Here is a 56,618-nt window from a genome sequence, read left to right as displayed (position 1 = left end):
TCGCGACGGCCGCGGCGCTTCGGCGCGTCGGTATCGATGTGATGGTCTACGAGCAGGCCTCCCAGTTCGCCCGCATCGGCGCCGGCATCCAGATCGGCTGCAACGCAATGAAGGTGCTGCGCGCGCTGGGGCTGGAGGCGCGGATGCGCGAGCACTCGTTCTATCCACGCTCCTGGAACAACCGCGACTGGAAGAGCGGCGACATCAAGTTCGACATGATCTTCGGCGAGAGCGCGGAAGAGAAGTTCGGCGCGCCCTATCTGCTCGCCCATCGCGGTGATCTCCACGCTGCGCTGGCGAGCGTGGTGCCGAACGAATTTGTGCGGCTCAGTCACAAGCTCGTCGGTCTCGACCAGACCGGCGGTGGTGTCTGGCTGACCTTTGCCGATGGTACGCGTGCCATCGCCGATGCCGTGGTCGGCGCGGACGGCGTCCATTCGACGGTCCGCGATCTCCTGTTCGACACCGCGCCGGCCAAATTCACCGGCCGCGTCGCCTATCGCACCACCTATCCCGCCGCGCTGCTCGGCGGCGCAGGGATCGACGACTGCACCAAATGGTGGGGCGAGGACCGCCACATCGTGATCTATTACGTCAAGCCTGATCGCAGCGAGGTCTATCTCGTCACCAGCCAGCCCGAGCCGGACTTTCGCATCGAGTCCTGGTCGGCGAGGGGCGACGTGCGCGACCTGCGCGCATCATTCGAAGGCTTTCATCCGCAGGTCACTCGGGTGCTCTCCGCCTGTCCCGACGTGCACAAATGGGCGATCATGGACCGTGACGCGCTGGAGCACTGGGCCGACGGCAAGGTGACGTTGCTCGGCGATGCCTGCCATCCGATGACGCCCTACATGGCGCAAGGTGCGGCGATGGCAATCGAGGACGCCGCCGTGCTGTCGCGCTGCCTCGACGGTGTCGGCCGCGACGGCGTCGCCAATGCGTTCCGCCGCTTCGAGGCTACCCGCAAGGTGCGCACGACGCGGGTGCAGGAGACCTCGCGCGCCAACATCTGGCTCAAGGAGAGGACCGATACGAGCTGGGTTTACGGCTACGACCCCTGGGAAGTGCCGCTGGCGGCTTGAACCGTCTGCTCGCGCTTGCGCCGACGCTTCTTGTCAGGAGGCCGCATCCAGCGCGGCCAGCCGCTCTGCTTCGGCGATGTCCTCGACCGTGTTGGCGTTGAAGAACGGATCGAGCGGCTCGGCCGGCCACGTTACCGTCGCCAGCGGATAGCGCGCGGTCCAGCGGTCGATCTTGCGGAGGTCTTCGACGACCAGCGCGTGACGCAGCTCGTCGCGCAAGGCGACGCGCCACAGACCTATCACCGGATGTGATTGATCGCCTGATGCGGCGACCGCGAGCTGGGCGTTCTCGCGCTCCCGCGCCTCGTGCAACTGCGCCACGAGATCGCGCGGCAGGAACGGGCAGTCGCCTGCGGCGCTCAGCACCCATTCGATGTCAGGCCGGTTCGCCGCCGTCCAGTCGAGCGCGGCAAGGATGCCGGCGAGGGGCCCGGGGAAGCCGGGTACGTCATCGGCGACAACGGGCAGACCGAACGCCGCGAAGCGTGCGGGATCGCCATTCGCGTTGAGGATCAATCCGCTGCATTGCGGCGTCAATCGCGCGATCACGCGCTCAAGGATGGTGCGGCCGCCGATGGTCCGCATCGGCTTGTCGCCGCCGCCCATGCGCCGTGCGAGGCCGCCTGCGAGCAGCACGCCCTGCGTTGCCGGAAAGTCAGTCGTCACCACCTTCACCCTTGCGTTTGTGCTTCGTCGATTCCTCCTCGACGTAAGCAAGGTTCTGGTCGTAGACGATCCGCTCTTCGCCCGCGAGCGCGATGAAGCGCTTACCGCGCGTGCGGCCGACCAGCGTCAGTCCGACCTGGCGGGCAAGATCGACGCCCCAGGCGGTGAAGCCGGAGCGCGACACCAGGATCGGAATGCCCATGCGCACGGTCTTGATGACCATTTCCGAGGTCAGCCGTCCCGTGGTGTAGAGGATCTTGTCGGAGGCATCGACGCCGTGGCGGTACATCCAGCCCGCGATCTTGTCGACCGCGTTGTGACGGCCGACGTCCTCGGTGTAGCAGAGCGGCTCGCCCTCCTTGCACAGCACGCAGCCATGGATCGCGCCGGCCTCCAGATAAAGCGAGGGCATGGTGTTGATGGTCTGCGTCATCTGGTAGAGCCAGGAGGTGCGCAGCTCGGCCTTCGGCAACGCGACGCTCTCGACCGCCTCTAACAGGTCGCCGAACGCGGTGCCCTGCGCGCAGCCCGAGGTCTGGGTGCGCTTCTTCAGCTTGGCTTCGAAATTGGTGTGATGCCCGGTGCGCACCACCACCACCTGGAGGTCGTCGTCGTATTCGACCTCAGTGACCTCGTCATTATATTTCAGCATGTTCTGGTTGAGCAGATAGCCCAGCGCCAGATATTCCGGGTAGTCGCCGATCGTCATCATGGTGACGATCTCCTGCGAATTCAGGTAGAGCGTCAGCGGCCGTTCCATCGGCACCTTGATCTCGACCTTGGCGCCGGTCTGGTCGGTGCCGGTCACGCGCTCCGTCAGGCGCGGGTCGTCAGGGTTCGGAACGATCAGGGGCACCGGGGCTTTGTCGATCTTCATCATGGCCGCGACGTTAGCATGACATTCGGGTCAAGCCGATATAAGCATGCCGTGGAGACAACGAAATGCCTCCGTTCGTCATTGCGAGCGAAGCGAAGCAATCCAGAACTATATCCGCGGTGGCAGTCTGGATTGCTTCGCTGCGCTCGCAATGACGGGGAGAGGCCAGGGGTTCCATCGGCTGACGAGCCGTTGGCGGAGATCGAACGGACATGAAAGTCATCGGCCTTGCGGGCTGGAGCGGTGCGGGCAAGACCACGCTGTTGACGCGGCTGATCCCGCATTTCAACGCGCAAGGCCTGCGCGTCTCCGTCATCAAGCATGCCCATCACCAGTTCGACGTCGACGTGCCCGGCAAGGATTCCTGGCGCCACCGCGAGGCCGGCGCGGCCGAGGTGCTGGTTGCGTCGTCGAACCGCTGGGCCCTGATGCATGAATTGCGCGGCGCCGAGGAACCGCGGCTGCCGGAGCTCCTGGGCAAGCTGTCGGCCGTCGATCTCGTCGTGGTCGAAGGCTTCAAGCGCGAGCCGCACCGCAAGATCGAGGTGCATCGCGCCGGCAACGGCAAGCCGCTGCTGTTTCCCGATGATCCCGGGATTGTCGGGATTGCGACCGACATTGCCATTGAAACCCGCCTGCCGACCGTCCATCTCGATGATATCGAGGCTGCCGCGGCGTTGCTGCTGCGTGCGGCGATGCCGGTCGAGGAAGCGGTGGCAAAAAGCGCCGCGATACGCTGACGAGGCACCATGGCGCAACTGTCGGACGATTGCTTTGCCTTCGGCGGACCGATGATGTCGGTCGACGAGGCCGTTGGTCTGATCACCACGCGCGTTAATGCGATCGCCGATATCGAGACCGTGGCACTCGTTGACGCCGATGGGCGCGTGCTCGCGCGCGATATCGCGGCGCCCCTGCCGCTGCCGCCCTTCACCAACTCCGCCGTCGACGGTTACGCCGTGCGCAACGCCGACCTTCCGGAAGGCGCGGAACGGGCATTCCCGCTCGACGGCCGCATCCAGGCCGGCGGTCTTGCGCAGGCGCCGATCAAGGCAGGCCACACTGCGCGCATCTTCACGGGCGCGCCGATGCCGCCTGACGCGGAGACCGTCTTCATGCAGGAAGACGTCCGCCTCGATGAGGCCGGCAGAATCGTGCTGCCGCCGGGGCTGAAGCCCGGCGCAAATGTCCGCCCGGCGGGCGAGGACATTCCGCAAGGGCACGTCGCGCTGCGGGTCGGCCAGCGGCTGCGGCCGCAGCATGTCGCGCTTGCTGCAGCATTCGGCCTGACCCAGCTCGACGTCGTCAGGCGCATCCGCGTCGCCGTGTTCTCGACCGGTGACGAGCTGGCTTCGCCCGGCGAGCCGCGCGCGGCCTCACAGCTGTTCGATTCCAACCGCTTCATGCTGATGGCGATGCTGCGCCGGCTCGGCTGCGAGGTCTCCGACCTCGGAATCTTGCGCGACGAACGCAGTGCGCTCGCGGATGGATTGAAGCAGGTTGCGGGCAGCCACGATCTGATCCTCACCACCGGCGGCGTCTCGACCGGCGAGGAGGACCACGTCAAGGCGGCGGTCGAGAGCATCGGCTCGCTGGTGCTGTGGCGGATGGCCATCAAGCCCGGCCGTCCCGTGGCGATGGGCATCATCGGCGGCACGCCGCTGATCGGCCTGCCCGGCAATCCCGTCGCCAGTTTCGTCACCTTCGTCCACGTGGTGCGGCCGACGGTGCTGGCGCTTGCGGGCAGTCTGCCGGAGCCGCTGTTGCCGATTCCGGTGCGCGCTGCGTTCACTTACAAGAAGAAGATCGGCCGCCGCGAATATGTTCGCAGCTCGTTGCGACGCGGAGAGGACGGTGCGTTGGAAGCGGTCAAGTTTCCGCGCGAAGGCGCAGGCCTGCTGTCGTCGCTGGTCGAGACCGATGGCCTCATCGAACTCGGCGACGATATCACGCGCGTCGAGCCGGGCCAGAGCGTGGGTTTCCTGCCCTATGCGGATTTGCTCTGAACCTCGCGTTGACGCCATCGCCTCACCCCGCCATGTTGCGCCCATGACCAGAACCACGCTCGATCTCACCGGGTTGAAATGCCCGCTACCTGCCCTGAAGACGCGCAAGGCGCTCAAACCGTTACAGCCGGGCGATCAGCTCGAGGTGCACTGCACCGACCCATTGTCGGTGATTGACATTCCGAACCTGATCCGCGAGACGGGCGACACGGTGGAGATCACCGAGCGCAACGAGGCGCGCATCGTGTTCTTGATAGAAAAGGTCAATGGATCGATAGAGAAAACCAATGGTGCGCTGCGTTCGTAGTGCACGGTCACTCTACTGATACCTACCTTTTGTCTATCGACATCAATCGTGGCTTCTGCCCCAATTGACAACCTCCGTGCAGGCGCGGAGGTTGAGTCTTGTCTGCGATACGCGGATGAACGGGCCAAGCTCACGAAGCCTGCACGGTGTATCGGCATAGAGCCCCGCTCGAGGGGTTAACGACTCGGATGCGCGTGACGATCCTGGCGCGCGTCAATGATTGTGCGGAGCAGCAGGGACCGTGGCTGCGCCGCAAGGGCTGAGGACCAGGATTGCAGCGGCAGGCTTGCTCAGAAGGGCAACTGCAGGGGAGGACTACATGGCAACAATCGAGAGCGCTGGAACACTTTCGGGTGCCGGCGCAGGTTTTCTGGATCGCGAGCGAACCATCGCGACCGCCGGCTTCAATCGCTGGCTGGTGCCGCCGGCTGCGCTGTGCATCCATCTCTGCATCGGCATGGCCTACGGCTTCTCGGTGTTCTGGCTGCCGCTGTCGCGCGCGATCGGGGTGACCGCGCCGAAGGCGTGCGCAGACATGTCGCTGTTTCAGGAGCTGTTCACGACCAGCTGCGACTGGAAGGTCGCCAGCATGGGCTGGATGTACACGCTCTTTTTTGTGCTGCTCGGTATCGCGGCCGCGGTCTGGGGCGGCTGGCTGGAGCGCGTCGGTCCGCGCAAGGCCGGCTTCGTCTCGGCGCTGTGCTGGTGCGGCGGCCTCTTCCTCGGTGCGATCGGGGTCTACACCCATCAGCTCTGGCTGTTGTGGCTGGGCTCGGGCGTGATCGGCGGTATCGGTCTCGGCCTTGGCTATATCTCGCCGGTGTCGACGCTGGTGAAGTGGTTTCCGGACCGCCGCGGCATGGCGACCGGCATGGCCATCATGGGCTTCGGCGGCGGCGCCATGATCGGCGCGCCACTGGCGAACCTGTTGATGAACTACTTCAAGACCCCGACTTCGGTCGGCGTCTGGGAGACCTTCGTCGCGATGGGCGTCATCTACTTCGTGTTCATGATGATCGGCGCGTTCCGCTATCGCTTGCCGCCGCCCGGCTGGCAGCCCGAGGGCTGGACCCCGCCGTCCAAGGCCAACGCGATGATCTCGAAGAGCAACGTCCATCTCAACGACGCGCACAAGACGCCGCAGTTCTGGCTGATCTGGTGGGTGCTGTGCCTGAACGTGTCGGCCGGCATCGGCGTGATCGGCATGGCCTCGCCGATGCTCCAGGAGATCTTCGCCGGCAAGCTGATCGGCCTGCCCGAAGTCGGCTTCAACGCGCTCGACGCCGGGCAGAAGGCGCAGATCGCCGCGATCGCCGCGGGCTTCGCCGGATTGCTGTCGCTGTTCAACATCGGCGGCCGCTTCTTCTGGGCATCGCTGTCGGACAAGATCGGGCGCAAGAACACCTATTACACGTTCTTCATCCTCGGCATCGTGCTCTACGCGCTGGCGCCGACGTTTGCGGCGATGGGCTCGAAGCTCCTGTTCGTGCTCGGCTTCGGCATCATCCTGTCGATGTATGGCGGCGGGTTCGCCACCGTGCCGGCCTACCTTGCCGACATGTTCGGGACCCAGTTCGTCGGCGCCATCCACGGCCGGCTGCTGACGGCGTGGTCCACCGCGGGCATCATCGGCCCCGTCGTGGTGAACTACATCCGCGAGTTCCAGCTCGCGGCGGGCGTGCCGCGCGATCAGCTCTACAACACGACCATGTACATCCTGTGCGCGATGCTGATCGCGGGCCTGATCTGCAACTACCTGATCAAGCCGGTCGATTCGAAGTGGCACATGAAGGACGCCGACGTCGCCAAGCTGCAAGCGGCGAGCGCCAGCGCCGCTGCCGCGGGGCCGCACGGCTCCTACGGCATCGGATTCGGCGGGCTTGACGTCAAGGCGGCGCTGTTCTGGGCCTTCGTCGGCGTGCCCCTGCTTTGGGGTGTCTGGAAGACGCTGGAGAGCGCGGTCAAGATCTTCTGATCGCCGTCGAGACTGCCGCGGGATGCTGATCATCGGCGTCCCGCGGCGTTCGCCTTTTAGACATCATCAAGAGTCGGACTTAATCAAGAGTGGGACTTAGGGGGATTGAAATGCTTCGCACCCGAATTTGCCTTGTGGCCGTGTTGCTTGTCGCTGGCCTTCATGCCGCATCCGCGCAGACGACGCCGCCGGCGGCGCCTGCCGCAACGACCGAAGCCAAGCCGGGCAAGATCAAGCTCACCATGCAGAAGCTGAAGGACATGAAGGCGAAGTGGGCGGCCAACAAGCCGAAGCTCAAAGCCTGCCGCGCCGACGTGAAGTCCAAGGGCCTCGCTGGCGACGACCGCTGGTTCTACATCGAAGAGTGCATGAGCAAGACGTGAGGCCGCGCCACAAATCGGGTCGATGAAGGGGCATGGAGCCGGGCGGCTGCATGCCCCTTAAATGCTTATCGGAACGCATGAATTCTCTTGGCATCTGGTATGCCACAGGCTAGAGTTGGACTCGTTCTAAAGAAGAGATACGAGACGCATCGATGAGTCACGACGTGCACGAGGTCCGCTCGTTCGAACACCCGGGCGAGGGACGGAAGCGAGCCAAGGCCACGCCCAAGGGGCGGCAGGTCGATCCCACCGCCGCGCACGAGATCGAGCAGCTGCTCGGCGACAGGCCGCGGCGGCGCGACCTCCTGATCGAATATCTGCACCTGATCCAGGACAAATATCACCAGATCTCGGCCGCTCATCTCGCCGCGCTTGCCGACGAGATGAAGCTCGCCTTCGCCGAGGTGTTCGAGACCGCGACCTTCTACGCGCATTTCGACGTGGTGAAGGAAGGCGAGCCCGATATCGCGCCGCTGACGATCCGCGTCTGCGATTCACTGACCTGCGCAATGCTCGGCGGCGACAAGCTGCTCGCCGACCTGCAGAGCACATCGGGTCCGGGCATCCGCGTCGTCCGCGCGCCCTGCGTCGGCCGCTGCGATACCGCGCCGGCGGCTGAAGTCGGTCACAACTTCGTCGATCACGCGACCGTGGCTAATGTGATGGCGGCCGCGAAGGCCGGCGATACCCACGCGCATCTGCCTGAATACGTTGACTACGACGCCTATGTCGCCGGCGGCGGCTACAAGCTGCTCAATCGCGTGCGCTCGGGCGAATTGCCGAAGGACGATCTGCTGAAGGCGCTCGACGACGCCTCGCTGCGCGGCCTCGGCGGCGCCGGCTTCCCCACGGGCCGGAAATGGCGCGCGGTGCTGGGCGAACCCGGCCCGCGGCTGATGGCGATCAATGGCGACGAGGGCGAACCTGGCACGTTCAAGGACCGCGTCTATCTCGAAAGCGATCCGCATCGCTTCATCGAAGGCATGCTGCTCGGCGCGCATGTCGTGCAGGCCTCCGACGTCTACATCTATCTGCGCGACGAATATCCGGCATCGCGCGAGATCCTCGAGCGCGAGATCGCAAAGCTTCCTCCGGGCGGTCCGACGCTGCACATGCGCCGCGGCGCCGGCGCCTATATCTGTGGCGAGGAATCCTCGCTGCTCGAAAGCATCGAGGGCAAGCGCGGGCTGCCCCGGCACAAGCCGCCTTATCCGTTTCAGGTCGGCCTGTTCGGCCTGCCGACGCTGATCAACAACATCGAGACGCTGTGGTGGGTGCGCGACATCGTCGAGAAGGGCGCGGATTGGTGGAAGGGCAACGGCCGCCATGAGCGTCACGGCCTGCGCAGCTTCTCGGTCTCGGGCCGCGTCAAGAACCCCGGCATGAAGCTGGCACCCGCCGGCATCACCGTGCGCGAATTGATCGACGAATATTGCGGCGGCATGGCCGACGGGCACCAGTTCTACGCGTACCTGCCGGGCGGCGCGTCGGGCGGCATCCTGCCGGCGTCCATGGACGACATCCCGCTCGATTTTGGCACGCTGGAGAAATACGGCTGCTTCATCGGCTCGGCCGCGATCGTGATCCTGTCGCAAAAGGACAGCGTGCGCGCGGCCGCGCTGAACCTGATGAAGTTCTTCGAGGACGAGAGCTGCGGCCAGTGCACGCCGTGCCGTGTCGGAACCCAGAAGGCGGCGCAGCTGATGCAGAAGCCCGTCTGGAACCGCGCACTTCTGGAAGAATTGAGCCAGGCGATGCGTGATGCCTCGATCTGCGGGCTCGGACAGGCGGCATCGAATCCGCTGTCTACCGTGATCAAATATTTCCCTGACGAGTTCAAGGAAGCGGCCGAATGACCAAAATTACGTTCGAGCTCGACGGCAAGCAGGTCGAGGCCAAACCCGGCGAGACGATCTGGCAAGTTGCAAAACGCCAGGGCCGCGAGATTCCGCATCTGTGCTATTCGCCGGCGCCCGACTACCGCCCCGACGGCAATTGCCGCGCTTGCATGGTCGAGATCGAGGGCGAGCGCGTGCTCGCCGCCTCCTGCAAGCGCACACCGTCGGTCGGCATGAAGGTGAAGACCGAATCCGCGCGTGCGGTGTCCGCGCAGAAGATGGTGATGGAGCTGCTCGTCGCCGACCAGCCGGCGCGCGAGACCTCGCACGATCCGGATTCGAAGTTCTGGCATTGGGCCGAGACCACAGGCGTCACCGAGAGCCGCTTCCCCGCCGCCGAGCGCTGGGCGACCGACGCCAGCCATCCGGCGATGCGTGTCAACCTCGATGCCTGCATCCAGTGCGGCCTCTGCGTGCGTGCCTGCCGCGAGGTCCAGGTCAACGACGTCATCGGTATGGCGTATCGCAGCCATGGCTCGAAGATCGTGTTCGACTTCGACGATCCCATGGGCGAGTCCACCTGCGTCGCCTGCGGCGAATGTGTGCAGGCCTGCCCGACCGGCGCGCTGATGCCGGCCGTCATGCTCGACGAGAAGCAGACCCGTGTCGTCTACGCCGACAAGAAGGTGGATTCGCTCTGCCCGTTCTGCGGCGTCGGCTGCCAGGTGACCTACGAGGTCAAGGACGAGAAGGTGATCTACGCGGAAGGCCGCGACGGGCCCGCCAATCACAATCGTCTCTGCGTCAAGGGCCGCTTCGGCTTCGACTATATCCACCATCCGCATCGTCTGACCAAGCCGCTGGTGCGGCTGCCGAATGCGAAGAAGGATTCCAACGACCAGGTCGACCCCGCTAATCCCTTCACGCATTTCCGCGAAGCGAGCTGGGAAGAAGCGCTCGACATCGCGGCCAAGGGCCTCGTCAGGATCCGCGATGAGAAGGGCGTGAAGGCGCTGGCCGGCTTCGGCTCGGCCAAGGGCTCGAATGAAGAGGCCTATCTGTTCCAGAAGCTGGTGCGCACCGGTTTTGGCTCGAACAATGTCGATCATTGCACGCGGCTCTGCCACGCCTCGTCGGTGGCGGCGCTGTTCGAAGGCCTGAGCTCGGGCGCGGTGTCGGCGCCGTTCTCGGCTGCGATGGATGCCGAAGTCATCATCGTGATCGGCGCCAATCCGACCGTGAACCATCCGGTCGCCGCGACCTTCATCAAGAACGCGGTCAAGCAGAATGGCGCCAAGCTGTTCGTGATGGATCCGCGCCGGCAGACGCTGTCGCGCCACGCGACCAAGCATCTGCAATTCAAGCCGGGCTCCGACGTCGCCATGCTGAATGCGATGATCAACACGATCATCACCGAGGGCCTGACCGACGACCAGTATATCGCCGGCTACACCGAAGGTTTTGAGGACCTCAAGGAGAAGATCAAGGAGTTCACGCCGGAGAAGATGGAGGCGATCTGCGGCATCCCGGCGCAAACGCTGCGTGAGGTTGCGCGCACCTATGCGCGGGCAAAGTCGTCGATCATCTTCTGGGGCATGGGCATCAGCCAGCATGTCCACGGCACCGACAATGCGCGCTGCCTGATCGCGCTGGCGCTGATCACCGGCCAGGTCGGCCGTCCCGGCACCGGCCTGCATCCGCTGCGCGGCCAGAACAACGTGCAGGGCGCCTCCGACGCCGGCCTGATCCCGATGTTCCTGCCGGATTATCAGCCGGTCAGCCGCGACGATCTGCGCGGCAATTTCGAAAAACTGTGGCAGCAGGATCTCGATCCCGTCCGCGGTTTGACCGTGGTCGAGATCATGAACGCGATCCATGCCGGCGAGATCACGGGCATGTATATCGAGGGCGAGAATCCCGCGATGTCCGATCCCGATCTCCAGCATGCGCGCCAGGCGCTGGCCATGCTCGATCATCTCGTCGTGCAGGATCTCTTCGTCACCGAGACCGCGTTCCATGCCGACGTCATCCTGCCGGCCTCGGCCTTTGCCGAAAAGGACGGCTCGTTCACCAACACCGATCGCCGCGTGCAGCTCGCGCGCCAGGTGATCAAGCCGCCGGGCGATGCGCGGCAGGATCTCTGGATCATCCAGGAGATCGGCAAGCGGATGGGCCTGCCCTGGAATTATTCCGGCCCCGGCGACGTCTACACCGAGATGGCGGAGTTGATGCCCTCGCTCAAGAACATCAGCTGGGAGCGGCTGGTGCGCGAAGGTGCCGTGACCTATCCGGCCGATGATCCGAACAAGCCCGGCAACGAGATTATCTTCACCACGGGCTTCCCGACCGCGAGCGGCCGCGGCAAGATCGTGCCGGCCAAGGTCATCCCGCCGGATGAGCTGCCCGACACCGAATATCCGATGGTGCTCTCGACCGGTCGCGTGCTCGAGCACTGGCACACAGGCTCGATGACCCGCCGCGCGCAGGTGCTCGACCAGATCGAGCCGGAGGCGGTCGCGTTCATGTCGCCGAAGGACATGCACCGGAAGAAGCTCGCGCCCGGCGATTTCATCCGGCTGGAGACCCGCCGCGGTGCGGTCGAGGTCAAGGTCCGCTCCGATCGCGACGTGCCGGAGAACATGGTGTTCATGCCGTTCTGCTACGCGGAGGCGGCGGCCAACCTGTTGACCAACCCGGCGCTTGATCCCTTCGGCAAGATCCCGGAGTTCAAGTTCTGCGCGGCCAGGGCCGAGCGCGCGGAGATGCGGGACGCGGCGGAGTAATTTCGCCAGGACGACGGCTGTGGCGGGCATCCGCGCCCACACCGTCATTGCGAGCGTAGCGAAGCAATCCAGACTACCTCCGCGGTAAGATTCTGGATTGCTTCGTCGCTTCGCGCCTCGCAATGACGGTGGTAAACGTGACCCATGTCCAAAGTCACCCCAGCCACGCGCGCGCTTGCAGCCGCCGACGTTGCCTTCACCGTGCACACCTACGACTACGATCCCGACGCCGAGAGCATCGGCCTGCAGGCCGCCGCTGCGCTTGGTGAGGACCCCGCGCGCGTGCTGAAGACGCTGATGGCGCTGGTGGACGGCAAGCCGATCTGCGTCGTCGTCCCGTCCGACCAGGAAGTCTCCATGAAAAAGCTCGCCGCTGCCGCGAGCGGCAAGTCGGCGCAGATGATGAAGCCGCCGGAGGCCGAGCGCGTCACCGGCTACAAGGTCGGTGGCATCAGCCCGTTCGGGCAGCGCAAGCCGGTGCGCACCGTGATCGAGCAGAGCGCGCTCGCACATGATCAGGTCTATCTCAACGGCGGCCAGCGCGGCTTGCAGGTTCGGCTGAAGCCGGGCGATGTGCGCGATGTCCTCAAAGCGGTCGTCGCGGATGTGCTCGCGTGAGCGCCGCGCGTTACTGCTTCTGCAGCAGTTTGAGCCGGCAGCGCAACGCCTCGCGGATATGCGCCCGCGCAAGCTGCTCGGCCTTGTCGCCGTCGCGTGCGGCGATGGCGTCGATGATGGCCTGGTGCTCGCCGTGGCTGGTCGAGGGACGGCCCGTCACCGTGAAGGTGGTCGGGCCCAGCAGCGCGATCCAGTCCTGCAATTCGCGCGAGGCGTTGTCGAGATAGCGGTTGCGCGCCGCGCGGCAGATGGCTTCGTGGAAGGCGCGGTTGAGCCGCGCCATCTCGGCAGCGTCTGACGCCGACGCCTCGACAAAGGCCTGCTCGATATCCCTGAGCGCGTGGACTTCGGGAGTGGAGGTGTGCTCGGCGGCCAGGCGCGCTGCAGCACCTTCCATGATCTCCCGCATGGCGTAGAGCTCGAGCACCTCGGAAATATCGAGGTCGCGCACGATCAGTCCGCGGCCGCCGGCGGGCTCGACGAAGCCGCGGGCCGCGAGACGGCCAAGCGCCTCACGGACCGGCGTGCGGCTGACCTTGAGCCGCTGCGCGACCTCTTCCTCGCGCAGCCGGTCTCCGGCACGGTAACTGCCGGCCTGGAGCGCCTCGCACAGCGAGCGGAACACGGCTTCGCCCAGTGCCACGCCGCCGCCGCGTGTGATCGATCCGCCTGACTTTGCCACGCGCCTGGCCATCTTCCCTCACGGCGCATCCTGCCCATGCAGAGATGGCACTTGCCGCGCCGATGTATATCTTTGTATACAAACGTACGCAATGGCTGCCGTGGGTCGATCGGGGTCCTCGGCGGCAGAATGTCTCTAACTTCGTCGCATCGGGCAGACGGGATGAGCAGCAAATACGACGTGCTGGTGATCGGCGGCGGCAATGCGGCACTGTGCGCGGCGATCTCGGCGCGCCGCGGCGGTGCCTCGGTGCTGGTGCTGGAGGGCGCGCCAAAATTCTATCGCGGCGGCAACACCCGCCACACCCGCAACATGCGCTGCGCCCATGATGCGGCGACTGAGATCCTGACCGGTCCCTACACCGAAGAGGAATTCTGGCAAGATCTGCTGCTGGTGACGGGCGGCCAGACCGACGAGGTGCTCGCCCGGCACATGATCCGGGAGTCCAAGGATATCCTGAACTGGATCGTGGAGCAGGGCGTGCGCTGGCAACCCTCGCTCGGCGGCACGCTGAGCCTCGGCCGTACCAACTCCTTCTTTCTCGGCGGCGGCCGCGCGATGCTGAACGCGCTCTATCTGACCGCCGAGCGGCTCGGCGTCGATGTCGAGTACGACGCCGAGGTCACCGATCTCGTGATCGAGGACGGCATGTTCCTCGCCGCGCGCCTCAAGCGGCCGATCAAGGGCGAGACCGAGATCCGCGCGACGTCGCTGGTCGCCGCTGCCGGCGGGTTCGAGGCCAACATCGAATGGCTGAAGCAATATTGGGGCGAAGCCGCGGACAATTTCCTGATCCGCGGCACGCCCTATAATCGCGGATCGATCCTGAAGATGCTGCTCGACAAGGGCGTGCAGGAGGTCGGCGATCCCACCCAGTGCCATGCGGTCGCAATCGACGCCCGTGCGCCGAAATTCGACGGCGGCATCATCACCCGCCACGACTCCGTCGTGTTCGGCATCGTCGTCAACAAGCATGCCCAGCGATTCTACGACGAGGGTGAGGACATCTGGCCGAAGCGCTATGCGATCTGGGGCCGGCTGGTCGCGGCGCAGCCCGACCAGATCGCCTACATCATCTTCGATTCCACCGTCGTCACCAGCTTCATGCCGACGCTGTTCCCGCCGATCGCCGGGCAGACCGTCGCCGTGCTGGCCGGCAAGCTCGAGCTCGATCCGGCTGCGCTGGAGAAGACCGTCACCGAGTTCAACGCGGCCGTGCGGCCCGGCACCTTCGATCACACCATTCTGGACGACTGCGTGACTGAAGGTATCACGCCGCCGAAGACGCATTGGGCACGCAAAATCGAGACCCCGCCTTATCTCGCCTATCCGGTGCGGCCCGGCATCACCTTCACCTATCTCGGCACGCGCGTGAACAAGGAGGCGCGGATGCTGATGGCTGACGGCAAGCCGTCCGCCAACATGTTCGCGGCCGGCGAGATCATGGCCGGCAACGTGCTCGGCAAGGGCTATGCGGCCGGCATGGGCATGACCATCGGCAGCGTGTTCGGGCGGATCGCGGGACGGGAAGCGGCGAAACATGCACGGAACTAGAATTCTGGACGAAGCCGACCGTCTGATGACGGTCTGTAATTCCTGCCGCTACTGCGAGGGTCTTTGCGCGGTATTTCCCGCCATGGAGATGCGGCGCGCCTTCTCCGACGGAGATCTCAACTATCTCGCAAACCTCTGCCATTCCTGCGGCGCCTGCTACGTCGACTGTCAGTTCTCGCCGCCGCACGAGTTCAACGTCAACGTTCCGAAGACGCTTGCGGTTGCGCGCGCCGAGTCCTATGCGGCCTATGCCTGGCCGCAGGCGCTGTCCGGTGCCTTCGCCCGCAACGGGCTCGTCATCAGCGTCATCGCCGCGCTCAGCATGGCCGCCTTTATCCTCGGCTTTGCGGCCCTCAACGGCCACAGCGTGTTGTTCGGTGTGCACACCGGCCCTGGTGCCTTCTACAAGCTGATGCCGCACAACGCGATGGCCGCATTGTTCAGCGCCGCCTTCCTCTACGCGATCCTCGCGCTGGTGATGAGCGTGCGTGCCTTCTGGCGCGACATCGGAGCTCCCATTGGCGGTCGCGCCGACGGCGGCTCGATCTTCCAGGCTGTCCGCGATGCCGGCGAGCTGCGCTATCTCCACGGTGGCGGCGTCGGCTGCTACAACGAGGACGACAAGCCGACCGACCGGCGCAAGCTTTTCCATCACCTGACGTTCTACGGTTTTCTGCTATGCTTCGCCGCGACGTCGGTGGCGACGCTCTATCACTACCTCTGGAGCCGCGAGGCGCCGTATCCGTGGTGGGATCTGCCCGTGGTGCTGGGGACACTCGGCGGCATCGGTCTCATCGTCGGTCCGATCGGCCTGTTCGTCGCGAAAACGCGGCGTGCACCGGAACTGCTCGACGAGCAGCGCTACGGCATGGACGTCGGCTTCATCGCCATGCTGTTTCTGACCGGCTTCACCGGCATGGCGCTGCTTGTCCTGCGCGAGACCGCTGCCATGGGACCGCTATTGGCCCTGCATCTCGGCGCGGTGTTCGCGCTGTTCATCACCATGCCCTATGGCAAGTTCGTGCACGGCATCTATCGCTTGGTGGCGCTGGTGCGTTATGCGCAGGAGCGGCGCAGCGAAGCCGGCTCTTGAGAGGCATGCGCGGCTGACGTATTTCTGGGCCGTTCGCGCACAGCGCGAATCGCTTAGGGAGCCCGCGCTCATGTACATGTTTCTGCCTTTCCTGCTGGCGCTCGCGGGCTGCGCGAGTGCCTGGCGTTCGCGCGCGGGACTAAGCTATGCGCTCTGGAGCGCAACAGTCGTGGTCACGGTCGCATGGTTCTTCCACCACGCGACCGATCCACTCAAATTCTCGTTCTGACGGTGTCGAGATGGGCACTGCAGAGATGAGCGAGCAACGGCCGGTCGGCGCGATCCTGAACATGCTTGGGCTGCTCGGGATCTCGTTGATCCTGACGGTGGCGTTCACCTATCAGCTTGCGCTCGGCGAGCTGCCCTGTCCGCTTTGCCTGTTGCAAAGGGCCGGGTTCATCGCGGTCGGCATGGGGTTCCTGTTCAACATGCGCCTCGGTGAACGCGGGTCTCACTACGCGATGATCCTCGTTTCCAGCCTCGTCACCGGCTTCATCTCGATGCGGCAGGTGTCACTGCATCTTGCGCCCGGCGATCCTGGATACGGCTCGGCACTGTTCGGGCTGCACTTCTATACCTGGGCGCTGATCGCGGCGATCGGGATCGTGTGTTATGTCGCGCTCGTCTTCATCCTGAAGGATGTGACCGGCAAGCGAGACGGGGACGCGCCTTTGAACGGTGCGGCATCGAACACGGTCTTCGCGATCTTTGCGTTGCTGGTCGCCGCCAATCTCTTGTCCACCGTGCTGGAGTGCGGCGCGGGGCAGTGCGACGACAACCCGGTTCGCTATCTCCTGCTCAAGTGATCGGATTGAAGCGGCCGTCGTGCAGGAACGCGATCGTCTGCTCGATCGCGACGGCATTTCGTGGAAGTCCGGTGTGCGATGCCTTGACGACGATGTGGTCGGCCATGTCGGCCAGCTTCGCGCTTGCGACTGAAACCCGTCCGTCATTGGGCCGCGGCAGGACAAAGGCCGAGGCGATCGGCGCGATGGTGCGGCATCCCGCGATGACGCCGATCGCATAATCGGGAGGCGGCAGGGCGGCGAGCACAGGGGGCTGGGCTGTCGAAAGCTGCGAGCCGGCTGGACCGAAAACAGCGCGGTAGAGCGAGAGGTCCTTCAGGAGATCGGCGACTTCGCTGCCGCCGTTGGGCGTGCCCAGCATCACGACGCGGCCGAGCCGCACCGGACGATATCTCGCGATGTAAACCCGGGCGAGCAGCCCGCCCATGGAATGGGCGACGAAGTGGATCGCGCCGTCGCATTGCTTTGCAAACGCGGCGACCGGCGCGTGGATGTCTTCCGCAAGCTCCTCGAGCGGCTTCTTGCGGCTGGGGTAGTCGAGATTGAGCGTGGCGAAGCCGTGACGCTGCAACGCCCGATCCAGCCTCTTCAGCGTCCAGGCACCGACGCCGATGCCGTGAAGCAGGACCACGCCGTCGCACCGGGCTTCCGCCGGAGCGACGGCCGTGGACTTGTCGTCTTTACGCAACCTCGCGCTCCGGCGAGGACGCCTGCTCACGGGCCATCGTCGTTGCCGTGACATAGTCGGTCTTGCCGGTGCCGAGCAACGGCACCTTGTCGACCACCATGATCGCCGCGGGCACGGTCAGCTCGGACGCGCCGATCGCCTTGGCCTGGCCCTGCATCGCACTGCGCTCGGCGGTCTTCTCCGTCGTCAGCAGCACGATGCGCTCGCCCTTGCGCTGGTCGGGGATCGACACGGCGACCGAGGCGGCTTGCGGCCACAGCGTCGTCGCGATGCTCTCGACCGCCGACAGCGAGACCATTTCGCCCGCGATCTTGGCGAAGCGCTTGGCGCGGCCCTTGATGGTGATGAAGCCGGCCGCGTCGATCGCCACGATGTCGCCGGTGTCGTGCCAGCCCTCGGCGAGCGGTTCGAGCACGCCGGGATTTTCGGCCCTGAGGTAACCGAGCATCACGTTCGGTCCGCGCACCGAGAGGCGTCCGCCTTCCTCGATGCCGGGGACCGGATCGAGGCGGCTTTCCATCAGCGGTGACAGGCGGCCGACGGTGCCGGGACGGTTGGCCATCGGCGTGTTCATCGCCAGCACCGGCGCGGTCTCGGTGACGCCGTAGCCTTCCAGGATGCGGATGCCGTAGCGTTCCATGAACACCTGACGTGTGCGATCCTTCACCGCCTCCGCGCCGGCGATCACCAGGCGCAGCGTGCGGAAGTCGTAGGCGTGCGCCGAACGGGCGTAGCCGGTGAGGAAGGTGTCGGTGCCGAACAGGATCGTGGCGCCGGTCTGGTAGATCAGCTCCGGCACGATGCGGTAGTGCAGCGGCGAGGGGTACATGTAGATCGGAATGCCGGCGAGCAGGGGCATCATCATTCCGCCGGTCAGCCCGAACGAGTGGAACACCGGCAGCACGTTGAACACCTTGTCATTGGCGTTGGCATCGACCCGGGCCAGCGCCTGCGCCGCATTCGCAAGGATGTTGCGATGGGACAGCACCACGCCCTTGGGCGTGCCTTCCGAGCCCGACGTGAACAGCACGACAGCCGAATCGTCGGCCTGGCGGGCGACGCGCGGCGCAGTGCCTGCGAGCAGGCCCTTGATCTTGTCGGCCGTACCGATCGAAGCGCGGACGTCCTCGAGATAGACGACGCGCGCCTCTGCGGAGACCGCGGCCATCAGCTTGTCGAGCTTGCCCTTCTCGATGAAGGCCTTTGACGTGAGCACGGTTTTGACCTGCGCGGCCTTCATGGCGGCGAGGACGTTGACCGGGCCGGCCGAGAAGTTGAGCATCGCCGGGACCCGGCCGATGTTTTGCAGCGCCATGAAGACGACGGCGACACCCGCGGAATTCGGCAGCAACACACCGACATTCTCGCCGGCCGTGGTGCCGGCCTCGAGCTTGCGGCTCAAGACCTGCGCGCCGAGGATCAGCTTGCGATAGGTCAGCTTGGTGCCGAGCGCGTCCTCGATGATCACCTTGCCGGTATCGCGGTCGCGATAGGCATGTCCGAGTGCTTCGAACAGGGTGTGGTCGAGCATGGCGTTCTTGACCATGGCGTCGATCATCACGTCCTGGAGCGCGGCGCCCGCGGCATTGCGGCGTGCCTTGCCCTTCAGCGCCGGATCGACCGGAAGCTTGACCGGCGGCAGGATCGTGACCGTCACCCGCGGAAACCAGGAGCGCTTGATCTGGCTGCCGTTGAGATAGCTGAGATGCGACCGCTGCGCGCCCTCGATGCGAATGGGCACGACCACCGCGTCGGCCTTGTCCGCGATCATCGCGGTGCCGTCATAGACCTTCATCAGCGAGCCGGAGACGGTGATGCGTCCCTCAGGGAAAATGACCACCGGCTCGCCGGCGGCGACGAGCTTGATCAGGTCGCGCGCGGCCAGCGGCTTGGTCGGGTCCATGGTGTAGTGCTTGACGACGCGCAGGAACGGCTTGGCCCACCAGGCCTTGGAGATGCCGGTATCGACCGCGAAGCTCGCATCGATCGGCAGCACGGCGTGCAGCAGCGGGCCGTCGATCAGGCTGACATGGTTGGGCGCGATCAGCATGCGCGTGCCCGGAGGCGGCAGGTTCTCGAGCCCGCGAACCTCGGTGCGGAACAGCGCGCGGAACAGCAGCCCGCCGAAATCGCGGACGCCTTCCTTGCCCCACTTGGTCAGCACGAACCACACTGCGCCGAAGCTGGCGACGCCGAGGCCGAAGAAGATCCAGCCGACATGCAATCCGCCCGCCTGCAACAGCGCGACGAACAGCGAGCCTGCTACCATGAAGGCGGCTTGCAGCACGTTGCCGGCGGCGATGATGCGGGCGCGCTCGGACGGTGCCGACCAGGCTTGCACGGCAGCGAAGGAGGGAACGACGAACAGGCCGCCGCCGAACGCGAAGGCGACGAAGTCGATCAGCATGCGCAGCCCGGCGAACGAGGTCGCGAAGTCGACCGCAGCGATGTCCTGGCCCCTGGTGGTCACGCCGATGGCCCAGGCGAGATCGAGACCGGCAAAGCCCATGATGATGGCGCCGATCGGCACCAGCGCGAGGTTCGGGCGGACATGGCTCAGGCTGGCGGCGAACAGCGAGCCGATGGCGATGCCGATCGCGAAGGTCGCGAGGCACAGCGTCACCACGCCTTCGGTGCCACCGACGACGTCCTTGACCAGCGCAGGCAGCAGCGACAGCACGATGGCGCCGACCAGCCAGAACCACGAGACGATCACGGTGCCGTCCCACAGCCGCTTGTCCGCGTAGAGCGTCTTCAACAGGCCGACCGTCGAGGTCCAGGGATTGGCGTTGACGGGCAGGTCGGGGGCGGATGGCGTCGTCTGCGGAATGCGGGAGGCGAAGGCCCAGGACAGCAGGGCCAGCACGACCACGGCCGATGCAACCCAGCCCATATGCGCGGAGCCGGCCACGAACTGGCCGCCGGCGACGGTGCCGAGCAGGATGGCCATGAAAGTCGCGCCTTCGACCAGCGCGTTGCCGGTTGCGAGCTCACCGAGCTCGAGCTGGTCCGGCAGCATGGCGTATTTCACGGGGCCGAACAGGGCGGCGATGGTGCCGAACAGCGCGAGCGCCGTGAACAGCAGCGGCACCGAGTGCAGGAAGAAGCCGGCGGCGGCAAAGGCCGCAGCAAAGATCTCCGCGAATTTGAGCCGCCGCGCGACGACGGATTTGACGTATTTGTCGGCGAGCTGGCCGCCGAGCCCCGACAGGATGAAATAGGGGAAGATGAAGACGGCGCCTGCGACCGTCACCAGCGCGTCGCCGTGACCGGTCGCGGCACTGTAAAGCAGGATGATGACGAGTGCGTTCTTGAGCACGTTGTCATTGAGCGCCGAGAAAAATTGCGCCCAGAACAGCGGCGCGAAGCGGCGTGACGACATCAATTCCCTGATCATGACAAGTCCTGTTTTGGGAAGGCAGCCTGAGATTGTTAGGTTGTCGGTGAGGCGTCACGACCGGAAGCTTACGGGACGAACGATGGCTGGATGACGACGGTCGCCGGCCTGCTCTGTCCCCTCGACCCTTCCGATCCTGTTGGTCTCCAAATGGTCTCGTTAGGTTCGCAAATATCTGGTCGCAGCCGTGGTTCGGACGGACCGGCCGCGCTGTCCCGGATACCGCGCCGGGCGATGAGGAAATGTTGAACCGCATCGCCAAAGGCCGCGACATCGGCTGCGAATGTCGGGACATGGTAAGTCCTTCCTTGCAACCGGGTCTTGCATTCGAGCCGACCGGAACGTCCCGGGTGCGCCCGCCTCACGTGAGATGAGCGAGGTGGCGAAAGGGCGAGAGGCGGCCGAGCAGGCTGAACCGGCGGCCCGCGTGACGGGCACGGGCGCGGCTCGCCCGCCACATCCGGAAGGTCGCGCGGCGCTCGGTGAGCACGCCGGCAATGTCGCAGGCATTTGCGATGCGATCGATCGGCGCCATCGCGAACCGCAGCAGGGTGCGGCCAAGGCCGGTCACGAGAGCCGCGGCGTCGTCGACGAAGGTGGAGGCGATATCAACAGCGAGGGTTTGCATTTTGCAGATCTCCGGGTTAATTTGAACAATGTTCACATGAGTAGCTTGAAAATGAACAATGTTCAAGAAGAATCGCCACGCGACCAGAAAAAAAATCGGCGGAGGCTCCAGATCCTGGAGATCGCCCGCGGCATCATTTCAGCTAAGGGACTGAGATCATTGAAAGTTCGTGACGTTGCGGAGGCCGCCGGTTGCTCGGTGGGCAGCGTCTATAACGAGTTCGGCGACTTCGACGGGGTGATCCTGACGGTGAACCGGGAGACCGTTCAGGCGCTGACGGTACGGCTCGCCGAGGTTCCGGCCGAGGACCCCGTTCGCCAGCTCTACGGGTTTGCCGAGACTTATCTCGAATTCTTCGCCGAGCACGCAAACCTGCTGCGCTCGCTGTTCGAGCATCGGATGGAGGACGATCGTCCTTATCCCGACGACATCCTTCAGATGGTGATGGACGCTTTCGCGCTGATGCATCCAGCCCTGGTGCGGCTGCTACCGGCTGCGGACGACGTGAGGATCGCGCTGCTGTCGCGCACGCTGTTTTCCGCCGTGCATGGAATCATCTCGCTCGGCCTGGAGGAGCGCATGGTGGCGGTGCCGCCCCAGATGCTGCGCCAGCAGGTCGAGCAATTCCTCGATACGCATCTTGCCGGCCTCGGGATCGTGCCGGTCGGCGCGCGGTCGTCTTGAGGAGACCAAGCGGCTACCACGCGTATCGCAGGCTCGCGGTGCCGGAATAAGTGGTGCTGCGCGCCGCGAACTCGCCGTCGAACTTCGCCGACAGGGCAACGCCGTTCGAAAACTTCAGCTCGGCACCGGCAGATGCGAGCGCGGTGTCCTTTGCCGGCGTTGCGCCGTTGACGATGAAGCTCGCGCCGGGCAGCGCCTGGAATGCGGCGACGAGCGTCGGGTCGCTCACCCAATCATGGGCCCAGGCCGCGCGGCCGCGCAACGTGAGGACCGAATTCGGCGTGACCAGCGTCGCGCGATCGAAGCGCGCGCCGAGCTCGCTCCGTGTGTCGGAGGCCGTGCGTCCCTGATAGGTCAGGCCAAAGCCGCTGCCGGCCAGATCGGCCTCGGTATAGGTCGGTGTGCGAAAAGCCTGCGCCTGCGCCGCCACATATGGCGTGAAGCCGCCAATCGGCGTGGCGAAGCGATAGCCGCCCTCGATGCGGCCTCCGACGGTTTGCGCGTCGAATTTGGCGGTGAGCTGGTTGCCGAACGGTGCGAGCCGATCTGTCGACATCCAATGATTGGCCACGGCGAGAGAGGCGGCAAAATAGGCTGGCCCTGTGCGCACGGCGGTGTAGACGCCGGCCTGGATTGCATCGCTCTTGCCCCCGCCGATCGCCTGCGCGAGATCCCATTTGGTGCCGCCGCCCGACAGCGCGAAACCGACAAGCGCATCGCGGCCGAAATGATAATCGGCGCCGGCCGCGACGCCGCCGGCGCGCGCGCCGAGGTCGTGACTGCCGATCACGACGGCGTCGCCGCCGGTGCGGTTGGTGCCGCCGAACGCCGTGCCCCAAGCCGTCCAACGCTCCGCAAAGGCCGGCGCTTTCATGGCCGGCGTCCCCAGCACCTTGTTGTAGGCGAGGGCGATATCGTCCGGCAGCGCGGCGCGTTCGGGGCTGAAGCCGAGCGCCGTGTCGCCGGTGCTCATGCCACTGCGTCCACCCACGAACGGATCAAGCATGAGGCCGAGGAATTGGCTCGTGAACTGGAAGGCGCCCTGCTGCGCGCCGGTGGCCGCTTCACCCGAAAGCTGGTCCAGACTGTAACGGAGCTGGGCGTCGCTCTCGCCTGCGAAGGAGGAGAGGAAAGGCAGGTTGGGACCGAACGCGCTCAAGGCGCCGGCCACGGCCTTCTGGTTTTGCGTTTGGGCGATGGAGAGGAATGCGGCGTTGTTGTAGTTGAGCGTCAGGAAGACGCTGAACCCGTCATAGCTGAGGGAGGAAGCGAAGAGCTGCGGATTGTATCCGCTGACAGTGACGCCCGAGAAGCTGCCGATGACGCCAGTCGTCGTGCTGAGGATCGTGTATTGCGTCGAGGGGTTATAGGCGCCGGCGATCGTGTTGACTGCGACGGTGCCGCCGTTCAACGTTGCGTTGACCGCGAGGATCTTCTCGGATTGTCCGGTAGCGGTGACGGAGATCGCGTAGGTCGAACCGGCGTTGAACGTGACGTTGCCATTGCTCGTCAGCGTACCGAGATTGCCGGGCAAGACCGTGCCGCCTGACAGCACGGTCATATTGCCGATGGCGCCGTTGCCGCTGAGAATGCCCCCGCTGACGGTCGTGGCGATGTTGGGCATCGAGCCGTTCACCTCGAGGGTGCCGGCCAGGATATTCATGCTCGCGATCTCGGTCGTCGAACCGTTCATCGTCCAGGTGGAGCTGCCGGTCTTTTCCAGCGCCTCGAATTCCCGGAACTGACCGGCCGCGCCGAATATGCTGAGATTGAACGCTGCGTTGGCAGTACCGCCCAGGCGCAGCGTGTCCGTTCCGTTGCCGCCGAGGACCCATCCCGTGATGCTCGATCCCGCTCGCAACTCGAAGACGTCGTTGCCTCCCTTCAGGTCGACAGCCGTGCTGACGCCACCGCTGATGATCGTGCCTGAGTTGATGATGGTGTCCTGATTGGCCGAGCCGATGATTGCCGTGCCCGAGGCACTTGATATCGTGCCGGCGTTGCTGACGACGTTGCCGTCGGCCGCGCCGCTCAGATCGACGGCCGCGACATTGATGGCATGGACAAAGCCGCTCGACAGGATGTTCGCCTGATTGTTCGCCGACCCGGCACCGATGCTGATGCTGATGGCTCCGGTCACGCCGTTTCCGACCGTACCTCCGATCACGATGATATTGTTGCTCGAATTGGCCAGTGCGAGCCCCGACGTGGCGAGGCTCGATGACCCAACCATGGCGCCGGCATCCACTGTGATCGTGTTGCCGCCACCGCCGATCACGTCAATGCCGTCGCTGTTGGCAGAGGTGACGGTTGCGTTGCCGAAGACCTTGACCGCACTATTGGATGCCGCCTCGAGGACAACGCTGGCAAAGGTCGGGTCGTTCACGGAGGTCGCGGTGCCGTCGCCAATGTTGACGGTGACACCGCTGACCACGGGCGCCGTCTTGACCTGGGTGTTGCCCGCTCCGGTGCAGGTGATCGAATCGCCTGACTGCAGCGCTGCCTGCGCGCCGCTTCCGGTCACCACACAGGCCGCCTCTGCCGGCGTCGCGAGCCACGGCAGCGCACTACCTGCGGCAACGGCGCCGATCGCGGTGCTCAAGAGAAACGCATGCCGCCGACACGTCTTCGCGCGACGGATCTGGGGCGGGGGCAACAAACCATTCCAGGGCACCTGCAAACTCCTCTTTCGGCACGGTCCGGGCGGAATTCGGACCGCAACGTTGGCTGGTGCCATGCTTAGCGGGGGAGGTTCCGGCCATCGTGGATCAGCGCGCAAGGCGGTGTGGCGGAAAGCGAAAGACGCAGTTTTTTCGGGAGCAATGTGGCCGCGGCGTCACACAGCTTCGCCGTCGCGACGCCGTTGGACGATGTCTGCAATCGGATGCCGGGGTTGAGAGGGCGCCGGCGCCTATCAGCCTCGCGCCGCGACGGCTTCGCGCGGACGGGTTGCAACGACGACGACGTCCGGTCTGCCGTTGTCGACCTGTACCCGGTTGCGCCCCTTTTCCTTGGCACGGTAGCAGGCGGCATCCGCGCGCCGCATGGCGTCCTCGAGCGTGGTGTTGCCGTCCGCGATACAGGCGACGCCGATGCTGGCGGTCACCGCAAAGCAACGATCATCCCAGGCGAAGGTGAACAGCTCGAGCGATCTGCGCAGGCGTTCGGCGATATCGACGGTGGTCGAGGGCGAGCATTGCGGCAGGATCAGGCCGAATTCGTCGCCGCCGAGCCGGGCCACCAGATCATGCGGCCCCCGGTCCTGTTGCAGCAGGCGCGAGACCTGGCAGAGCAGGCGGTCGCCGGCGAGGTGGCCGCAGGTGTCGTTGACGCTCTTGAACTGGTCGAGGTCGAGCAGGATCAGGCCCAGCGAGCCCGCCGCGGTGGTGTCCAGCACGCTTTGCAGGCGCGCCTCGAAGGCGCGGCGGTTGGACAGGCCGGTCAACCAGTCGTGCGATGCCTGCCATGCCAGGCGCTCCCTCTCGGCATGCAACGCATCCTCGAACGCCTGTCGTTGCAGCATCAAGCGCCGCGTGTGCCAGATCAGGAGCAGGATCAGTGTCGCGGCCGCCACGATGTTGATGCACGTCAGCGTTACCTTGATGGCGCGGGAGCCTTCGCCGAGGACGGTCGAGAACCGCTTTGCATGCACCGTGAACTGCGTGTTGAGTTCCGAGAGCCGCGACGACAGCAGCCGCAGGCGGTCGCGGTCCTCAATGGGTCCGTGCGCCAACTCGGACCGGATGACCTCGCCGAAGACGCTGAGCTCCAGCAACATGGGATCGGTGGCCGCCCACTCGTGGATCGCTTCCTGGAGGAAGCTGACGCGGCTGAAATAACGGAACAGCCAGATCAATCCCGGAACGTCATCGGGATGGTTGCCGCCTTGCAGAAACCCGACGCGGGCGGCCTCGACGTCGACCGGATCGCGCTCGAGTGCCCAGCGCGCGAACTCATCGCCGATGGGAACGGCAAGGGACGCCTGGTAGTGGGTGAACTGGCTCGCCTCGCCTGAATGCAGATAGAGATTGAGGAAATAGACGGCGTTCTTCTGTGACCGCGACCACATCGCTTCGCCCGCGACATAGGCGCGGACCGATGACATCACTTCGAGGCTGAATCCCGCGATCGTTGCCTGGAGCACGACGACCATCACGAATGGCGAGACAAGTTTGATGACGTGAAGGAAACTACGCCCCTTCGTCGACGTCGCTGTTCTGCGAAACACCCTGCATTCCCCAAATCGATCAACGACCCCACCGGAGCGTCGCGCCTGCAACGCCAAGTAGAGGGGAAAGTTGCTTAACTCGACCCCAAAGACGCAAGCGACTGCACTGCAGGGTGAAAGCGTCGTGAAGCGGATGCCCGCAGATCGTTGCAAATGCCGACGAACCGGAACCGATACGGTCGTAGCGAACCGATGCCTCGCATTCGTCCTGCGCGGTTTACCTGATCGAGAGAGTTTGGTCCGGCGCTAGACCAGCACCGGCTTGCGCACGCGGCCAGCGTCGCCGAACACGCGCAAATAGCGTTCGATCTCGGAGGGCATGCCGGTCGCCTTCTCCGGATTGTCCGAGAGTTTGACGGCCGGGTGGCCGTCAACCGACGACACCTTGCAGACCAGCGAGATGGGATCGAGATTGAACGAGCCGTCCGGCGGGCAGCCGACGAAATCATTGGTGAGGTTGGTGCCCCAGCCGAAAGAGAGCCGCGAGCGACCGGAGAAGTGGTGATAGGTCTCCTCGATCGAGCCGACATCCATCGCATCGGAGAAGACGAGCAGCTTGTCCTTGGGGTTGCGGCCCTTCTTTTCCCACCAGGCGATGATCTCCTCGCCGGCCTGGATCGGTGGCGCGCTGTCGGGGCGGAAGCCGGTCCAATCGGCGACCCATTCCGGCGCATCGCGCAGGAAGGATTTGGTGCCGAAGGCGTCGGGCAGCGCGATCAGGAGATTGCCGCCATAGGTCTGGCGCCATTGGTCGAGAATGCGATAGGGCGCCCAGCGCAACTCCTCGTCGTCCTTGGCAAGCGCAGCCGCGACCATCGGCAGCTCATGCGCATTGGTGCCGATGGCTTCGAGATCATTGTCCATCGCCAGCAGCACGTTGGAGGTGCCGATGAAGGACGGGCCCAGGCCTTCCTTCACCGCCTCGACGCACCAGCGCTGCCAAAGGAAGCCGTGGCGGCGGCGGGTGCCGAAGTCGGAGAGCCGCAAATTCTCGAGCTGGCGCAGCCGCTCGACCTTGGTCCACAGCTTGGCCTTGGCGCGGGCATAGAGCACGTCGAGCTCGAAGCGGCCGCGGCCCTTCATCGCGGCGCGCGACCGCAACTCGTTGAGGATGGCGAGCGCCGGAATTTCCCACATCGTGGTGTGGGTCCAGGGGCCGTGGAAATGCAGCTCGTACTGGCCCTCGACCTTGCGCAGCTCGTATTCGGGCAGCCGGAATTCGGCCAGCCAGCGGATGAAGTCCGCCGAGAACATGTGGGTCTTGCCGTAGAAGGTGTTACCGGCAAGCCAGATCAGCTCTTTCTTGGCGAAGCGGATGGTGCGGGCGTGGTCGAGCTGGGCGCGCAGCTCGCCCTCGTCGATGATCTCGGCCAGCCGCACATGGCGCGAGCGGTTGATGACCGAGAAGGTCACCTGCTGATTCGGATAGTCCTCCCGAATCATCTGCAACATCAATAGCTTGTAGAAGTCGGTATCCAGCAGGCTGCGGATGATGGGGTCCAGCCGCCAGCTATGATTGTAGGTCCGGCTCGCAATATCGGTCACTGTCATGGGACAATTCTAGCGTGGCGGCCCTCGCGCAACCAGTGGGTTTGGCGAAGGGCAGACTTCCCTGAAACCGTAACCGAGGCTCAGTCTCCGGCCGCCGTTGCCGCCACGGTTTCGAGCTGGCCGCGGATCCAGCGATGGGCCGGGTCTTTCTGATAGCGCTGATGCCAGACCATGAACATCGGCAGCTCGGCCAGCGTCTTTGTCCGCGACGCTAGCGGAATCGGTACATGCGCGAAACCGCGCATCACACCGGAGGCGAGCAGGCTCGGCATGCTCGCCAGCATCTGCGAGCCGCGCAGGAAGGGCGGCACGCCGGAAAAGCTCGGCACGGAGATGGCGATGTCACGCAGAAAGCCGTTCGCCGCCAGCCGGCGGTCGAAGTCGAGCCGCTCGTTGTCGGTATAGACCACCGTGATGTGGCGTGCCGCGAGATAGGCACTGCGGCCGGCCGGAGCTGTGCGCACCTTGGGATCGAAGTAGCAGACGTAGTGATCGCTGAGCAGCCGCTTCTGCACGATGTCCACGCCGGATGGCGGCAGCGGCGTGACCATGAGATCGCAGCGGTTTTCGCGCAGCATGGCGGGCGACGGCGACTGCGAGGGGATCACGCGCAGGTTCAGGCTCCTGACCTGTCCCGCGACATGGTCGAAAAACCGCGGCAACAGCAGATCGCGCTGGAAGTCGTTGGCGGCGATCGTCAGCGAAAGCTGCGCGCGCGCCGGCTCGAAGGTGACGCCGCCGGCAAAGCTGCGCATCTCGTCGATCAGCGCCCGCGCTTTCGCGGCCAAGGCCTGGGCATGGGCGGTGGCGACGATGCCGCGGCCGGATTTGGCAAACAGCGGATCGCCCGCGATCCGCCGCAACTTGTTCAGCCCGTGACTGACCGCCGATTGCGTCAGACCAAGCCGCGTCGCTGCCGCCGTGACCGAACCTTCCTCCAGCACGGCAAGGAACAGTTCGAGGGCGTGGCCGTCGAGCGCCAAATGATCGATTTCCTTCATGTAATTCATTATAATCGATCTATTTATCTTGAGAATAGATCGTCCCATGATCTCCCGATAAGCCGCGCCCCCGGACCCGGGCGCCACAGGGAGAGACAACGCCGATGAACGTCCAGGCGCCAGCCTTGCAGGATCCCCGCCTCAACCGACCCGAGCCGTTCACGCCGCGCGACGGCGGCTTCTTCCAGCGCGACCATTCGATCCATCCGCCGGCGCATGCGCCCGGCTACAAGTCCTCGGTGCTGCGCTCGCCGCGCCAGCCGCTGCTGTCGATCGAGAACTCGGTCTCGGAGATCACGGGTCCGGTGTTCGGCCACAACGATCTCGGCCCGCTCGACAACGATCTGATCCGCAACTACGCCAAGGACGGCGATCCCGTCGGCGAGCGCATCATCGTCCATGGCCGCGTGCTCGACGAGACCGGCCGCGGCGTGCCGAACACGCTGGTCGAGTTCTGGCAGGCCAATGCCGGTGGCCGCTACCGGCACAAGAAGGATACCTATCTCGCCCCGATCGATCCGAATTTCGGCGGCTGCGGCCGCGCGCTGAGCGACGACACCGGCTACTATTATTTCCGCACCGTGAAGCCGGGCCCCTATCCCTGGCGCAACTTCGTCAACAGCTGGCGTCCCGCCCACATCCACTTCTCGGTGTTCGGCTCGGGCTTTGCGCAGCGGCTGATCACCCAGATGTATTTCGAGGGCGATCCCCTGATCCCGGTCTGTCCGATCCTGACGACGATTCCGGACAAGGACGCGCTCGACCGCCTCGTGGCGCCGCTCGACCTCAACGCCTCGACGCCGTTCGACTCGCTCGCCTACCGCTTCGACATCGTGCTGCGCGGCCAGCGTTCCACCTATTTCGAAAATCGCACCGCGGGGAATTGAGCCAATGCCGCAGCCGCTCGACTATCTCAAGGAAACCGCCTCGCAGACCGCCGGGCCCTACGTCCATATCGGCCTGATCCCTGCCATGGCCGGCTTCGACATTTTTGAGAAGAACTTTTCTAACGTGCTGGTGACGCCGAACACGCCAGGCGAGCGCATCACGCTGGAGGGCAAGGTGTTCGACGGCAGCGGCACGCCGCTGCGCGATGTGCTGCTCGAAATCTGGCAGGCCAACGCAACCGGCCGCTATAACCATCCGGCCGATCGCCTGGCCGGCGCGGTGGACGAGGAGTTTCGCGGCTGGGGCCGCGCCGGCTCCGATTTCGACAGCGGCCTCGTCACTTTCGAGACCATCAAGCCGGGCGCGATCACGGACAAGGCAGGCCGCAAATGCGCGCCGTACGTCAATATCTGGATCGTCGCGCGCGGCATCAACATCGGTCTCAATACGCGACTCTATTTCTCCGACGAAGAAGCCGCGAATGCCGCCGACCCCGTGCTCAACCTGGTCGAGCCGCCGGTGCGGCGCGCGACGCTGATCGCCACGCGCGGTGAGCGCGCCGGCAAGGTCGTGTACTCCTTCACGATCAATCTGCAGGGGGCGGAGGAGACGGTGTTCTTCGACGTCTGACGATCCGCCGATCGCCCCGCAGGATCATTCCACCTGGTCGCCTCGATTGATCGATCCGCGCGTGGTGGCTTGCGGTGGTTGCTGGCGCATCTCGCGCGATCCCGGCCGCTCGGCCGGGGCGCGCCCCACTCTTGGCTTCAGCTCCGTCAAATCGATGAAGACGTCGGCCTGCCGGCGCAGTTCGTCGGCCACCATGGGAGGCTGGCTCGCAAGCGTGGAGACGACCGTCACGCGGACGCCCCGGCGTTGCACGGCTTCCACCAGTGAACGAAAATCCCCATCGCCCGAGAACAGCACGATCTGATTGACGTGCTCGGCGAGTTCCATGGCATTCACGGCGAGTTCCACATCCATGCTGCCCCTCATCTTGCGGCGGCCGGTCGTGGCGTCAACGAACTCCTTGGCGAGCTTGGTGACGACGGTGTACCCGTTATAGTCGAGCCAATCGATCAATGGGCGGATTGACGAGTATTCCTGATCCTCGCTCACGGTCGTGTAGTAGAAGGCTCGCAGCAACGTACCTCGGCCGTGAAATTCGCCGAGCAGGCGCCTGTAGTCGATATCGAAACCGAGCGCCTTGGTGGCGGCATAGAGATTGGGGCCATCGATGAAGACCGCAATCTTCTCAAGCGAAGACATTATGCACTAATCCCCAGTTCCGCATTGAAGCCGGCAGGTTCAGCCGCCAGGGCTGTGTGCCGGCCGGAAAACGCCGAAGTCGCCGATGGCCCGCGGAAAAAAGGCGGCGCAGACGGCCGGAGGGGGGGCCGTCCCGCGCCAGTTAAGGGAGGTTGCTGCTATCAGCGCCAGGATTCCGAATGTAGTCACGTTAAGGCGTGCACATGCCACGCTCAATTGTACGGAGGTAAACGGCGCGTATCCAAAGGGTTGGATGCTCTATACGAAGGTAAGTGGCGCGCTGGTTCGGATCTCGACAGCCCGGCGCGATCACGAATGGCCTCAAGCTTCGCCGCCATGGAGTTGGGCGCGAAAGGCGCGCGGCGACAGGCCCGTGGCCGCGGCATAGACGCGGCTGAAATAGGCGGGATCCTCGAAGCCGAGCGCGTAGGCGATCGTCGAGACCGGCAAATTGGTGTAGACGAGGTTGCGACGCGCCTCGCGGATCAGCCGGTTGAGGATCAGGTGCGAGGCGGTGTCGCCGGTCGCCGCCCGCGTCAGCCGGTTGAGATGGGTCGGCGTGATCGACAGCGCGCCTGCATAGTCCGCAACGCTCCAGCGTTCCAGATGATGCTGTTCCAGCAGCGCCTCGAAGCGGCGGAACAGCCCGCTTTCCGCCGTGCCGTTGCCGCCGCTCTCGCTGGTGAGCGCGCGGGCCACCAGCCCGATCATGGCCGCCGACAGTGCACGCAGCACGTGCGCGCGGCCGAAATCGCGTGCGGCGTGCTCGGCGAAGATCTGCTTCATGGTGGTGCGGATCTGCGGCGTGCCGCGCACCACGGCCGATCGGGACAGGGTGCCGCGCAGTCCTTCCGAGGCAAGCAGTGCCTCGTCCAGAATTTCCGCAGCGATGGTCAGCACCCAGCCTTGGGTATCGGGCTCGAAGCGGAAGCCGTGGACATGGCCGACCGGCACATTGACGACCTGCATCGGCCGGAGCGGCACCACGCGCCCGTCGAGCGTCGCCTCGCCACCGCCGCGCTCGATCAGCAGCACCTGGTGCAGCCGGGCATGGCGGTGCACGGCCAGCGTCCAGTCGTGCAGCACCGAGCGCGACGCGATCGTCTCGCAATGCACGACGTCGGGCAGATCGCCGGACTCGCCGAAGAGGTTGTAGACCCGGATTGCCGGGGCTGAGGCTGCGGTTCTCATGTTCGAATAGTACAAGACAAAGACGAAACCCTCCATCGGTTTGCGGCGCCCCATCTGCAAAAAACGCGGCGACGGGAGGACGTAAAAATGAAAGTTCAGGTCTGCATCATCGGCGGTGGGCCGTCCGGGCTGCTGTTGTCCCAGCTTCTGCACCTGAAGGGCATCGATACGGTCGTGCTGGAGAAATACAGCCGCGACCACGTGCTCGCCCGCATCCGTGCCGGCGTGCTCGAGCACGGCTTCGCCAGGTTGATGCGCGAGGCGCAGTGCGGCGAGCGGATGGACCGCGAGGGCGAGATCCACAACGGTTTCGAGATCGCGCATGACGGCGTGCTCTCCCATATCGACCTGCACAAGCATTCCGGCGGCAATTCGGTGCTGGTCTACGGCCAGACCGAGCTGACGCGCGACCTCTACGAGGCGCGCGATCGCCTCGACGGCAAGGTCGTGCACAACGCCGAGGACGTGACGCCGCACGATCTGACGTCGGACCGGCCCTACGTGACCTATCGATCAAACGACGAGATCGTCCGCATCGATTGCGATTACGTCGTTGGCGCCGACGGCTTTCACGGCGTCAGCCGCAGGTCCATCCCGAAGGACGTGCTGCGCGAATACGAGAAGGTCTATCCATTCGGCTGGCTCGGCGTGCTGTCGCGCACGAAACCGGTGTCGCCCGAGCTGATCTATGTGAAGCATGAACGCGGCTTTGCGCTCTGCTCGCTGCGCTCACAAGTGCTGAGCCGCTACTACGTCCAGGTGCCGTTGACCGACAAGGTGGAGGACTGGAGCGACGATGCATTCTGGACGGAGCTGAAGCGCCGTCTGCCGGACGAGGTCGCCGGCCGCCTGATTACCGGGCCCTCGATCGAGAAGAGCATCGCGCCCTTGCGCAGCTTCGTCGCCGAGCCGATGAGCTACGGCCGCCTGTTCCTCGCCGGCGATGCCGCCCACATCGTGCCGCCGACCGGCGCGCGCGGGCTCAACAGCGCGGCGTCCGACATCTACTATCTCTACCACGCCATGCTTGCGCATTATCAGCACGGCGACGATTCCGGCCTTGCGGGCTATTCCGCCAAGGCGCTTGCGCGGATATGGAAAGCGCAGCGTTTTTCGTGGTGGATGACGATGCTGCTGCATCGTTTTCCCGACCGTTCCGAATACGAGGACCGGCTTCAGCAGACGGAGCTCGAGTACCTGCTCTCGTCCGAGACGGCGCAGCGGCTGCTCGCGGAGAATTACGTGGGTCTGCCGTTTTAGCGACGGTTTGTGACCGCTCAGCTGACGTTGCCGCTCCAAAGGGGAGCTCTCCTCGCGGCACGAGGCGAGTTCGCCCGTCAGGCCGGTTCCCTTTCAATAAGTGGTGACGGACGCCGAAATGCTCTGTTGCCTTGTGCGATAGTTCCTACCTCCTCAACCGAACAGGAGGGCGCAGCGATGACGAATACAGCGCTTGTGGTCGGCGCCAGCGGTATTGTCGGCAGCAATCTCGCCCGCCATCTCAGCGATCGCGGCTGGCAGGTGCTTGGGCTCGCAAGGCGCCCGCCAAGCGGCCTCGATGGTGTTCGTCCCATCGCGGCCGATTTGCAGGATCCGGCCTCGCTTCGCGACATCCTGGCGAGCCTTCGTCCCACTCACGTGTTTCTCGCCACATGGCTACGTCAGCCGACCGAGGCGGAAAATATCCGCGTTAACGCTGCGATGGTGCGCAACGTGTTGGGAGCACTTTCCGGCGCAGATACGCTTTCTCATGTCGCGCTGGTCACCGGGCTAAAGCATTACCTGGGACCGTTCGAGTCCTACGGTAAAGGCAGGCTGCCCGCGACGCCATTCCGCGAGGAGCAACCGCGGCTCGATGTCGAGAACTTGTACTACGCTCAGGAGGACGAACTATTCGATGCGGCCAGGCGCGGTGGTTTCAGCTGGAGCATTCACCGCCCGCACACGATCATCGGCTATGCGATAGGCAACGCCATGAACATGGGAACGACGCTTGCCGTCTACGCGACGATCTGTCGAGAAACGGGGCGGCCATTTCTCTTTCCAGGCTCGGCGATGCAATGGACCGGCCTGACGGATATGACGGATGCCAGATTGCTGGCGCGGCACCTGGAATGGGCCGCGACGACGACGGTCGCGCGAGACCAGGCATTCAACGTCGTAAATGGCGATGTCTTCCGATGGAGCTGGATGTGGGCGCGACTGGCCGGCTGGTTCGGGTTGCAGCCTGCGCCCTTTCCAGAGGAAATTTCGCCGCTTGAGCGTCAGCTTGCCGATTCAGGTCGTATATGGGCTGATATCGCGCTCAAGTATGATCTCGTCGAAAGAGACCTCTCCGTCCTTTCGTCGGCATGGCACACCGATGCCGACTTGGGCCGACCTATCGAAGTCGTCACCGATATGAGCAAGAGCCGTAAGCTCGGTTTCCCTGAATATCAGGCGACGGACGACAGTTTTTTCGATCTCTTCAGCAGGTTGCGTGCCGCGAACGTCATTCCTTGAGCCTTCTGACGAAGAGTAAACAACCGCTACTTTCCTTCCAGCGTATTGACCGGCGTCCACTCTGGCGATGGTGGATTTGCGGCGAGGGCTTTTGCGCGCTTGGCGAACAGCGCCGACGCCGGGTCGATCTTCGCGACGCCGTCGAACGCCTCGGCCGCCTTCGAAAACTCCCTTGCCCGCCAGCACGCCAGCCCCTCCGCATACGCTGTGGCCACCTTCGTCTGCTCGGCGCCCTCCGCGCCCTTGTCCGCGAGCGGCTCGAACACCTGGATCGCCTCGCCGCGGCCGAGCACCCTGATCGCATCGAGCTCACGCCAGGCGAAAGTGTCGCCGGTCTGCGCCATCGTCGTTTCCGAGGCCATGATGGCGGTGCCGTAATATTTGTTGGCGCCCTCGAGGCGCGAGGCGACGTTCACGGTGTCGCTCATCACGGTGTAGTTGAAGCGGCGGCGCGAGCCGATGTTGCCGACCACGGCTTCGCCGCTGTTGAGCCCGATGCGGTGCGACAGGCCATGGCCTGCGAAGGCGGGATTGCTGACGTTCAATTCCGCGAGCTTCTCGTGGCACTTCAGCGCGGCGTGAACCGCGTTGCGCGCGTGCGCGGGATCGTCGGCCGGCGCGCCAAACATCGCGACGATGGAATCTCCGATATATTTGTCGACATAGCCGCCATGGCTCTCGATGATGTCGGTCATGGCCGAGAGATATTCGTTCATCAGCGTCACCAGTTCGCCCGGCGTCATCGTCTCGGCGATCGAGGAGAAGCCGCTGAGGTCGGAGAAGAACATGGTGACGTTGCGCATCTCGCCGCCGAGCGCCGGCATCTTGCCGGAGGCGACCATGGTGTTGATCACTTCGGGCGCCAGATAGAAGGCAAAGCTCTGGCGCAGGAAGCGCTCGTCGCGATCGGCGAGCACGAAGCGGTAGCCGATCATCATCGCGAGGGCGGCAAGACTTGCGAGCGCAGGCTCGGTCGGCGGCAGCGCCAGCGCGTGCACGAACGCGGCGACGGCGACGGCTGTGTAAGCGGCAGTGAGGCCGAGCCATGCGATCATCGCGCCGCCCGGTGCGAGCATGGAGGCCGCGCAGGCGATGATCGCCGCGAACACGATCGCAAGAACGGTCCGCATGGGAAAGCCGAGCTCGGTCACGGCGTCGCGCTCGATCAGGTTTCGCACGACGGTGGCGTGCACGAAGACGCCGGCGATATCGCTCCGGGCCTTCTGTGCGGTGCTTGCCGGGGCGGGCAGGGCACAGCGCGCGGCCGGCGCCCCGTCATATCCGCCCGCAAGGCGCATCGAGGTGAGCTTGCGGTCCTCGAAGTTCAGGGCGGTGCCGAGCAGCACGACCTTACCGTCGAAGGCGTGGCGGAAGAAATCGCGGTCGCCTTTTTCGACGCAGGCGCGCAGATCGGCGAAGGAATAGGTCGGAACGTCGCGGCCCATTCCGCGGAAGTTGAGCGTCAGCGTGTTCGGCACCGCGCTCGGGACCGAATAGCCGGATAGCTCGGTCGCACCGGACGGCGCAATCGCGGGCTTTCCGCCGAGCGCGCGCGCGGCGAGCTCGACTGCCATCGCGGGGGCCGGCTTGCCGTCGATGGAGAAGCTGAGTGGCATTCGCCGGATGACATCGTCCGCGTCGGTATGGACATTGAGCGCGCGGATGTTGGTGCGCACCGCCAATTGTTGCGCACGATACGGCCTCTCCGGATGGTCGTTGCTGAGGATCTCGCCGAGCACGAGCTTGTCGCCGTCGGAGAGTTGCCGCAACGCTATCAGGTAATCCCGGTCAAACCCTCTCATGCGCGCGCCGAGCGGCACCTCGCCGAAGGGGATTTCCGACTGCTCGATCGAGCTTGGAAAGATGACGTCGAAGCCGATCACCTTGGCGCCACCGTCGGTGATGCCGGTGAGCACACGGCCGATCTCGCGTGTCCAGGTCTGCGTCGGCGATCCCTTGAAGGGTGGGGTGTCGTAGGTCTCGCCGTCGATGGCCACGACGACGACCGGCGAATCGGCGGGATCGCGGCGATCGCCGACGAGCTTCCAGCGCAGCGCCGTGAGGATATCGAGCGAGAGACCTTGCAGCGTCTGAAGCGGCGGGGACGTGAAGACCGCGCCCGCAACCAGCGCAATCAGGATCGCCGCAACGATGTCCCGTCCCCCGATCCGTCGCATCGCCCCGTCGCAGACCGCCTATTCGAGCCGCAGCAGCCGGCCGACGATCGGCGTCGGCGATGACGTGGCGCTGGCATCGACCTGGAAAGCGTAGCGCTTGGCGCCGAGGATGGCGAGATAGCTGCCGCCCGGGGTCAGTGTCTTTCCGGCTTTGGCAAAGTCATAAAACTTGCCACCGACCATGATCTCGCTCTTGAGCGGCACGCTGATCGTGGGCTCCTTGCCGTCGGTGCGTTCGATCACCAGCGTGCTGCCGCTCTTGGCCTGTATCAGCGGGGCGACGCCATAGAGCGTCGGCAGCTTGGCCGGCGGCGCTCCCTTGGCGTCCGATCGCATGGTGCGGAAGGTCGTTGCGGCGCTCTGGTTGGCCTCGCGCTCGGACAGTTTTGCTGCATTGGTATCGCAGGGCACCTTCTCGCGCTTGACCTCGCCGAGTTGCACGGTGCTCTGCTCGGCGCCGACCAGGACGACGCCTTCGCTGATGATCTCGCGCTGGCAGGATTTGAGGTAGCTGAGCGTGATGCTGGCCTTGGGCCCGAGCTTGATGATCTTGCCGGGCGCCACATAGTCCATGAACGCGATGCCGTCGACCTTGCCCTGGACGTCCTCGACGATCGCGGCCGGGGTCTCCGCCAAAGCGGGGGCCGCAAGACAGAACGCGCCGACACCAGCGCCGATCAGGCTTCTCATGGGAGTTCTCATCCAATTCGACCGATATATCGCCGGTCCCCGTCTTGGTCCGATGCTTAGCAGCGGCGCGTCCAGACAAATGTGACCGGAATCACTCTTGGTTGTTGGTGCACTCTAGCAGGAACAGGTTCAAACCTGCGACCGGAGAAAAGCGAAGCCGCAGCAAGCTATTTGCCGGATGGATCATGTCAGGCGGCCGGGACGGGCTCAGGCAACCGGTCCTCGACCGCAGGGCTCTCTGCCGCACACTCTATAATAGGCGCGAGAGGGGCTTCGGTCTTCTGATACGGCGTCGCCTGCTGACCGGCGGCGATTTCCACGACCTCGTCCCAGCGCGACAGGAAGGCCTCGACGCAGGCCGGGTCGAACTGCCGGCCCTGGTTCTCGACCAGATAGTCGCGCGCCACGTCGAGCGGCATCGGCTCTTTATATGGCCGGCGCGTCGTCAGGGCGTCGAAGACGTCGGCGACCGCGACGACGCGCGCGGCGACCGGGATCTCGTCTGCCTGAAGGCCGTTCGGATAGCCCGCGCCGTCCCAACGCTCGTGATGGCCTGCGGCAATTTGCGCACCGAGCTGGATCAGCTCGCAGCTGGAGTCCGCCAGAATCTTTTCGCCGATCGTCGCATGGGTGCGGATCACCGCCATCTCTTCGTCGGTGAGCCTGCCGGGCTTGAGGAGGATATGGTCGGGGATGGCGACCTTGCCGACGTCGTGCAGGGGCGCGGCCAGATAGATGTCGCGGCAGAGCCGGGGCGGCAGGCCGAGCTGCTCGGCGATGATGCGGCTGTAGCGGGCGACCCGCAGCGTGTGCTCGCCGGTGTCGTTGTCGCGGTATTCGACCGCGAGCGCGAGCCGCAAGATGATCTCCTCCTCGCGCTCGCCGAGCTTCTGGGTCGCGGCCGCGACCGCGCTCGCGAGATCCGCGGCCCGGTCGTTCTGCTTGCGCACGGCTGCACCAAGGCGCACCAAATTGCGCAGGCGCACCGTCATCTCCACGCTCTGTGGCTGTTTCGGTAAGAAATCGGTTGCACCAGCCTGCAGCGCTTCCATCTTGACGTCATCGGTCTGTCGCGACGTGATCATCGCGATCGGGATGTCGGCGCAGCCGGGCAGGGTGCGGAAGGCGCGGATGAAGCTGATGCCGTCCATATGCGGCATCTCGTAGTCGACCAGCACGAGGTCGAAGACGCGCTCGCGCGCGCAAGCCAGCGCCTCGACGGGATCGAGGAAAGTCGTGGCCTCGACCAGGCCTTCGGCTTCGATATGACGTTTCAGGAAATTGAGGACAGAGCGGCTGTCATCAACGAGAAGCGCTTGGGTCAGCATCGGCGGCCGGTCTCGTTCGGATGCGAGGCGTGACCTCCACGAATAGTCTTTGCGATTTAACGCGGAGCAAACGCCCGGGCTGCGGCGAACTGACTCAAGACTGCGCACAGCGCATGCGAATTGAGCGAACCATGCACGCCTGCATGCATACGCGAAGTTCTTCGGTTTGTGACCCGTAGTTGTACGGTGATGCCTATTAGGGGTTTGCACACTCTCCCAAGCGAATAGTCGTCGCGCGAGATTCGCGTCATGCGTGCAGCGAATCCCGAGGAAATCTGGGGGACGAATGCCGTCTGACGTCACTGAGCCGAAGTGGTCCCTACGGCTGCCTGCAGATTGCAGCATCGCTGCGATCCGCAGTGTCTATGACCTGATCCGCGAAGCTTTCGGCCGGCAGGATCGGCTCGAGATCGATTGTTCGAGCGTCGACAAGGCCGACGTAACCTCGATCCAGCTTCTGCTGTCGACCGCCAAGACGGGCGAGGCCCAAGGCCGCCCGGTGGTGCTCACATCGTTCTCCCAGTCTCTGCGCAACACCCTTCGCCGCGCCGGCTTCGCCAGCGATGCGATGATCGATCAGCACTTCCCGCAAAAGAAAGATGGCACCTGATGGCCACGATTCTCACGGTCGACGATTCCCCCAGCATCCGTCAGATGATCAAGGTCGTGCTCGAGCCGGCCGGTCACAACGTGATCGAGGCCGGCGACGGCGCACAAGGGCTCGCCAAGGCGCAGGCCGGCAAGCTCGACCTCGTCATCACCGACCTCAATATGCCCGTCATGAACGGGCTGGAGCTGATCCGGGCGCTGCGCAAGCTGCCGAGCGCGGTCGGCATGCCCATCGTGTTTCTGACCACCGAATCCAACGACACGGTGAAGCAGGAAGCCAAGAGCGCCGGCGCCACCGGCTGGATTACCAAGCCGTTCAAGCCGGAGCAGCTGCTCGCCGTGGTCGGCAAGCTGGTGCGTGCATGAACGCGATGGACCCGACAGAGGTCTTTCGCCAGGAAGCCAGCGAACTGTTCGAGGTCCTGGAAGGGGCCCTGCTCGACCTCGGCCAGCGTCCCGACGACCGCGAGCTGGTCGATTCCGCCTTCCGCGCCCTGCATACGATCAAGGGCTCGGGCGCCATGTTCGGCTTCGACAAGGTCGCCTCCTTTACCCACGAATTCGAGACCGCGTTCGACCGCGTCCGCAAGGGCGAGATCAAGCCGACGCAGGAGCTGATCTCGGTCGCGCTTGCGGCCAAGGACTATATCCGCGCGCTGATCGAGGATCCGCAGTCGACCGACGACATCATCGGCGAGGCCATCCTCGACGACCTCAAGCGCTTCGTGTTTCCCGACCAGTCCGCCGCGCCCGTCGCCGAAATCGCCGAAGCGCCGCCGCTGGCCCCCGGTGAAAGCAAGCAGGCCGGCTGGCACCTGTATCTGGAATTTGAATCCCACATCCTGCGCAACGGCTCGAACCCGCTCGATCTGCTGGAAGACCTTTGCAAGCTCGGCCCGTGCTTCGTCGTGCCCGTGACCGACGGCATCCCGTTCCTCGACGAGATGGAGCCGGAAGACTGCTATCTGAAGTGGGACGTCAAGCTGCACGCCGCCTGCGACAAGGACGCGATCGACGACGTATTCATGTTCGTCCAGGACGAGATGAAGCTGACCCTCTCGCCGCTTGAGCAGGTCGAAGCCCCCGCGCCGCTGCCGCTGTTCCAGCTCCTCGACGAGGAGCCGGCTCCTGTGGCCGAGATGGCCGCGCCGGCGGTCGAGGCTGTTGTTGCGCCTGTCGCCGCGCAGCCCGTCGCAAAGGCGGAGCCGAAGCCGGAAGCCAAGCCTGAATCCAAGTCTGAACCGAAACCCGAGGCCAAGCGTGACGATCGCGGCATCGCCACCGTCCGCGTCCAGGCCGAGCGTCTCGACGAGTTGATGGACCGGGTCGGCGAACTCGTCATCGCCCAGGCGCGGCTGACGCAGCTCGCCTCGTCCGGTTCGGATCTCTCGATCAAGATGATCGCAGAGGAAATCGAGCGCCTCGCCTCCTCCCTGCGCGACACCACGATGGGCGCGCGCATGGTACCGATCGGCTCGCTGTTCGGTCGCTTCCGCCGCCTGGTGCACGATTTGTCGCGCGACCTGTCGAAGCCGGTCGAATTCGTCACCACGGGCGAGGATACCGAACTCGACAAGACCATGATCGAGTGCCTGGCCGATCCGCTGGTGCACCTAATCCGCAACGCCATAGACCATGGCATCGAAGACACCGCGACCCGCTCCGCCAACGGCAAGACGGAGCAGGGCCGGATCGAACTCGCCGCCGTTCATTCCGGTGCGCAGGTGCTCGTCACCGTGAAGGACAATGGCGGCGGCCTCAACACCGCGCGCATTCGCGCGAAAGCGGAAGAGCAGGGGCTGATCGCCTCCGGCGCCGTGCTGACCGATCACGAGATCCACCAGTTCCTGTTCCACCCGGGCTTCTCGACCGCGCAGACCATCTCGGCGCTGTCGGGCCGCGGCGTCGGCATGGACGTCGTCAAGCGCACCATCGAGAACATGCGCGGCACGATCGATCTGTCGACCCGGCCGGGCCAGGGCACCACGGTGACGCTGCGCCTGCCGCTGACGCTTGCGATCATCGAGGGTCTTTTGATCCGTGTCGGCGAGGGCCGCTACATCATTCCGTTGTCGGCCGTGGAGGAATGCATCGAGCTGACCGCCGAGGACGAGCGCTCCCGCGGCCGCAACTTCCTCAACGTGCGAGGCAATCTCGTGCCCTTCCTCAGGCTGCGCGAAATCATGACTGCGTCGGGTACGCCCGACCGGCACCAGAAGACGATCATCATCTCGACCGGTGAGACGCACGTCGGTCTTGTCGCGGACCAGATCATCGGCAACCACCAGACCGTGATCAAGTCGCTCTCCAAGCTGCACTCCGACGTCACGATCTTCTCCGGCGCGACGATTTTGGGTGACGGCACGGCGGCGCTGATCCTCGATGTCGCGCAGCTCGTCACGCTGGCGCAGTCGAAGGTCGAGAAACAGCATATCAGCGAGGCGGCCTGATGAACGATGGTTTGACGGGCGAGCATCACGCCGACGCGATGCAGGTCGTAATGATCGGCCTCGGCGAGGAGAAGTTCGCGCTCGACGCAGGCCTCGTGCGCGAGATCATCGATCCCGTGCCGGTGACCAAGGTGGCGGGCGCGCGGGCCTTCGTTCCGAGCGTCATCAACGTGCGCGGCAACGTCATTCCGCTTGCGGACCTGCGCATCCGCTTCGGCATGCCGCAGCTCGACAATTCGGCCGACACGCGCATCGTCGTCATCGAGCTCACGCTCGACGGCGAGCCGGTCCTGGTCGGCGTCACTGCCGACAAGGTCTACGAGGTCACCGAGATATCGCAGGCCGACGTGCAGCAGACGCCGCGCGTCGGCATGCACTGGAAGCCGGAATTCATCCGTTTCATCGCCAAGTGGCGAGAAGAGTTTGTCATCGTTCCCAACATGGAACGCATCCTGAATTGAAATGAGGTCTCGGGGCGAGACTGGGGTAGGGGCTGGAAATGAGATTCACGGTCAAGGCAAAGCTTGCCATCGCGTTCGGTGTGGTCCTGTTGCTGTCGATGGCGGCGGGCGGCCTCGCTTATGTGAAACTGAGCGAGATGATCGACACCGCCGACAGTCTGGTGTCGCGTGCCAACCGGATGGACCGTGCGGCGGAGATCGAGAAGGGTATCCTGCTTCAGGTTCGCGCCGAGAAGAACCTCATTCTCGCGCCTGAAGGCGAGGCGGATCGTTTTATCGCCGAAATCGCCAAGCAGCGCGAGACGCTCTCGAAGTTGAAGGAAGAGATCCAGGCCGCGGCTTCCCCCGAAGGCAAGAAACTCATGGAGAATTTCGGCGTCGCGTATGCGCGGATGAACGCCGTTCAGGACGACGCCCTCAAGACCGCCCGGACCGACAAGGCGAAAGCCGCCGAGCGCTCCATGACCGAGGTCCGCAAGGCGGTCGCCGAGGCCATGGAAGCCGCCAACGTCTACGTCACCAACGTCAAGAAGAACATGGCCGCTCAGGCGGCCCAGGCTCACGAGGACGGCAACCGGGCCCAGCTCCTACTGATCTCGGCCGTGCTGGCTTCGCTTGTCATCGGCCTGATCGCCGCGATCTGGATTTCCTTGAGCATCTCCCGCGGTCTCGGCCGCGCCGTCGGGCTCGCCGGCGCGGTTGCCGATGGCGATCTCAGCCAGTCGATCAAGGTCACAAGCAACGACGAGATCGGCGATCTCGTTACCTCGCTGAACTCCATGGTCGAGAAGCTCAAGCAGATCGTCGCCGAAGCACTCACCGCGGCGCAGAACGTCTCGGCCGGCAGCCAGGAGCTTTCGGCCAGTGCCGAGCAGCTGTCGCAGGGCGCGACCGAACAGGCCTCGTCGGCCGAGGAAGCCTCGTCCTCGATGGAGGAGATGGCCTCGAACGTAAAGCAGAATGCCGACAACGCCAACCAGACCGAGAAGATCGCCGCGCAGTCGGCCAAGGACGCGGAAGCCAGCGGCGTCGCCGTGGGGCGTGCCGTCAATGCGATGCAAACCATCGCCGAGAAGATCACGATCGTGCAGGAGATCGCGCGCCAGACCGACCTGCTTGCCCTCAACGCCGCGGTCGAGGCCGCGCGCGCCGGTGAGCATGGCAAGGGCTTTGCGGTGGTCGCGTCCGAAGTGCGCAAGCTCGCCGAACGCAGCCAGGCGGCAGCGGCGGACATCGGCACGCTGTCGACGGAAACCGTGAAGGTCGCGCGGGAAGCCGGCGACATGCTGTCCAAGCTCGTGCCCGACATCAAGAAGACCGCCGAGCTGGTCCAGGAGATCACGGCGGCCTGCCGCGAGCAGGACGTTGGCTCGGCCCAGATCAACCAGGCGATCCAGCAGCTCGACAAGGTCGGCCAGCAGAACGCCAGCGCCTCCGAGCAGGTGTCCTCTACCTCCGAGGAGCTCGCCTCGCAGGCCGAGCAGCTTCAGTCCACCATCTCGTTCTTCCGCATCGAGCATGCCGGCCGCGGCGAGGCTGCCGCGCCCGCGCCGATCGACCGCGCCGTCACCCAGCTCCGCGCCAAGGCCGCGCACATGGCGGCAGCGGACCGCGGCGTCAAGAAGCCCGCGCCCGCCCGCAAGCCGGCGCGCGCGATGAAGGTCGCCAATGGCGGCGGCTTCGCCTTCGACATGCATGACGGCGAAGACGACCGCGACGCCGAATTCCAGCGCTGACCGCAACTTGAAAACAATCTGACCCTGGACCGTACCATGGCCGCAACCTCGCAATATCTGACGCTCGGGCTCGCCGGCGAGACGTTCGGCATCAGCATCCGCAATGTCCGGGAAATTCTCGACATGCGGCCGATCTCACGGCTGCCGCATGCGCCGAATTTCCTGCTCGGCATGATCGACGTGCGCGGCAGCGGCTATCCCATCGTCGACCTCCGCACCAAGCTCGGCCTGCCGGCCGTGGAAGCGACTGAAGCGACCCGCATCATCATCCTCGACGTGCCGATGAAGGATCGCCTGGTCGGCGTCGGCTTTGTGGCCGATTGCGTGTTCGAGGTCACCGATATCGACGAGCAGGCGATCGAGCCCATCCCCGAGGTCGGCGGCAAATGGCAGTCCGACTATGCCGCCGGGATCGGCCGCAAGGGCGAGAAATTCGTCGTCATCTTCGATCTCGCCAAGCTGATGGCGAACGACGAGATCCCGGAAGGGCGCGATACCTCTCGCGCCGCCTGAATTTGCAAGCGTGAAGCGTGGTCAAGCGTAAGCACCCCAATTCGAACCAACGAGACTGACATGAGATTCACCGTCAAAGCCAAGCTTGCCAGCGCCTTCGGCGTCGTCATCCTGCTGTCCATGATCGCCGGTGCGGTCGGCTATATGAAGCTGGCGGACATGGTCAGCACCACCGAGCTTCTGGTCAGCCGTGCGGGCCGGATGGAAAAGGCCGCGGAGCTGAAGGAAGGCATCCTGTTCCTTGTGCGCGCGGAGAAGAACGCGATTCTCGCAGCGTCCGATGCAGAGCACGAGCAGTTCCAGGCCGACCTCATCAAGAACCGCGATGCGATCACCAAGTCGAAGGACGAGATCTACGCGGCTGCCAGCGAAAGCGGCAAGAAGCTGATGGAGGTCTTCAACGTCGCTTTCGCCAAGCTCAACGCCTATCAGGACGAGACGGTCCGGCTCGCGAAGACCGACAAGCCAAAGGCCCTGGACCGCTCCATGCATGATGGCCGCAAGGTCGTTGCGGACGCGATCGAAGCGGCCGATGTCTACATCAAGAATGTCAAGAAGAACATGGCTGAGCAGGCCGAGCAGTCAAAGCAGGACGGTGCGCGCGCCGAGATGCTGCTGATGAGCCTGGTCATTGCCTCGCTCCTGATCGCCGCGGTCGCGGCGACCTGGATTGCGCTGAACATCAGCCGTGCGCTGGCGCAGGCGGTGGGCCTCGCTGATGCGGTGGCGATCGGCGATCTCAGCCACAAGATCGAGTCCTCCAGCAATGACGAGATCGGAGATCTCATCAAGTCGCTGAACGCGATGACGGTCAACCTCAACGCGACGGCGGCGCTCGCCAACCAGATCGCGCAGGGCGATCTCATGGTCGAGGCCAAACCGCTGTCGGACAAGGATACGCTCGGCCTCGCGCTCGAGCGCATGGTGGAGAAGCTTCGCCAGATCGTGTCGGAAGCCCTGACCGCGGCGCAGAACGTCTCCGCCGGCAGCCAGGAGCTCTCGGCCAGTGCCGAGCAGCTCTCGCAGGGCGCGACCGAGCAGGCCTCGTCCGCCGAGGAAGCCTCCTCCTCGATGGAAGAGATGGCCTCGAACGTGAAGCAGAACGCCGACAACGCCAACCAGACCGAGAAGATCGCCGCGCAGTCCGCCAAGGATGCCGAGGCCAGCGGCGCCGCGGTCGGCCGCGCCGTCAACGCGATGCAGACCATCGCAGAGAAGATCACGATCGTGCAGGAGATCGCGCGCCAGACCGACCTGCTCGCGCTCAACGCCGCGGTCGAGGCCGCGCGCGCCGGCGAGCACGGCAAGGGCTTTGCCGTGGTTGCGTCCGAAGTGCGCAAGCTCGCCGAACGCAGCCAGGCGGCCGCCGCCGAGATCGGCACGCTCTCGACTGAAACCGTCAAGGTCGCGCAGGAAGCCGGCAATATGCTCTCCAAGCTCGTCCCTGATATCAAGAGGACGGCAGAGCTCGTCGAGGAAATCACCGCCGCCTGCCGCGAGCAGGACGTCGGCTCGGCCCAGATCAACCAGGCGATCCAGCAGCTCGACAAGGTCGGCCAGCAGAACGCCAGCGCGTCCGAACAGGTCTCCTCGACCTCGGAGGAGCTCGCCTCGCAGGCCGAGCAGCTTCAGTCGACGATCGCCTATTTCCGCATCGAGCAGGGACGCAGCCAGGCCGCTGCGCCGATCGACCGGGCGGTTACCCAGCTCCGCGCCAAGGCGGCGACAATGGCGGCCGTCGAGCGGCCGGCCAAGAAGCCGCAGGCGAGGCCGGCGCGCGCGGTGAAGGCGGCCGGTGGCGGCGGCTTCGCCTTCGACATGAACGACGGCGAGGACGATCGGGACGCCGATTTCCAGCGCTGAGAGCGGTCAAGAGGTCGGCCCATCCTTCACCGGTGGGCCGATCCGCCGTCAGTGATCGTGTAAACGCGTGGGATTCAAGATGGCCCGTTCGGCCCAATATTCAGTGCAGGCGGCCATCGCGGATCGGGGCATTCAGCCATGATGCCCGCCGTGCAGGATACGGTCGTCCATCTGTCCGACCGCCACTTCCGGACCATAGCCGAACTGATCGAGGGCCAGGTCGGCATCAAGCTGCCGCAGGGCAAGCGGCTGATGCTGGAGGGGCGGCTGCACAAGCGCGTGCGCGCGCTGAACTTCTCCGACCTCAACGAGTATGTCGACAACCTGTTCGAGGCCGATCATTTCGACACCGAGCTGACCCATCTCATCGATGTGGTGACGACCAACAAGACCGACTTCTTCCGGGAGCCCCAGCACTTCACCTTCATGAGGGACGTCGCGATCCCGGCCCTGCTCAAGTCGCACGGGCGGAAGAACGCGAACCTGAAGATCTGGAGCTCGGCGAGCTCCACCGGCATGGAAGCCTACACCACCGCCATGGTGCTGGACGACATGACGCGGAACGGCTCGCGGTTTCAGTACCGCATCCTCGGGACCGACATCTCGACCGCGGTGCTGCGACTTGCCAAGTCCGCGATCTACACCCGCGACGTGCTCGCCCCGGTGCCGGAGCCCTTCGTGAAGCGTTATTTCCTGTCGTCGCGGGACAAGTTGCGCGGCGAAGTGCGGGTGGTGCCGGAATTGCGGCGCATGACGCATTTCATGAGGATGAACCTCATGGATAAGTCCTACCCCGTCGACCGGGACGTCGACATCATCTTCTGCCGCAACGTCCTGATCTATTTCGAGCGCGAGACCCAGCGCAAGGTGATCGAGCAATTGTGCAGCCATTTGCGGCCCGGCGGCTATCTTCTGGTCGGTCATTCGGAATCGATGATTCACAGTGCAGTGCCGGGTCTGAAGCAAGTTCAGCCAACCATTTTCAAGGTCTAGCCGGAGCGCAACCAGAATGCCGAGGGAGAAAGTTCGCGTACTGATCGTGGACGATTCGGCGTCGGTGCGCCAAATCCTGCAAACGATCCTCAACGACGATCCTGACATCGAGGTGATGGGGGCGGCCTCCGATCCGTTCGCGGCGGCGCGCCGCCTCCAGAACGAAATCCCCGATGTCATGATCCTCGACCTGGAAATGCCGCGCATGGACGGCATGACCTTCCTGCGCAAGATCATGGCGCAGCGCCCGATCCCGGTGATCATCTGCTCCTCGCTCACCGAGGAAGGCTCCAACGTGATGTTCGAGGCGTTCGAGGCGGGCGCGGTCGACATCGTGCCGAAGCCGAAGATCGACACCCGGCAGGCGCTGCTCGAATGCTCGACGCGGCTGCGCGAGGCCGTGAAATCGGCAGCGCGCGCGCGGGTGCGTCCGCGGGCGGAGCGCCGTATGATCGAGAGGAAGCTGACCGCCGACGCCATCATCCCGCCGCCGGTGCAGGGCAAGGTCCGGCCGACGACTGAGCGCATCGTATGCATCGGCGCATCGACCGGCGGCACCGAAGCGCTCAACGACGTCCTCGAGATGCTGCCGCCGCACTGTCCTCCCATCGTCATCGTCCAGCACATGCCGGCAGGGTTCACCGCGGCCTTCGCCAGGCGTCTCGACAGCGTCTGCCAGGTCCGCGTCAAGGAAGCCGAGGACGGCGAGCCGGTGCTGCCGGGATGCGCCTATATCGCGCCGGGCGCCCGTCACATGCTGCTCCAGCGCATCGGCCTGCGTTACCAGATCGCGATCAAGGACGGCCCGCCGGTGTCGCGGCATCGCCCCTCGGTCGACGTGCTGTTTCGCTCCGCGGCCCAGCATGCCGGCGCCAATGCGCTCGGCGTGATCATGACGGGCATGGGCGACGACGGCGCGCGCGGCATGCTGGAGATGCGCAAGCTCGGCGCCTCGACCCGCGCGCAGGACGAGGAGAGCTGCGTGGTGTTCGGCATGCCCAAGGAAGCCATCGCGCATGGCGGTGTCGAGAAGGTCGTCTCGCTGCATCATATCCCGCGCGAGATCATGCTCTGGTATCAGGCCGGACACGTTGCGGTGGCAGGTTGATTGCGATGTCCGCCATTCCAGCCAACACGCTCACCGAGGCGATCGTCGCGATCGAGGATGTCTCGTCGCGGATCGAGGACGTCTTCGCGCGCGTCGGTCACGAGCTCGGTCGCGGCCACCTCATCTTCAAGGAACTGAACCAGGGCCTCGCGACGCTCTCGGAGGAACTCTCCGGCGCCGAGATCGAGGGCGCGGCCACCGCGCTACAGGAGATCGCCGCGCGGCTCAGCGAGCTGGCAGAGGCGCTGCCGTCCGAGAGCGCGCTGCTTGCGACCATCGGCACCAGCACGGCGGAGGCGTCCGCGCTGCTCAAGCCGCTGTTCAAGCATATCCAGATGATCACCATCATCGCGCGCAGCGCGCGGATCGAGGCGGCCTCGCTGGATGGCGATCGCGAGGGCTTTCTCGCCTTCACGCAGGAAGCCTACGATCTCGGCAAGGCGGTACAAGGTTCGATCGAGAGCTGCGCGCGGGACCAGCAGCGCCTGTCGGAGGCCGTTGCTACTGCCGCCGGTCGGCAGAAGGAGTTCGAGAGCCGTTATCGGAATCAATTGGTGTCGGAGAGCGCCGAGCTCGGCGCAGCCTATTCCGGATTGCGCGGCCAGCGCCGCGACAGCAGCCAGCTCGCCGACCTCGCGAGCACCAGCACCAGGAAGATCGCCGAGGCGGTTGGCGGCGCGATCATTTCCTTGCAGGCCGGCGACAGCACGCGCCAGCGCCTCGAACATGTCTGTCATGGCCTCGGCCAAGTGTCGGAAGCTGTGCCGGGCCTCGTTCCCGAACGGGGTGCGAGCGAGGACGGCGCGCGCGCGATCTGCCAGTTGCAGGCGGCCCTGCTCAGGGACGCCCAGCGCGAATTCGGCGGCGATATCGGCCAGATCGTTCGCGCGCTCACCGCCATCCTGCACGATGCGGGCAGTGTCGTCGGCCATGGCCGCACGCTGTTCGGCGGCGCGGATGGCGGCTCGTCATCGTTCCTGGCGCGCATCAAGCAGGCACTGGCACATGCCTCGACCCTGATCGCCACCTGCGAGAGCGCCGGCCGCTCGGTCGACGAGGCGCTCGCCATCGTCGAGGACACGCTGGCAAAGTTTCGCCAGGCGATCGCCGGGCTCGCCGAGGCCACCGTCGACATCACCCTGATCGGAATGAATGCCGGCCTCAAGGCAAGCCATCTGGGCAGCCGCGGCAGCGCTTTCGTCGTGATCGCCAACGAGCTCAAGGCGACCGCCGACCAGGTCTCTGTGGGCGCGGGGCGCTTGCGGCCCGTGCTCGACGGCATCGAGCGCTCTGCGAACGAGCTGAAGGAGCTCCGCGTCCGGGGCGATCCCACGCAGCTCGCCAAGTTCGAGCCGCAGATCCTCCAGGCGCTGCGCGAGGTCGAGGTCGGCAACGAACGGCTCGGCAAGCTGATGAGCCGGCTCGTCGATGAAGGCGCGGAATTCGAGGGCCTGATGAATTCGGCGCAAGGTCTGATGAGCTCGCTAGGCGAGAGCTCCGCAGCCTTGCCTGCGGTTGCTGCGCGGCTCGAGACCGCGAGCGCCGGCGCGCGGCGGCCGCAGCCGGAGGCGCAGGATCAGGCGATGCTCGATGATCTCTTCGCGCGCTACACGATGGAGCGCGAGCGGGACGTTCACCGGGAATTCCTGCAAACGCTTGGCCTTGCGTCGATCGCCGCCACGCGCCGCGTCGAAGCGGTCGAGACCGCGGATGACGGCATAGAGTTGTTCTGACGTTCGCCGCCGGCGTCGCGCGTCGGCGGCAATTCGACGGATTGGGTTTTCCGAGCATTAACCTTGCCCGAAGGGCTGGCCGTTAGGTCATTGTCGCGCCCCAGAGTTGGTCGCAAATACAGGGCGATCTTCACCTCGGAAAATTCCCCATGCTGAGAGACGGTAAATACGCTGCCTGGTTCAGGACCCCACGAGGTCAGGGCACCGGCATCGTGGATCTGGCCGAGGGCCGGATCTCGGGCCGCGACAGCTTCTTTACTTATGGTGGTTCCTACCGGGTCGATGAGCAGCACTTCTCGGCCGTCCTGACCGTGAACCGGCATGCTGACGGCCCGCTGAGCGTGTTTGGGCCCGATGAGGTCGAGGTCAAACTCTCGGGTGTGTGCAACGGCCTGGTGGCGAGCTGTTCGGGAACGGCCAAGGAAGCACCCGACGTGAAGTTCGAGGCGACGCTGATCTACAGCCAGGAAGATGCGCCGGCAACCGACGCCAAATGCGCGGTCGTGAAGCTCAACGCCGACAAGCTGCCCAAGGGCCTCGACAACCGTTCCCGGCCGCGTCATCCGTTCACGCCGCCCAAGGCGCCTGTGTCGTAGGGTGCGGGCTTTTAGCTTTGCATTGACGCTGTTGTCGCGAAATCACGGCGCGACTGGACTGCGGCAACACTAGTTTTAGAGGTGAAATCTAGGTTGGGGCCCATAACAAAAGGCGGACAGGGACATGCCTCAGATCTGGATGACATATGACGAACTCGCGACCCTCAGCGGCTGCAGCGCTGCCGAGGCCAGGATGCAGGCGCTGCATCTTTCGCTCGATCGCCGCAAGAGCCGCGACGGGAACACCCGCGTGAAGCTGAACCTCGCCTTGATGGCCCGGTTCTTCGAGACCGTTCGCGAAGCCGAATTCGACCTCGATGACGCGATCAGGGCGCTGCGCGATGCCCATCGGCAGATGTCCGGGGTTCTTTCGACCAGTCAGCCGAGCTTGCGGCGCGGAGTGGCGTAAGTTCTCGCGGCGCCGGTGGCCGCCTCAGGACGGCGGCCTCGGCAGGAATGCCAGGATGGTCTGGGCCAGAAGGACGCCGACGGTGCCGCCGGCGGCCTTTTGCAGTACATCGATGAATCGTGGATCACGATCCGGCGTCACGGCCTGCAAGACCTCTAACCCGACTGCGACGGCGACCACGAACGCGCAAGCCAGCTTGACGCGCCCCGGTAGCAGGAAGGACAGCAGGAAGCCCAACAGGCCGTAGGCGCTGAAGCGCTCAATCACGACGACCCAGTAGGCCTCCGCGTGGCCCATGAGTGCCGGCCGGCCCGCGAGCTTGGCCAGCGTCGCATAGACGATGAGCACGAGACAGATAACCGCGGCTGCGATGAGATGGTTGCGGCGCATTGCGCCAACATAGCCGGTCGACCGGCTGGCCGCTTTCGAAAGCCAAGAACATCGTTAAGGTTCACAAACCCTCGAGGGCATGAACCAAGGTTCACGGGCGAGCCGCGGAGCTGTGGCTACGGCCCAATCCGCATGCATTCACTTGACGTCAAACGTGGCGGTGCAGTCGCGATCTCACGCGGACGGCGCTGAGTTGGCGAGGGCAGGCATTCATCTGCCAGTTCTTCCGCCTGGTGACCCAAAGCCGGACTGCCAAGAACAGGATGTTGATGCCGAACCAGATCGACATCACGATAAGGAAAGAGCTTGCCATGACGGCTCCGCCTCCAGCTTTCTTTCGAAAGCAATGCGGAGCGCCGCCGAGAGTTCCGCCGTCAGGGGAACGGGCAGGCGATCGCACCTGCCCAAATTCTCGTCATCGACAAACCTGGCCTCCGGTCAAGCACAAAGCAACGCGCCTGACCGCATGACCAAGCCGTTCGCAGGGACCGACGTTCAGCGCCGATTGTAGGACCAGCCCTTGTCGACATTGGTCGGGTAGTGGGCTGCGAAGTACGGATTCTTGAGGCAGTTGCGCGCAGGATCGAAAATCCAGTCGGCGCATTCCCGGTAATTCAGGAATCGGCAATCGAAACCGAAGGCGCACCACGGCGCGCCGTTTGGAAATCCGAACCCCACGGGGACTTGCGCCGACGCTACTGAGGGCAAAGCCAGGAGCAGAGCTACGGCGAGCGCGCGGGACAACATGGTGCATTCCTCCAACAATCTATCAAACTGAGACCGAAGCCGGTCCGGCGACCGTTTTGCGCCGAAAAGGGACGATGTTCAATCTTCATCGTTGGATAGTCTAACATCCGGGTGCGGAGAGATCGAGAGTGCTGAAGCGATCGGCCCATGTCGACTGGCGGCTGCCATTCATCGATCGATGAGGCGGACACACCCGTCCATGACGTGTCGCGCGCGGCCGACGCTAGCCCTTCTTGGCGCCCTTGGATTTGAGCGACAGGCCGAGGCGCAAGGCCATACGCTTGATCGCATCGGGCGAGCGCCCGAGAAGTTTTGCTGCCTCTTCCAGCGAAGTCGAAGACTTGGCCAATTCCATCAGCCGGCGGTCTTCCTTGAACGACCAGGGCCTGCGCGCCATAACCGAAATCATCCTCTCGTCGAGACAAAGACAAAGCCGCCAAGCGGACCCACGTTCGCTCGACGGCTTTGCTTGGGTGGGGCCGGGCCTGGGGGAGCCCGGTGAGAAGATGGATATGCGATCCACTAAGGTTCGCAACAAACAACGCGGATTAAGCTAACTGCTCAACCTTACCGCGATGAAATCGGCGCGTTGCGCTCCGTATAACCACGGAGTTTCGCTAACCAAGATCGATCTGCACGCTGTGATGGTGGGGATCGAGGATGTTCTGCCACCACGTCCGGTTGTCGCAGAACCGGCGCACGGTCTTCGCAAGTCCGCACTCGAAATCCTCGCGGGGGGCGCCTGCCGATATCCGAGACCCGACTTCGCGTCTCGACGCTGCGGCAAGACTCAGCAGCTCCGCCAATCCGCGCGGACTGTTCTGATCAGCATGGAAGAAGTGCCGATCCCCGAGCCGTCGCCGAGCAGCCGTCGAAACAGCGACTGGTCCTGCCGCGTGGTGGTGGTGAGGATTCTCCTGACGTCGGCGAACGTCAGGATGGATCGCAGGCACGGGATCATCGGCTTGCCGAAGACAGGCAGGAGCTGCTCGGACGCCATGCTGGCGATGGAGGCGAGCAGGGAACTTGTTCCCTGCGCGCTCAATGTCCTCCAAGCTCAGGCGGCAATCTCCCCTTGATAATGGATGGCACGGCGTTGCGGCGTCAGCACTTGTGCGCGATTAGGAATTAGATGCTTCGGGATCACGACATTGTTTGCTTCGAAATCACGACGTCGATTCGAGCGATCAACTTGAATTGAATCGGCGCCGGTTGGTCGCAACGGCTTCGAACGAGAAAAAATCCAATCGCGATGCATGCGGCAGCGGTTTGACGAGCAGTATTATGCTTCTCTCGGTTGAGTCGTCACGAGATCGTCGAATTCGTTCGGCTATGGTGCGCGCGCACGAACAAATCAAAATCAACAAAATCAAGAAGACCGAGATGCTTCAAAAGGCGCGAGCGGCACTTCCTCTCACCAAGCTCAGAGAGCGGGCGTTTGAAGGCGCGTTCTTCAGCGTTGCGCTGATCGCGATGGCGGGCTGGGTGTATTTCATCACGCTGTTGCTGGTGCGATTGTTCCTCTGGTTTTTCGGCTGACGCACGAGCCGATCACTTCGCATGCAGGGTGCTGCCCAAAAAATCCCTGGCATGACGAGAAAATCAGCGGCGGTGATCATGATCTCGACACAACTCGAGGATGAGACTGCCAGTATCACTGGAACGAATTACGAATGATGCTGCTCGCGATCCTGGTCTCGCTCCTCGCTGGCTTTGGCGCAGGCTATGCGACACGCGCGCTGCGGCCCCGCGAGCGCGCGGAGCGTCATCCGTTCCACCGTCCCTACAGTCCCACCGCGTTCCGGCAGAACAGTTCATTGGCGAGGGCGCGGCGTGCATTCTGAGGATTTACAACCGGCGTGCGGTTCTCGCGTTGCGGCTCGCATGGCGGTGGAGGGGAGTGAATCATGACGGGATTTCGGGGAGACGCCATGACGAGCCCGACGTACAACGCGCCACGGCGGTATTTCGTCGATGGGGGAGGTCGCCGCGTCCTGATCGGCCTGACGCCCGAGGAGACGTTCGAGTTCGAGCGGCTCGACAGCGAGCAGGCGCAGGTCGCGCCCGATGCCGGCGAGCGGCGCAGGCTCGAGCTCTATGAGAAGCACGAGGGGGCCTGGAGGGCCTGGATGGCGCAAAGCCGCACCGAACGGCGCGAAGGATTCAACCTTTATTAACCATCGCAGGCCCATTTTCTGGTCTGGCGCCTCGAACCGGAAAATGCACGCATGTTTCAGCTCTTCCTGCGGGCCCGCACCCATAACTTCCTGAAAGACCGTTTCGGCGGAGAGCAGGTGTTCCGCGCGCGCTCGCCCGAGCGCGACGCCGAAACCGATCGCACCCGCATCGAAGCCATCATGGTTGCGATCGATGACGCCCTGCATGCGGCGGAGCGCGAGCAGTCAGGTCTCAACCGCCGGGTCGAGGACGTGCTGGCGCGCGCCGCCGTGACGATCGGCAACGGCGACGACGAATACCTCGAGCGCGAGGCGCTCGACAATCACCACCAGGACCTGTTCGACAAGGAAATCCTGAACGGCCAGCGCCGGCTCAAGGAGCTCGGCGCCTCGATCGCCCATTTCAAGTTCCTGAAGGCGGCGATGCTGAGCCGTTTCCCGGACTACCGGCCTCCGGCGAGCCCCACCAACTGACGCCTGGTACGGCGCGCGAGCGAGACCGCTAGATCGCGAGCATGCTGTTGCCCTGAATGGACAGCAGCGTCAGGTTTCCGGTGGCGTAGGCCCCGGTATCGATGTTGGCCCGGTTCTCGAGCAGCTCGGCCTGCTTCACCGGCGTATGGCCGTGCACGACGTATTTGCCGAAGCGCCTATTGCTTTGCAGGAACTCGTCCCTGATCCACAACAGGTCCTGCTCGCGCTGCTCGGAGAGCGGAATTCCCGGACGCACCCCTGCATGGACGAAGAAGAAGTCGCCGCATGTGAAGGTCGGCCGCAACTGGCGCAGGAACGCGATGTGCTCCGGCGGCATCACGGATGTGAGCTCGCGAACCAGATCGGGCAACTCGTCCTTGCCAAGGCCGGGCGCGGCCGATACGCCGTACGACATCAGGGTCTGGAGCCCGCCGAACTGAAACCATTCGGCGGCGCGGGCGGGATCTTCCAGCACCGAGGTGAAATAGGCCTCGTGATTGCCCTTGAGAAAGACGGTGTTGCGGCGGCGGCTGCGGTTGATCAGGAGATCGAGGGTATGACGCGAGTCCGGTCCGCGATCGATGTAGTCGCCGAGGAAGACCTCGATCGCGCGATACGGCCGGCTGTTCGCCATGTCCGCATCGATCACGGCGAACATCTGCTCGAGCAGATGGGCGCAGCCGTGGATATCGCTGATCGCATAGATGCGCACGCCGTTCGGTAGCTTCGGCCGGGGCGAATTTCGGGGCGCAATCATGGACATGGGGTGCAACTCTTTCAAAGAGCTTCGCCCGGGATGTCAATATGCTATCGGCGAATTTGGGTGTCCGAGCAGGTTTTTTTCTACCCCTGCCGGCAAGCCTGCGCCTGCTCGATCATTCACCAGCGTTGCGAATCACCCGTCCCCAAGCTTGCGCGAGGCTGGCCGAGTTGCCGCTGTCGAACGATGGTGCGGCCTTGCCGCGATAGGCGGCCTCTCGCGCGCGGACCAGAACCGCGCCGCAGAAATAGCCAAGCTGGAGCACCGACGCGAAAACGAGGATCGTCACAACGATGTGAGCTGAATCATGTCCCCGCCAGGCGGAGCCCGCACCGAGGATCGTGGCGCCGAGAACGATGGCGGGCGGCAGGATGAAGATTCGGAATCGGCCTCCCAGCAACGATCCGATCAGCAGACTGAAAATGGCAACCGTACTCACGACGCAACTCCTCGAATTGGTCACGAGTGTTAATGGCCGCGGCCTAATAACGGCTTAAGCGGCATGGTTGAACAGCCGTTCAAATGCGCGCGACAATGCTGTGCGAAAATGACGCGATTTGGTGTGAAACGCGGCGTGATGCCTGCTTAATTGTCACGCGTGTGACAGTAGTTTGAGCATTGTTTTGCTGCGACGCTGCATTGCATGAAAATCGATTTGATTTTTTCGGTGCACTGCCGCAATGTCGCTTTGTTTAGTTAAGATATAC

At 64.5% G+C, this 56,618-nt stretch carries 54 protein-coding genes (1 of these 54 only partly in view); 34 read left to right on the top strand and 20 right to left on the bottom strand.

Annotation, left to right across the window (positions count from 1 at the left end):
- Positions 1-1,082: the 3' portion of an FAD-dependent monooxygenase gene (locus AB7G19_RS34395; protein WP_085402201.1), read on the top strand. It extends 49 nt beyond the left edge of the window; only the last 1,082 of its 1,131 coding nucleotides appear in the window; the start codon falls outside the window, past its left edge; its stop codon occupies positions 1,080-1,082.
- Between the two features lie 33 nt (positions 1,083-1,115).
- Here the strand turns inward: AB7G19_RS34395 and mobA are convergent, their stop codons facing one another.
- A complete protein-coding gene (gene mobA / locus AB7G19_RS34390; RefSeq protein WP_085402200.1) occupies positions 1,116-1,751 on the bottom strand; it encodes a molybdenum cofactor guanylyltransferase MobA in 636 nt (211 codons plus the stop codon).
- A complete protein-coding gene (fdhD, locus tag AB7G19_RS34385; RefSeq protein ID WP_085402175.1) occupies positions 1,738-2,628 on the bottom strand; it encodes a formate dehydrogenase accessory sulfurtransferase FdhD in 891 nt (296 codons plus the stop codon). Before fdhD ends, mobA begins: the two co-directional genes overlap by 14 nt.
- Before the next feature lie 209 nt (positions 2,629-2,837).
- Between fdhD and mobB the strand changes: the two genes are divergently transcribed.
- The 8 genes from mobB to ybaK all read left to right on the top strand — a co-directional run bounded on the left by mobB (position 2,838) and on the right by ybaK (position 12,535).
- A complete protein-coding gene (gene mobB, locus AB7G19_RS34380; protein WP_085402174.1) occupies positions 2,838-3,365 on the top strand; it encodes a molybdopterin-guanine dinucleotide biosynthesis protein B in 528 nt (175 codons plus the stop codon).
- 9 nt (positions 3,366-3,374) lie between these two features.
- The gene (locus AB7G19_RS34375; protein WP_085402173.1) at positions 3,375-4,631 is read left to right on the top strand and encodes a molybdopterin molybdotransferase MoeA; all 1,257 of its coding nucleotides are present in this window, start codon (positions 3,375-3,377) and stop codon (positions 4,629-4,631) included.
- A gap of 43 nt (positions 4,632-4,674) precedes the next feature.
- Positions 4,675-4,938, top strand: coding sequence for a sulfurtransferase TusA family protein (locus tag AB7G19_RS34370; RefSeq protein WP_085402172.1), 264 nt, complete (start codon positions 4,675-4,677; stop codon positions 4,936-4,938).
- Positions 4,939-5,257: 319 nt separating this feature from the next.
- On the top strand, positions 5,258-6,913 hold the full coding sequence (locus AB7G19_RS34365) for an OFA family MFS transporter (RefSeq protein WP_085402171.1): 1,656 nt from the start codon (positions 5,258-5,260) through the stop codon (positions 6,911-6,913).
- Positions 6,914-7,023: 110 nt separating this feature from the next.
- On the top strand, positions 7,024-7,296 hold the full coding sequence (locus AB7G19_RS34360; RefSeq protein WP_063985265.1) for a hypothetical protein: 273 nt from the start codon (positions 7,024-7,026) through the stop codon (positions 7,294-7,296).
- 152 nt (positions 7,297-7,448) lie between these two features.
- The gene (locus AB7G19_RS34355) at positions 7,449-9,152 is read left to right on the top strand and encodes an NADH-ubiquinone oxidoreductase-F iron-sulfur binding region domain-containing protein (protein WP_085402170.1); all 1,704 of its coding nucleotides are present in this window, start codon (positions 7,449-7,451) and stop codon (positions 9,150-9,152) included.
- On the top strand, positions 9,149-11,917 hold the full coding sequence (gene fdhF, locus AB7G19_RS34350; RefSeq protein ID WP_085402169.1) for a formate dehydrogenase subunit alpha: 2,769 nt from the start codon (positions 9,149-9,151) through the stop codon (positions 11,915-11,917). Before AB7G19_RS34355 ends, fdhF begins: the two co-directional genes overlap by 4 nt.
- Positions 11,918-12,061: 144 nt before the next feature.
- Positions 12,062-12,535 carry a Cys-tRNA(Pro) deacylase gene (gene ybaK / locus AB7G19_RS34345; RefSeq protein ID WP_085402168.1) on the top strand — a complete coding sequence of 158 codons (474 nt, stop codon included), beginning with the start codon at positions 12,062-12,064 and terminating at the stop codon, positions 12,533-12,535.
- Between the two features lie 10 nt (positions 12,536-12,545).
- Here the strand turns inward: ybaK and AB7G19_RS34340 are convergent, their stop codons facing one another.
- Complete coding sequence (locus AB7G19_RS34340) at positions 12,546-13,229, bottom strand: GntR family transcriptional regulator (RefSeq protein WP_085402167.1); 684 nt, start codon at positions 13,227-13,229, stop codon at positions 12,546-12,548.
- Positions 13,230-13,379: 150 nt separating this feature from the next.
- Between AB7G19_RS34340 and tcuA the strand changes: the two genes are divergently transcribed.
- The 4 genes from tcuA to AB7G19_RS34320 all read left to right on the top strand — a co-directional run bounded on the left by tcuA (position 13,380) and on the right by AB7G19_RS34320 (position 16,670).
- On the top strand, positions 13,380-14,771 hold the full coding sequence (gene tcuA / locus AB7G19_RS34335; protein WP_085402166.1) for an FAD-dependent tricarballylate dehydrogenase TcuA: 1,392 nt from the start codon (positions 13,380-13,382) through the stop codon (positions 14,769-14,771).
- On the top strand, positions 14,758-15,864 hold the full coding sequence (tcuB, locus tag AB7G19_RS34330; RefSeq protein ID WP_085402165.1) for a tricarballylate utilization 4Fe-4S protein TcuB: 1,107 nt from the start codon (positions 14,758-14,760) through the stop codon (positions 15,862-15,864). The genes tcuA and tcuB overlap by 14 nt, the downstream gene beginning before the upstream one ends.
- Positions 15,865-15,934: 70 nt before the next feature.
- Positions 15,935-16,093: a DUF5993 family protein gene (locus AB7G19_RS34325; protein ID WP_201266196.1), complete on the top strand. Its 159-nt coding sequence runs from the start codon at positions 15,935-15,937 to the stop codon at positions 16,091-16,093.
- A gap of 25 nt (positions 16,094-16,118) precedes the next feature.
- The gene (locus AB7G19_RS34320) at positions 16,119-16,670 is read left to right on the top strand and encodes a disulfide bond formation protein B (RefSeq protein WP_354079026.1); all 552 of its coding nucleotides are present in this window, start codon (positions 16,119-16,121) and stop codon (positions 16,668-16,670) included.
- Here AB7G19_RS34320 and AB7G19_RS34315 read toward each other — a convergent pair.
- Together AB7G19_RS34315 and AB7G19_RS34310 are read right to left on the bottom strand one after the other, a co-directional pair.
- A complete protein-coding gene (locus AB7G19_RS34315; RefSeq protein WP_085402164.1) occupies positions 16,663-17,358 on the bottom strand; it encodes an esterase/lipase family protein in 696 nt (231 codons plus the stop codon). The genes AB7G19_RS34320 and AB7G19_RS34315 overlap by 8 nt on opposite strands.
- A complete protein-coding gene (locus tag AB7G19_RS34310) occupies positions 17,351-20,755 on the bottom strand; it encodes an acyl-[ACP]--phospholipid O-acyltransferase (protein WP_354079024.1) in 3,405 nt (1,134 codons plus the stop codon). The genes AB7G19_RS34315 and AB7G19_RS34310 overlap by 8 nt, the downstream gene beginning before the upstream one ends.
- A gap of 679 nt (positions 20,756-21,434) precedes the next feature.
- On the opposite strand from AB7G19_RS34310, the gene AB7G19_RS34305 reads away from it, so the two are divergent.
- The gene (locus AB7G19_RS34305; protein WP_085402161.1) at positions 21,435-22,067 is read left to right on the top strand and encodes a TetR/AcrR family transcriptional regulator; all 633 of its coding nucleotides are present in this window, start codon (positions 21,435-21,437) and stop codon (positions 22,065-22,067) included.
- A gap of 13 nt (positions 22,068-22,080) precedes the next feature.
- Here AB7G19_RS34305 and AB7G19_RS34300 read toward each other — a convergent pair whose 3' ends face one another.
- The 4 genes from AB7G19_RS34300 to AB7G19_RS34285 all read right to left on the bottom strand — a co-directional run bounded on the left by AB7G19_RS34300 (position 22,081) and on the right by AB7G19_RS34285 (position 28,856).
- Positions 22,081-24,669 (bottom strand): autotransporter outer membrane beta-barrel domain-containing protein, encoded by a 2,589-nt coding sequence (locus AB7G19_RS34300; protein ID WP_441268742.1) that lies wholly within the window; start codon positions 24,667-24,669, stop codon positions 22,081-22,083.
- 312 nt (positions 24,670-24,981) lie between these two features.
- On the bottom strand, positions 24,982-26,295 hold the full coding sequence (locus AB7G19_RS34295) for a GGDEF domain-containing protein (protein WP_085402160.1): 1,314 nt from the start codon (positions 26,293-26,295) through the stop codon (positions 24,982-24,984).
- A gap of 246 nt (positions 26,296-26,541) precedes the next feature.
- On the bottom strand, positions 26,542-27,846 hold the full coding sequence (gene pncB / locus AB7G19_RS34290; protein ID WP_028159033.1) for a nicotinate phosphoribosyltransferase: 1,305 nt from the start codon (positions 27,844-27,846) through the stop codon (positions 26,542-26,544).
- Between the two features lie 80 nt (positions 27,847-27,926).
- Positions 27,927-28,856 (bottom strand): LysR family transcriptional regulator, encoded by a 930-nt coding sequence (locus AB7G19_RS34285; RefSeq protein ID WP_085402159.1) that lies wholly within the window; start codon positions 28,854-28,856, stop codon positions 27,927-27,929.
- 95 nt (positions 28,857-28,951) lie between these two features.
- On the opposite strand from AB7G19_RS34285, the gene pcaH reads away from it, so the two are divergent.
- Both pcaH and pcaG read left to right on the top strand, forming a co-directional pair.
- Positions 28,952-29,734, top strand: coding sequence for a protocatechuate 3,4-dioxygenase subunit beta (gene pcaH, locus AB7G19_RS34280; RefSeq protein WP_041955084.1), 783 nt, complete (start codon positions 28,952-28,954; stop codon positions 29,732-29,734).
- A gap of 4 nt (positions 29,735-29,738) precedes the next feature.
- On the top strand, positions 29,739-30,365 hold the full coding sequence (gene pcaG, locus AB7G19_RS34275; RefSeq protein WP_085402158.1) for a protocatechuate 3,4-dioxygenase subunit alpha: 627 nt from the start codon (positions 29,739-29,741) through the stop codon (positions 30,363-30,365).
- 24 nt (positions 30,366-30,389) lie between these two features.
- Here pcaG and AB7G19_RS34270 read toward each other — a convergent pair whose 3' ends face one another.
- A complete protein-coding gene (locus tag AB7G19_RS34270) occupies positions 30,390-31,004 on the bottom strand; it encodes a LabA-like NYN domain-containing protein (protein ID WP_085402157.1) in 615 nt (204 codons plus the stop codon).
- A gap of 321 nt (positions 31,005-31,325) precedes the next feature.
- Positions 31,326-32,231 carry a helix-turn-helix domain-containing protein gene (locus AB7G19_RS34265; protein WP_085402198.1) on the bottom strand — a complete coding sequence of 302 codons (906 nt, stop codon included), beginning with the start codon at positions 32,229-32,231 and terminating at the stop codon, positions 31,326-31,328.
- Between the two features lie 51 nt (positions 32,232-32,282).
- On the opposite strand from AB7G19_RS34265, the gene pobA reads away from it, so the two are divergent.
- Both pobA and AB7G19_RS34255 read left to right on the top strand, forming a co-directional pair.
- On the top strand, positions 32,283-33,455 hold the full coding sequence (gene pobA / locus AB7G19_RS34260) for a 4-hydroxybenzoate 3-monooxygenase (protein ID WP_085402156.1): 1,173 nt from the start codon (positions 32,283-32,285) through the stop codon (positions 33,453-33,455).
- A gap of 177 nt (positions 33,456-33,632) precedes the next feature.
- Positions 33,633-34,697, top strand: coding sequence for an SDR family oxidoreductase (locus AB7G19_RS34255; RefSeq protein WP_441268741.1), 1,065 nt, complete (start codon positions 33,633-33,635; stop codon positions 34,695-34,697).
- Positions 34,698-34,723: 26 nt separating this feature from the next.
- Here AB7G19_RS34255 and AB7G19_RS34250 read toward each other — a convergent pair whose 3' ends face one another.
- The 3 genes from AB7G19_RS34250 to AB7G19_RS34240 form a co-directional block, all read right to left on the bottom strand.
- Positions 34,724-36,874: an adenylate/guanylate cyclase domain-containing protein gene (locus AB7G19_RS34250; protein ID WP_085402154.1), complete on the bottom strand. Its 2,151-nt coding sequence runs from the start codon at positions 36,872-36,874 to the stop codon at positions 34,724-34,726.
- An 18-nt stretch (positions 36,875-36,892) separates the two neighbouring features.
- Complete coding sequence (locus tag AB7G19_RS34245) at positions 36,893-37,564, bottom strand: hypothetical protein (RefSeq protein ID WP_085402153.1); 672 nt, start codon at positions 37,562-37,564, stop codon at positions 36,893-36,895.
- 188 nt (positions 37,565-37,752) lie between these two features.
- Positions 37,753-38,892: a response regulator gene (locus AB7G19_RS34240; RefSeq protein WP_354113350.1), complete on the bottom strand. Its 1,140-nt coding sequence runs from the start codon at positions 38,890-38,892 to the stop codon at positions 37,753-37,755.
- 286 nt (positions 38,893-39,178) lie between these two features.
- On the opposite strand from AB7G19_RS34240, the gene AB7G19_RS34235 reads away from it, so the two are divergent.
- The 12 genes from AB7G19_RS34235 (at position 39,179) to AB7G19_RS34180 (ending at position 51,363) form a co-directional block, all read left to right on the top strand.
- Positions 39,179-39,502 (top strand): STAS domain-containing protein, encoded by a 324-nt coding sequence (locus AB7G19_RS34235; protein WP_063985245.1) that lies wholly within the window; start codon positions 39,179-39,181, stop codon positions 39,500-39,502.
- The gene (locus tag AB7G19_RS34230; protein ID WP_008142319.1) at positions 39,502-39,867 is read left to right on the top strand and encodes a response regulator; all 366 of its coding nucleotides are present in this window, start codon (positions 39,502-39,504) and stop codon (positions 39,865-39,867) included. Before AB7G19_RS34235 ends, AB7G19_RS34230 begins: the two co-directional genes overlap by 1 nt.
- Positions 39,864-41,951: a chemotaxis protein CheA gene (locus AB7G19_RS34225; protein ID WP_085402151.1), complete on the top strand. Its 2,088-nt coding sequence runs from the start codon at positions 39,864-39,866 to the stop codon at positions 41,949-41,951. Before AB7G19_RS34230 ends, AB7G19_RS34225 begins: the two co-directional genes overlap by 4 nt.
- The gene (locus tag AB7G19_RS34220) at positions 41,951-42,412 is read left to right on the top strand and encodes a chemotaxis protein CheW (RefSeq protein WP_201266195.1); all 462 of its coding nucleotides are present in this window, start codon (positions 41,951-41,953) and stop codon (positions 42,410-42,412) included. Before AB7G19_RS34225 ends, AB7G19_RS34220 begins: the two co-directional genes overlap by 1 nt.
- Positions 42,413-42,450: 38 nt before the next feature.
- The gene (locus AB7G19_RS34215) at positions 42,451-44,148 is read left to right on the top strand and encodes a methyl-accepting chemotaxis protein (protein WP_071916275.1); all 1,698 of its coding nucleotides are present in this window, start codon (positions 42,451-42,453) and stop codon (positions 44,146-44,148) included.
- A gap of 36 nt (positions 44,149-44,184) precedes the next feature.
- Positions 44,185-44,661 carry a chemotaxis protein CheW gene (locus AB7G19_RS34210; protein ID WP_063985241.1) on the top strand — a complete coding sequence of 159 codons (477 nt, stop codon included), beginning with the start codon at positions 44,185-44,187 and terminating at the stop codon, positions 44,659-44,661.
- 60 nt (positions 44,662-44,721) lie between these two features.
- On the top strand, positions 44,722-46,524 hold the full coding sequence (locus AB7G19_RS34205) for a methyl-accepting chemotaxis protein (protein ID WP_071916274.1): 1,803 nt from the start codon (positions 44,722-44,724) through the stop codon (positions 46,522-46,524).
- 138 nt (positions 46,525-46,662) lie between these two features.
- Positions 46,663-47,517, top strand: coding sequence for a CheR family methyltransferase (locus tag AB7G19_RS34200; protein WP_071916273.1), 855 nt, complete (start codon positions 46,663-46,665; stop codon positions 47,515-47,517).
- Between the two features lie 16 nt (positions 47,518-47,533).
- The gene (locus AB7G19_RS34195; protein ID WP_063985238.1) at positions 47,534-48,625 is read left to right on the top strand and encodes a protein-glutamate methylesterase/protein-glutamine glutaminase; all 1,092 of its coding nucleotides are present in this window, start codon (positions 47,534-47,536) and stop codon (positions 48,623-48,625) included.
- Between the two features lie 5 nt (positions 48,626-48,630).
- Positions 48,631-50,358: a chemotaxis protein gene (locus AB7G19_RS34190; RefSeq protein ID WP_354079009.1), complete on the top strand. Its 1,728-nt coding sequence runs from the start codon at positions 48,631-48,633 to the stop codon at positions 50,356-50,358.
- A 149-nt stretch (positions 50,359-50,507) separates the two neighbouring features.
- A complete protein-coding gene (locus AB7G19_RS34185) occupies positions 50,508-50,954 on the top strand; it encodes a hypothetical protein (protein WP_085402149.1) in 447 nt (148 codons plus the stop codon).
- A gap of 124 nt (positions 50,955-51,078) precedes the next feature.
- Complete coding sequence (locus AB7G19_RS34180) at positions 51,079-51,363, top strand: hypothetical protein (protein WP_085402148.1); 285 nt, start codon at positions 51,079-51,081, stop codon at positions 51,361-51,363.
- A 24-nt stretch (positions 51,364-51,387) separates the two neighbouring features.
- Here the strand turns inward: AB7G19_RS34180 and AB7G19_RS34175 are convergent, their stop codons facing one another.
- The 4 genes from AB7G19_RS34175 to AB7G19_RS34160 form a co-directional block, all read right to left on the bottom strand.
- Entirely contained in the window at positions 51,388-51,753 is a 366-nt protein-coding gene (locus AB7G19_RS34175; protein WP_028150366.1) for a VanZ family protein, read from the bottom strand.
- Positions 51,754-52,248: 495 nt separating this feature from the next.
- Entirely contained in the window at positions 52,249-52,500 is a 252-nt protein-coding gene (locus AB7G19_RS34170) for a hypothetical protein (protein WP_014497530.1), read from the bottom strand.
- 223 nt (positions 52,501-52,723) lie between these two features.
- A complete protein-coding gene (locus tag AB7G19_RS34165) occupies positions 52,724-52,897 on the bottom strand; it encodes a hypothetical protein (RefSeq protein ID WP_166103634.1) in 174 nt (57 codons plus the stop codon).
- 393 nt (positions 52,898-53,290) lie between these two features.
- Entirely contained in the window at positions 53,291-53,545 is a 255-nt protein-coding gene (locus AB7G19_RS34160; protein ID WP_085402146.1) for a hypothetical protein, read from the bottom strand.
- 239 nt (positions 53,546-53,784) lie between these two features.
- Between AB7G19_RS34160 and AB7G19_RS34155 the strand changes: the two genes are divergently transcribed.
- The 4 genes from AB7G19_RS34155 (at position 53,785) to AB7G19_RS34140 (ending at position 55,151) form a co-directional block, all read left to right on the top strand.
- The gene (locus tag AB7G19_RS34155; RefSeq protein ID WP_201266198.1) at positions 53,785-54,039 is read left to right on the top strand and encodes a hypothetical protein; all 255 of its coding nucleotides are present in this window, start codon (positions 53,785-53,787) and stop codon (positions 54,037-54,039) included.
- A gap of 134 nt (positions 54,040-54,173) precedes the next feature.
- Positions 54,174-54,344: a hypothetical protein gene (locus AB7G19_RS34150; RefSeq protein WP_162136531.1), complete on the top strand. Its 171-nt coding sequence runs from the start codon at positions 54,174-54,176 to the stop codon at positions 54,342-54,344.
- An 87-nt stretch (positions 54,345-54,431) separates the two neighbouring features.
- The gene (locus AB7G19_RS34145) at positions 54,432-54,677 is read left to right on the top strand and encodes a hypothetical protein (RefSeq protein WP_039146277.1); all 246 of its coding nucleotides are present in this window, start codon (positions 54,432-54,434) and stop codon (positions 54,675-54,677) included.
- Positions 54,678-54,728: 51 nt separating this feature from the next.
- Positions 54,729-55,151, top strand: coding sequence for a hypothetical protein (locus tag AB7G19_RS34140; protein WP_028150369.1), 423 nt, complete (start codon positions 54,729-54,731; stop codon positions 55,149-55,151).
- Between the two features lie 28 nt (positions 55,152-55,179).
- Here AB7G19_RS34140 and AB7G19_RS34135 read toward each other — a convergent pair whose 3' ends face one another.
- Together AB7G19_RS34135 and AB7G19_RS34130 are read right to left on the bottom strand one after the other, a co-directional pair.
- Positions 55,180-55,914, bottom strand: coding sequence for a metallophosphoesterase family protein (locus AB7G19_RS34135; RefSeq protein WP_028154250.1), 735 nt, complete (start codon positions 55,912-55,914; stop codon positions 55,180-55,182).
- Positions 55,915-56,026: 112 nt separating this feature from the next.
- Entirely contained in the window at positions 56,027-56,350 is a 324-nt protein-coding gene (locus AB7G19_RS34130; protein WP_085402145.1) for a hypothetical protein, read from the bottom strand.
- Positions 56,351-56,618 lie beyond the last annotated feature (268 nt).

The organism is Bradyrhizobium sp. 215_C5_N1_1 (genome assembly GCF_052075935.1).
GTDB classification, from domain to species: Bacteria; Pseudomonadota; Alphaproteobacteria; order Rhizobiales; family Xanthobacteraceae; genus Bradyrhizobium; species Bradyrhizobium barranii.
Note: the sequence above shows the minus strand (reverse complement) of the source record. Positions and strands in the feature narration are given on the sequence as shown.

Coding starts and splice junctions, on each gene's coding strand:
- fdhD (WP_085402175.1), bottom strand. CDS start 2,628: ATGATGAAGATCGACAAAGCCCCGGTGCCCCTGATCGTTCCGAACCCT.
- AB7G19_RS34365 (WP_085402171.1), top strand. CDS start 5,258: ATGGCAACAATCGAGAGCGCTGGAACACTTTCGGGTGCCGGCGCAGGT.
- fdhF (WP_085402169.1), top strand. CDS start 9,149: ATGACCAAAATTACGTTCGAGCTCGACGGCAAGCAGGTCGAGGCCAAA.
- AB7G19_RS34245 (WP_085402153.1), bottom strand. CDS start 37,564: ATGAGAAGCCTGATCGGCGCTGGTGTCGGCGCGTTCTGTCTTGCGGCC.
- AB7G19_RS34180 (WP_085402148.1), top strand. CDS start 51,079: ATGCCTCAGATCTGGATGACATATGACGAACTCGCGACCCTCAGCGGC.
- AB7G19_RS34165 (WP_166103634.1), bottom strand. CDS start 52,897: ATGGCGCGCAGGCCCTGGTCGTTCAAGGAAGACCGCCGGCTGATGGAA.
- AB7G19_RS34255 (WP_441268741.1), top strand. CDS start 33,633: ATGACGAATACAGCGCTTGTGGTCGGCGCCAGCGGTATTGTCGGCAGC.
- AB7G19_RS34185 (WP_085402149.1), top strand. CDS start 50,508: ATGCTGAGAGACGGTAAATACGCTGCCTGGTTCAGGACCCCACGAGGT.
- AB7G19_RS34190 (WP_354079009.1), top strand. CDS start 48,631: ATGTCCGCCATTCCAGCCAACACGCTCACCGAGGCGATCGTCGCGATC.
- AB7G19_RS34285 (WP_085402159.1), bottom strand. CDS start 28,856: ATGAATTACATGAAGGAAATCGATCATTTGGCGCTCGACGGCCACGCC.
- AB7G19_RS34270 (WP_085402157.1), bottom strand. CDS start 31,004: ATGTCTTCGCTTGAGAAGATTGCGGTCTTCATCGATGGCCCCAATCTC.
- AB7G19_RS34135 (WP_028154250.1), bottom strand. CDS start 55,914: ATGTCCATGATTGCGCCCCGAAATTCGCCCCGGCCGAAGCTACCGAAC.
- AB7G19_RS34195 (WP_063985238.1), top strand. CDS start 47,534: ATGCCGAGGGAGAAAGTTCGCGTACTGATCGTGGACGATTCGGCGTCG.
- AB7G19_RS34375 (WP_085402173.1), top strand. CDS start 3,375: ATGGCGCAACTGTCGGACGATTGCTTTGCCTTCGGCGGACCGATGATG.
- AB7G19_RS34325 (WP_201266196.1), top strand. CDS start 15,935: ATGTACATGTTTCTGCCTTTCCTGCTGGCGCTCGCGGGCTGCGCGAGT.
- AB7G19_RS34215 (WP_071916275.1), top strand. CDS start 42,451: ATGAGATTCACGGTCAAGGCAAAGCTTGCCATCGCGTTCGGTGTGGTC.
- AB7G19_RS34310 (WP_354079024.1), bottom strand. CDS start 20,755: ATGATCAGGGAATTGATGTCGTCACGCCGCTTCGCGCCGCTGTTCTGG.
- AB7G19_RS34145 (WP_039146277.1), top strand. CDS start 54,432: ATGACGAGCCCGACGTACAACGCGCCACGGCGGTATTTCGTCGATGGG.
- AB7G19_RS34205 (WP_071916274.1), top strand. CDS start 44,722: ATGAGATTCACCGTCAAAGCCAAGCTTGCCAGCGCCTTCGGCGTCGTC.
- pncB (WP_028159033.1), bottom strand. CDS start 27,846: ATGACAGTGACCGATATTGCGAGCCGGACCTACAATCATAGCTGGCGG.
- AB7G19_RS34340 (WP_085402167.1), bottom strand. CDS start 13,229: ATGGCCAGGCGCGTGGCAAAGTCAGGCGGATCGATCACACGCGGCGGC.
- mobB (WP_085402174.1), top strand. CDS start 2,838: ATGAAAGTCATCGGCCTTGCGGGCTGGAGCGGTGCGGGCAAGACCACG.
- AB7G19_RS34170 (WP_014497530.1), bottom strand. CDS start 52,500: ATGTTGTCCCGCGCGCTCGCCGTAGCTCTGCTCCTGGCTTTGCCCTCA.
- AB7G19_RS34305 (WP_085402161.1), top strand. CDS start 21,435: ATGAACAATGTTCAAGAAGAATCGCCACGCGACCAGAAAAAAAATCGG.
- tcuB (WP_085402165.1), top strand. CDS start 14,758: ATGCACGGAACTAGAATTCTGGACGAAGCCGACCGTCTGATGACGGTC.
- pcaG (WP_085402158.1), top strand. CDS start 29,739: ATGCCGCAGCCGCTCGACTATCTCAAGGAAACCGCCTCGCAGACCGCC.
- AB7G19_RS34150 (WP_162136531.1), top strand. CDS start 54,174: ATGATGCTGCTCGCGATCCTGGTCTCGCTCCTCGCTGGCTTTGGCGCA.
- AB7G19_RS34225 (WP_085402151.1), top strand. CDS start 39,864: ATGAACGCGATGGACCCGACAGAGGTCTTTCGCCAGGAAGCCAGCGAA.
- AB7G19_RS34320 (WP_354079026.1), top strand. CDS start 16,119: ATGAGCGAGCAACGGCCGGTCGGCGCGATCCTGAACATGCTTGGGCTG.
- AB7G19_RS34235 (WP_063985245.1), top strand. CDS start 39,179: ATGCCGTCTGACGTCACTGAGCCGAAGTGGTCCCTACGGCTGCCTGCA.
- AB7G19_RS34250 (WP_085402154.1), bottom strand. CDS start 36,874: ATGCGACGGATCGGGGGACGGGACATCGTTGCGGCGATCCTGATTGCG.
- AB7G19_RS34355 (WP_085402170.1), top strand. CDS start 7,449: ATGAGTCACGACGTGCACGAGGTCCGCTCGTTCGAACACCCGGGCGAG.
- pcaH (WP_041955084.1), top strand. CDS start 28,952: ATGAACGTCCAGGCGCCAGCCTTGCAGGATCCCCGCCTCAACCGACCC.
- AB7G19_RS34210 (WP_063985241.1), top strand. CDS start 44,185: ATGGCCGCAACCTCGCAATATCTGACGCTCGGGCTCGCCGGCGAGACG.
- AB7G19_RS34175 (WP_028150366.1), bottom strand. CDS start 51,753: ATGCGCCGCAACCATCTCATCGCAGCCGCGGTTATCTGTCTCGTGCTC.
- AB7G19_RS34360 (WP_063985265.1), top strand. CDS start 7,024: ATGCTTCGCACCCGAATTTGCCTTGTGGCCGTGTTGCTTGTCGCTGGC.
- AB7G19_RS34265 (WP_085402198.1), bottom strand. CDS start 32,231: ATGGAGGGTTTCGTCTTTGTCTTGTACTATTCGAACATGAGAACCGCA.
- AB7G19_RS34140 (WP_028150369.1), top strand. CDS start 54,729: ATGTTTCAGCTCTTCCTGCGGGCCCGCACCCATAACTTCCTGAAAGAC.
- AB7G19_RS34240 (WP_354113350.1), bottom strand. CDS start 38,892: ATGCTGACCCAAGCGCTTCTCGTTGATGACAGCCGCTCTGTCCTCAAT.
- pobA (WP_085402156.1), top strand. CDS start 32,283: ATGAAAGTTCAGGTCTGCATCATCGGCGGTGGGCCGTCCGGGCTGCTG.
- AB7G19_RS34220 (WP_201266195.1), top strand. CDS start 41,951: ATGAACGATGGTTTGACGGGCGAGCATCACGCCGACGCGATGCAGGTC.
- ybaK (WP_085402168.1), top strand. CDS start 12,062: ATGTCCAAAGTCACCCCAGCCACGCGCGCGCTTGCAGCCGCCGACGTT.
- AB7G19_RS34200 (WP_071916273.1), top strand. CDS start 46,663: ATGATGCCCGCCGTGCAGGATACGGTCGTCCATCTGTCCGACCGCCAC.
- AB7G19_RS34155 (WP_201266198.1), top strand. CDS start 53,785: ATGCTTCTCTCGGTTGAGTCGTCACGAGATCGTCGAATTCGTTCGGCT.
- AB7G19_RS34370 (WP_085402172.1), top strand. CDS start 4,675: ATGACCAGAACCACGCTCGATCTCACCGGGTTGAAATGCCCGCTACCT.
- AB7G19_RS34230 (WP_008142319.1), top strand. CDS start 39,502: ATGGCCACGATTCTCACGGTCGACGATTCCCCCAGCATCCGTCAGATG.
- tcuA (WP_085402166.1), top strand. CDS start 13,380: ATGAGCAGCAAATACGACGTGCTGGTGATCGGCGGCGGCAATGCGGCA.